Here is a 57,671-nt window from a genome sequence, read left to right on the forward strand (position 1 = left end):
GCAAACCGTTGACGCGCGAGGCAACTTCCGGGACTTCGACAAAGCGGATCTGCTGAAGCGGCGGACGGCCACCCCAATATTCATCGAAGGCGGCCAGCGTCAAAGACACGTCGGGCCTGTATTCGGCAACCATATATGGACCGGTCGTGACAGGCTTGCGCGCCCAGTCGACATAGGTCTTGGCTTCATCCCAGGAGCGGCGGCTCGTGACCTGGCTGCCGAACGAGTAAAGACGGCCCTCAAGCGTGACGTCGGGCGTGGCATTGTGGAAGCGAACGGTATATTTATTGACGGCTTCGACGCCAGCCAGTGCAGGCCAGAGACGACGACCAACACCGGGAACAATCGCTGGTAACTCCTTGGCGGTGACAGGCTTGTTATCGTCCTCGAAAACCGTCTTTCCCCCCTTCGGCTCGGTGTTGCCGAAAACGCGTTCCCTGGAGAAAGAAAAGGCAACGTCTTCGGCGGTCATCTCGTCGCCATTGTGAAACTTCACACCTTGGCGGAGCTTCAATTCCAGCGTCTTGTCGTCGATGCGTTTCCACTCGGTCGCGAGACCCGGAACCGGCCCTTGGTCACCCATCCAGTTGCGGTTGATCAGTCCTTCCCACAGATTGGGGAAGAAAACGCGTTCGCCGACATTCGACTGTTCGTTCCAGATATCCAGCGTATTGTTGTTGGTAATCTTCTGAACGGCAATCGTCACGGACGGACGGGCGCTTTGGCTGAATGACATGCGCGGCAGCACGATGCTGCCCGCAGCAGCGGACATGAGCCCCAGCGCGTGGCGCCGATTGATGGAAAGCATGGATCACTCCTGTATAGCGAGAGGTCGATACGAGCGCATGGATACACGCGTGGCACCGGTGGGTACCTCGTCAGGTTTCGTTCAAGATGGTTGTCGATTTCCTAGCGAGTGGCTGGTCGGTCGAAACGGCTTTACCGGCCTCTCGAGTTTGCCTAGGTCTAGGTCACAAATGTTACGCTGCTGTGACGCTTTGGGAAGAGGGCCTATGCTTCAGAAAAGCATTTCGCGCGTCGTGGCCCTGATACTTAGATGGATCGGCATAGGCTTAAATCAATGAACGCATGGTTTGGAGGCATTGTTTAGGCCAACGACTTTCTGGCTGCAGCGCTTGGCTTGGATATGGTGCAACATTTGGAGAGACGGCCAAAAATATTACGCCAGCCAATAGTTTTCCGATCAAGGTCTGCTTGATGATGACGCTTGACGAGGAGCTTAGGGATCAACATGTCTGTATCTGTTCAGGATTTTGCTGAGATGCTGAAAGGCGAATACCAGTATCTCGTACCACCGATCTGTGTAGACAGCCTTCTCAGCCGCGATTTCTACCGAACCGTTTTTTGCGTGGACCATCCCGCTTTGTTGAACAAATTGGCTAGGCGTGACGCGCATAGCGACGATTTATAATTTTTGTTGAACAATATTGACAATTTTGTAGATGAGGCCAAGATCACTTCAAGCATCCGCGAGGGGCGGATGAAGTTGAGAGCGGAGAAATCTCATGGAACAGGATATTTCCAGACCTGCCGATCAGACTGCGGTCGTGCAGAATACCACCGGGGGCAAATCCCGCCGAGCGGCACTCGTCGCTGCCATTTTTCTTATGGCCACGTCTGCCATCGGCCCTGGCTTCATTACCCAGACCGCGACCTTTACCACAAAGCTCGGTTCGGCCTTCGCATTTGCCATACTTGCATCAATTCTTATCGATTTCGTCGTTCAGTTAAACATATGGCGGATCGTGACATTGACGCGCATGCGTGCCTCCGATCTGGCAAATGCGGCAATACCCGGTTCCGGCTATTTGCTCGCCATTCTCGTTATCGTTGGCGGTCTATTTTTCAACATCGGCAATATCGGCGGATCCGGACTTGGCATAAACGCCATGATTGGTCTTGATCCGAAAGTTGGCGGCGCGCTCAGTGCGCTGCTCGCCATCGGTATCTTCCTGTCAAAACGTGCTGGCATGGCGGTTGACCGCTTTATCGTTTTCGCCGGTATTTTGATGATCGTCCTGACGGTCTACGTGGCTTTCGTCTCTGGTCCGCCTGTTGGCGATGCCCTGTTTCAGACATTCCTGCCTTCCACGATCGATTTTGCAACGATTACGACAATTGTTGGCGGTACGGTCGGTGGCTATATCACCTATTCCGGCGCGCACCGCCTTCTGGATAAGGGCATGGTCGGTGTCGAAAACATTGGTTCCATCAACCGTGCGGCGCTGACCGGCATCGCAGTCACCGGCGTGATGCGTTACGTGCTGTTCCTCGCCATTCTCGGCGTCGTCGCAGGCGGTGTCATGATCGATGTGTCCGGTAAAGGCGCTAACCCGGCTGCTCAGGCCTTTCAGGCTGCTGCTGGTAACCTTGGCTTGCGCATCTTCGGTATCGTATTATGGGCTGCCGCCATCACGTCGGTTATCGGTGCTGCTTATACGTCTGTGTCCTTCATTGCCATCTTCAAGAAGGACATTACGGAACGCGCCCGAAATATCGCAACCGTGATCTTTATCGCCGTATCACTCTTCTTTTATATCATCATAACCACCCCACCGGCACAGATGCTGGTCTTCGTTGGCGGCCTCAATGGTCTTATTCTTCCAATCGGCCTTTCGATCTTCATCTATGCGGCATGGGCGCGTTCCGATTTGATGGCAGGGTATCGCTATCCACGCTGGCTACTCGTGCTGGGCGTGATTGTATGCGCCTTGACCTGGTATATGGGCTATAAGTCGATTGGCCCTATCTTCGCCCTGCTGTCGCCAGCAGTTTAAGGAGTGCAAAGACATGGCTTCCATCGATCTTAACAGCGATTTGGGCGAGAGCTACGGTGCATGGAGCATGGGGGACGACGAAGCGATGCTCTCCATCGTCTCCAGCGCCAACATAGCCTGCGGTTTCCATGCGGGTGATCCGGCAGGGATTTTTCGCACGGTCAAGGCGGCTGCCGAAAAAGGTGTGGTCGTTGGAGCCCATGTCTCCTATCCGGACCGCGTCGGCTTCGGCCGCCGCGATCTCGACATGACATCGGAAGAGCTGATCGCAGACATCATCTACCAGATCGGCGCGCTGAAAGGCATTGCCGCCGCCGCCGGTACGACAGTGCGCTACGTGAAGCCACATGGTGCGCTTTACAATCGCATCGCCAATGATGCGAAACAGGGGCAGGCGGTTATCGATGGCATCAAGGCCATCGATGCCTCGCTGTTTTTGATGGGCCTTGCCAATGCGCCCATTCTCGATCTTGCCCGCAAATCAGGTCTGGCGGTTGTGGCGGAAGCCTTTGCCGACCGCGCCTATACGCCGCAAGGCCAGCTCGTTTCCCGCCGTGAGGCCGGTGCCGTGCTGCACGATGCCGAAAAAATCGCCGATCGCATGGTTCAGCTTGCCCGTGAAGGCACGTTGGAAGCAATCGATGGCAGCATCGTCAAGATCGAAGCGCAGTCGATCTGCGTTCATGGCGATAGTCCCGGTGCGGTCGCCATAGCGCAGCAAATCCGCCAGCGTTTCGAGGCGGAAGGCATTGAAATCTGCTCCTTTGTATCCGGCGTCCAAGGATAATTGCGATGATACCCACATCCTTCCTGAACCATACGGATGCGACCTCGGCCCGCAATGCCCGCAGCGATTATCGCAGCGGTCTCGTTGCGCCGACATCCGGCATTGCTCCCGGCTTTACGCAGGCCAATATGATTGTACTACCGCGTGACTGGGCCTTCGATTTCCTGCTGTATGCCCAGCGCAACCCCAAGCCTTGCCCTGTGCTGGATGTGTCCGACCCTGGCGTGCCGACGACGCTTCTCGCCCCCGGTGCCGATCTTCGCACCGATCTGCCACTATATCGCATCTGGCGCGATGGAAAGCTGGCGGAGGAAACCTCCGACGCCACAGCCGCATGGGCAGAGCGCGACGATATGGTGGCGTTCCTGATCGGTTGCAGTTTCACATTTGAAACGCCGATGGTGGAAGCGGGCATCGAAATCCGTCACATGACGGATAAATCCAATGTCCCCATGTATCTAACCAACCGGCCATGCCGGCCCGCGGGCCGTCTACAGGGCAACATGGTCGTGTCCATGCGCCCTATTCCTGCCTCGCGCGTCGCGGATGCGGCCACCATTTCCGGTCGTTTTCCCGCCGTCCACGGTTCGCCCGTCCATGTCGGCTCACCAGCAGAAATCGGCATTGCCGATCTTTCAAAGCCTGATTTTGGCGATGCCGTGAGGATCGAACCCGGCGAAGTGCCGGTGTTCTGGGCTTGCGGCGTAACACCACAGGCCGCGGTCATGGCGTCTGGCGTGCCCTTCGCCATCACGCATTCTCCCGGACACATGTTCATCACCGATATTCCAGATTCGGCCTATCATGCTTGAGAACACGATGCGATTTTTACCCGTCAGTCTGACGACCATTCTGGTGGAACTTGCTGATCTGGATCAGACGCTGGCGCTGTTTGCATCGCTTGAGGCTGATCCGGTTGCAGGTGTTGAAGAAACGGTGCCCGCCGCACGCACGCTGATGATCCGTTTTCGCCCTGAAAAAATCACGGCGGAAGCTTTGGCAGCGCAGATCGCAACCCGCGATCTTTCCGCCAAGATCGCCCCATCCGATAATCTCGTGGAGATTCCCGTTCGCTATGACGGTGAAGACCTGGCCGACGTGGCGCAACTGACCGGCCTCAGTATCGCAGAGGTCATTCGCCGCCATACGGAAAGTGAGTTTACGGTCGCTTTCTGTGGCTTTGCTCCCGGCTTTGGATATCTCGTGGGTGGCGATCCGGCGCTGCATGTGCCACGCAGGCAAAGCCCACGCACCCGCATTCCGATGGGCTCGGTTGCGCTGGCGGGTGCGTTTAGTGGCGTTTACCCACAAAACAGCCCCGGCGGCTGGCAAATCCTTGGCACTACGCCTTTAAAAATGTGGGATATCGAACGTGATCCCGGTGCGCTTTTCCAGCCAGGTTATCGTGTCCGCTTTTTCGATATGGAGAAGGCTGGCGGCAGCATCGATATTCCGGCAGCAAAACCTGCGGCGGCTAGAGCAAATGCCGATCGGGACACAGCTCGTTTCGAAGTGCTGGCTGCACCGATGCCTGCGGTTTTTCAGGATCTCGGACGATTTGGCCAGACAGGGCAGGGCGTGTCTGCCTCCGGTGCGTTGGACCGTTCCGCTTTCAATGCGGCGAACCGTATCGTCGGCAATCCCGCCAACACCTCATGTCTTGAACTGACACTCGGGGGCTTTTCATTCAAAAGCTCAAGCCGCGCCGTCATTGGCGTTGCGGGTGCCTCATGCACGATTACCGTCAAATCCGACGCCCACAGTTTTGAAGCGGCTCCTTACGCTCCTATCTCACTGGAGCCGGGCGATATCGTCAGCTTCTCAAATCCTGCAAAAGGGATGCGATCCTATATCGCTGTTCGCGGCGGTTTCGATGTCGCGCCGGTTCTCGGCAGCACGGCCACGGATACGTTGGCAGTCGTTGGCCCGGACACAGTAACCGCTGGTACCATTCTCAACCTTAGACAGGAGAAGACGGGCCTTTCCAGTGTCAGCATCGATGAAGTCCCGGCTTTTCATCTGCCTCAGCCGGGGGATGTCGTCACACTGGATATCGTGTTCGGTCCCCGCACGGACTGGTTTACACAACAGGGGATAGCGACGCTGACAAGCCAGCTCTGGCAGGTCACGCCACAGTCCAGCCGTGTGGGCATCCGCCTTTCCGGTGAAACGCCGGTGGAGCGCAAGGATAGCGCCGAACTGGCAAGCGAGGGCACAGCAACCGGCGCAATCCAGATACCCCACAGCGGACAGCCGGTTCTGTTTCTGGCCGATCACCCACTGACGGGTGGATACCCGGTCATCGGCGCGGTCGCCGAATATCATCTCGACCTTGCGGGTCAGATACCTGTCAATGCCAAAATCAAGTTTCGCCCACTTGGGCGCTTCGCCGAAATTACGGCCGCGAAGAACATAGAAATTTCGGGAGAACGCCCATGAAAAAAGTCCTGATTGCCAATCGCGGTGAGATTGCGGTGCGCATTATTCGCGCCTGTCGCGATTACGGTATCGGATCGGTCGCCGTTTATGCGGACCCGGATCAGAACGCGCTATTCGTCCATCTCGCCGACGAAGCATACGGGCTGGATGGCGTGCGGCCTGCGGAAACCTATCTGGACATCGAGAAGCTTATCGCCATTGCGAAACGCTCCGGTGCAGACGCTGTCCATCCCGGCTACGGCTTTCTGTCTGAACGCGCCGAATTTGCGCAGGCGGTGATCGATGCAGGTCTGATCTGGATCGGCCCCAACCCGGACGTTATCAGGGTTTTGGGTGACAAGGTCGAAGCACGCCGTATCGCCACCAGCGTTGGCGCACCTTTGGTCGCAGGCAGCGATGGTCCGGTTTCGACGGCAGCGGAAGTCATCGCCTTTGCCGAGAAGCATGGCCTGCCCGTTGCCATCAAGGCGGCCCATGGCGGTGGTGGACGCGGCATCAAGGTCGCTTGGAAAATGGAGGAGATCGCCGATCTCTATGAGTCCGCCGTACGTGAGGCCACCGCTGCGTTCGGTCGCGGCGAATGTTTTCTGGAACGGTTTCTCGACCGCCCGCGCCACATTGAAGCGCAGGTCATCGCCGATAAGCACGGTAGTGTACTGGTTCTCGGCACGCGTGATTGTTCGCTACAGCGCCGTAACCAGAAGCTGATCGAAGAAGCACCGGCGCCATTTCTGGCACCAGAACAGCGACAGAAAATCCACGTTGCAGCAAAGGCCATCTGCGCAGCCGCGGGCTATTCCGGTGCGGGCACGGTAGAGTTTCTGCTGGGGGTCGACGGCACCATTTCATTTCTGGAGGTCAACACCCGTCTTCAGGTGGAGCACCCCGTCACGGAAGAAACCACCGGCATCGACCTCGTCATCGAGCAGTTCCGCATTGCGGAGGGTGAGCCGCTGCGTGTCCTCGAAACACCGGAGCCGCGCAGCCATTCCATGGAATTCCGCATCAATGCGGAAGATCCCGGTCGAGGCTTCTTGCCGACCCCCGGCGCAATCACTCGTTTCGACCCGCCCTCCGGTCCCGGCATCCGTCTGGATAGCGGTGTCGCAACTGGCTCGACGATCCCGGGTGTATTCGACTCTCTGATGGCAAAGCTGATCGTGACGGGTGCTGATCGCGAACAGGTGCTGCGCCGCGCTCGCCGAGCGCTGAAAGAATTCCACATCGAAGGCGTTGCCACGGTTTTACCGTTCCACCGCGCCGCCATCGATACCGATGACTTCATCGGGGCGGATGGTTTCAGGGTTCATACACGCTGGATCGAAACGGATTTCGCGGATATGCCGGATGCCATGGAGCGGCCCGCACCGGCAGAGGATGCTTCCCTCACCCGCACATGGCTGGAAATCGATGGAAAGCGTGTTGCGGTCGGTCTGCCGCATCTGTTACTGGCGGGTCTTGGCGGAGCCGGTGGTGCAGCTTCCACCTCTCCGAAAGCCGCGGCAGAGCCGCATACGGACGGCATCACGGCACCCATTTCCGGCACACTTCAATCCTTCAAGATAGCCGATGGTGATACGGTATCGGAAGGTGATCTCGTCGCCGTTATGGAAGCCATGAAAATGGAGACGCAAATCACGGCACCGAAATCCGGCACGGTTCGCTTGCGCGTCAAGGAAGGCGATTATCTTCAGGCGGGCGATGTGGTGATCGTTTTCGAAGGATAGGAGCGCCTGTAAAACAGGACGATTTAGGCTTGCATTGCATCTCGCGGTCCTCAGTCGGATTGCGAGGTGTGCTGCCTGAGGCTAGCTCCATTTTCACCAAAGTGAGCCATTTCGTGGTGCGTCACCGCCAGACTCGCCTTGTGTGGAGCGCGCACAGACTGAATAGGGGAAGCACCGGCGGCTTTACCTTCAATGATGATGGTCGTCGCCGGATTTTCATCTTAGCTGAATTCGATGCTCATCCGGTCGAGATCATCCCAGAGGCTTTCGGCAAAGCCTCTGAGTACGGTAATTTCGAAAGCGTTTTCATCCACACGGGTTACATGCGCGGCGATATGGCCGATCAAAGTCGTTGTGGCATTGCCGACCGGAAACGCAGCGTGAGAGAGATCCACCGCCGTGCCTTTCGCGAGAACGCGGGCTGCCATCACGCCTTCGAGACGAATACGCACCCGACCGTGGCTCTGGTCCACCACATCGGCATGAGGCTTGAGTTTCGCTTCGAATGCCCTGAGCTCGCTCTGAGCCAAGCGTTCGTTGCCGACGGCAAACCATTGTCCAGGCGATACGGATCGAAGATCAAGCCCGGCGGCGGATGTTTCTCCCGACAGCGCTGAGGGATCAATCTGCGAGGCGTGGGCGAGAAGCTGGAGCAACGTGCCTTCCGGAAGCGCCTCCATGCTAACGCCGTTGCGCTGCAACGATCGCTTGTCGGCAAGTGCGCGGCGAAGTTCGATGTGGAATTTTGACATCGTTTGTCTCCCAGTGTCACGCATGGAGCTTTTCATTGGCCGGATCGAAAAAGACGGGACTGCACAGTTTGCCGGGGGTAAATTCGTCGCGCAGACCATTCCAGATCGACACCTCTTCGCCGTGGCGTTCCGCGCCGCGTCGAACAAGCGCGAGGCCGATAGTCGAGCCGACATGCGGCGAATAGCAGCTTGATGTCACGTAACCCTGATCGTTCTCGAGTGTTGCCGATGCATCCTTGGCCAGAATATGCGAGCCGCTGCGAAAGCTGGTGGATGGATATAGGGGCATGACGCCAACGAGCTGGTGGCGGCTCGGATCGTTCAGGCCTTCGCGGGCGAGCATGCGCTTGCCGATGAAATCCGCTTTGGCAGAAGACGCCATCTTTCCGAAGCCTAGGTCACCGGGTACGACCGTGCCATTGATCTCATTATGGGTGACATGTCCCTTCTCGATACGCAGCACGGACAGCGCCTCTACGCCATAGGGCTGGATGCCGTATTCGGCACCTGCCTCCATGATCGCATCGGCGACCGCCTCACCATAACCGGCGGGTACGGCCAGTTCATAGGCCAGTTCGCGGGAGAAGGAGATGCGAAACAGCCGACCATGGATTTGACCGTCGAAAAAGGAGACCTCGCGCGCGCCGAGAAAGGGGAACGACTCGTTCGACAGATCCATATCGACAATCTTTTCGAGAATGGCGCGGGCCTTTGGGCCTGCGATGGCCATCTGCGCCCACTGGTCTGTGACGGAGGCGAGGTTCACGTCGAGTTTTGGCCAGAGCGCCTGCGCGCAGAATTCCAAGTGATTCATCACGCCAGCTGCGTAAGCCGTGGTGGTTGTCATGAAATAACGGTTTTCTTCCATGCGGCTCGTGGTGCCGTCATCATAAATCATACCGTCTTCGCGCAGCATCAGCCCGTAACGGGCCTTACCAACGGGTAGCTTCAGGAATGCGTTGCTATAGACGCGGTTGAGAAATTCGGCGGAATCTCTGCCGGTGATTTCGATTTTGCCCAGCATCGAAACATCGCAGATGCCCGCATTGAGCCGAACGTTCTTGACTTCGCGATCAACGCTTTCTCGCCAGCTATTTTCATCTGCACGTGGAAACCACGACGAGCGGTACCAGAGGCCGGTTTCAACAAACACGGCGCCATTCTTTTTCGCCCACTCATGCAGGGGGGATTTTCGCACCGGTTGGAAATGGCTGCCATGTGCGGTGCCGGTCAGGGCACCAAAGGAAACGGGCGTGTAGAATGGGCGGAATGTCGTCGTTCCGACCTCTGCAGGTGAAATGCCCCGTGCTTCTGCCAAAAGGCCAATGGCGTTGGTGTTTGAAAGCTTGCCCTGATCGGTCGCCATGCCATTGGTGGTGTAGCGTTTGGCAAGTTCCACATGGCCGTAGCCTTCCTTCACCGCAAGGCCAAGATCCTTACTGTGAACGTCATTCTGGTAATCCACGAAAGCTTTGCCGCGCACACCGGGAATATTCCAGAGTGGTTTGTCGGCGGCTGCAGCAAACTCGTCCTCAACCTTACCAAAGGCAGGCAGGGTCGAGGCGAAGCCGAGCGACTGCGCAATAACGAAACCCTTCGATGCGCCATCCGCAAGGCAGGTTTCGATCCCGTCTATATCATCGCCTTTCCGGCCTCGGCAACATGTTCCACCGTCGCCATGTTGCCGCGCTGGGCGTAGGAATTGTAACCATCGATATCGCCACCAAAAACCAGTCCGCCCTTATCTGACTGAGACACATAGAAATGTCCGGCACCGAAGGTCACGACATTATCGATGAAGGGTTTGAGACCTTCCGAAACGAACGCCTGCAACACGTGGCTTTCAATAGGCAGCTTCATTCCCGCCATTTCCGCGACGCGTGATGAATTGCCTGCAGCAGCAAGCGCCAGCTTTCCGCAACCAATGAAGCCAAGGGAGGTTTCAACCCCGACGACGCGGCCGTTCTCCCGGCGAATACCAGTGACCTCGCAGTTCTGAATGATATCGACACCACGGCTGTCTGCCCCGCGTGCATAACCCCAGGCAACGCCATCATGACGCACGGTACCGCCGCGGCGCTGCATCAATCCGCCCGACCTCTACCTTAACGGACGTGAGCATGGCTATCGCGCCGTAAGAGGTGTGACGCCGATGCGCGCTTCCGCTGAGGCGGTTTTCAGGCGGTTCAATCTTTCGCCGCGGATAACCATGATCGCCAGCCACCGTATTCGGTGATATCCTCAGCGCCATCTATCGCGTGGGGCTCTACCAGGAAGCCCTTCGCTGAACTGCCGTCGTCCAGCTTGATCGTTCCAATACACATAGGTGCCGGAATAGCATTCACGAACTGCCCAAACGCGGAGGGAGATAGTTGCCAGATTTCGATGTCGATGGACGCCCCATTTCCCACATCGACCAAGCCCGGTTTTGGGGGCACCTGGTTATCGAGAGCATAAAGCGCATAGGCTGGCGCTGTTTTGCCAGCACGTAGGAATTGACCGTTCAAATTTGTGAGCTGATGGTTCAGCGGCATTCCGGACAGGTGTGCTCCCACGACGACAATCGGTATCATCGCTTTGTTGAGTGATGACGAGTGCTCGACCGAGGGCGGCAACTGCCAGCCCGTTGCGCCTGTTGTTTTACTGGTCCTGCGGTGCAGAGCGTCGGATATGGCAGCAACGAGACCATCGGCACCGAATGGTGCCAAAAACGTAACGCTTGAAGGAAGTCCGTCGGATCGCTCGCCTGCCGGTACCGCCATGCCGCAAAGGTCCAGCAGATTGACGAAATTGGTGTAAGTGCCGAGCCGTGAGTTGGCCTGGACGGGCTCAGCTTCGAGATCGGATAGTGAGTAGTGTGTCGGCGCGGTCGGAACGCACAGCAGATCCACAGAGGCAATCAAAGGAGCGAGCTGCTTTTTCAGTGTCTGCAGCCGGTACAACCCAGAAAAGGCATCCGCCGCGGAAAGCTGTTTCGCTGCGCCATAGATACTGCGAGTAACGGGATGAAAACTTTCAGGATGCGTATCGTAGAATTGTTTTACAGCCTGATAGCGTTCGGCAACCCAAGCGCCTTCGTATAAAAGATGCGCGACGTCGTAGAAGCCGGAAAATGGCAGTTCGATAATCTCATGTCCTTGTGACACCAGTTGTCGAAGGGCGTTTTCGTAACTCGCCTGCATCAGGACGTCACCGAAAAACTCCCTGTCTGCCACCGCTGGGACACCTATCTTCAGCATTGGCGGCGCTGTCATGGTAACGTCACAGGGAAGCTGTCGCGAATACGCATCGATGGAATCGGGTTTTGCTGCGATCTTGAAAATGTCCAGCGCGTCCGCAGCACAACATGCAAAGATGGAAACGCAATCAAGGGTGCGGCATGCCGGGATAACGCCAGTGGTGGAAATGGCCCCGACCGATGGTTTCAGCCCTACGATATTGTTCAAACCTGCCGGAATTCTGCCGGATCCTGCCGTATCCGTGCCAAGAGCGAAAGTGACGATCCCATGTGACACGGCAACGGCGGAACCGGAACTGGAGCCGCCCGGCACAAGGTCCTTGTTCAGCGCATTGCGCGGGACAGGATAGGGCGTCCGAATGCCGACCAGTCCGGTTGCGAACTGGTCGAGATTGGTTTTTCCGATCACCAGCGCCCCGGCCTGTTTGAGCAGCTGAACAACGGTCGCGTCCTCTGAAGGTGTGTAGGCGTAATCTGGACAAGCGGCTGTCGTAGGCAAACCTTTCACGTCGATATTGTCTTTCACCGCGAAGGGAATACCAAAAAGAGGCGTCCGAACAGGATCGAAGTTCCCAAGTGCCAAGGCGTCTGCCAGCAAACTTTCCCGGTCCGCGATGCTAATGAAAATACCGGGATCGTCGATTGCATCGATGCGCGCGAAAACCTCTTCCACCATCTGGGCCGGGGTAAAGCCCGAAGAATACGCAGCATGAAGTGATTGAATGTCGAATGCGGGGGTAAATGCCATGATTAGTCTTCCAGAATTTCTACGGGTCGGTCCCACTGAATGAGAACCACGCAGCCAGCTTCACTCCATACGGAATGCTCGCTACCCGGTGCATTGACGAGATAGGTGCCTTTTTCATATCTGCCGTCCTCATCGGACTGGCTGCCTTCAAGAACCAGTATGGTCTCAAGGCCAGGGTGTCGGTGGCGCGGAACCGATGCTCCGGCTTCATATTTCAAAAGTGCCACACCCGGCTGATCACCCGAAAAATGTCTGATCCAGTGGATCGTTACACCCGGGCGAAAAGCTTCGAAGGTTAGTGTTTTCCAGCCCCTTGAGATCAGGTCACTGCGCATGCATTCAGCCATTTTGAACTACCTTGATGACGTCATCTAAATGAGCGGTCCAGCCGACGATGCCGCCCTGTGCACGGATCATTGCAATCGCCGCCTGCTTGAATTCAAGGAAATAGGAAGCGGTGGCCTCTTCCACCAAAAGGCATTCAAACCCGCGATCGTTAGCTTCCCGCATGGTGGTCTGCACGCAGACCTCGGTCGTAACACCTGCAAATATAAGCCGCTCGATGCCCTTGGAAGCGAGTATGTTGCCAAGTTCCGTCGCATAGAATGCACCTTTGCCCGGCTTCTCGATCACGGTTTCTCCCGGCGTTGGAGCAAGATCGGGAATTATTGCCGTTCCCGCTTCCCCCGCGATCAGAATACGCCCCATCGGTCCTTCGTCACCGATCCGCAAAGTAGGGTTGCCACGGCTACGCTTGGCGTCTGGCAAATCGGAAAGGTCGGGCCGGTGGCACTCCATCGTATGGATGATCGTAAGACCTGCATTTCGGCACGTTTCCAGCAAACGCTTCACGTCTGGAACGATGGACGCTACGAGGCTGACATCGTTACCCAAAGTCTCCCCAAAGCCACCCGTTTCGATGAAATCGCGCTGCATATCGATGATGATGAGAGCCGTGCGGTTTGGGTCGTAAACGAAATCGTTGGGAAGAGCCTTGATGATCGTCATGCTGCATGTCCCGCCATGTGCGCTCCGATAACGGAAAGGTCCGCATCCCTTGCCTGTGTTTCGTATACGAGACGCCCCGCCGACATCACGAGGATGCGGTCGGACAGCGCCATCAACTCATCGAGATCCTCTGAGAACAGAAGGACGGCGGCACCATTGTTGCGGGCCTTCATGATCCGTGCCCGAATTTCCGCGACCGCAGAAAAGTCGAGGCCGAAACACGGGTTGGATACGATCAGGATGTCTACGTCGCCCGTCAGTTCACGCGCCAGCACGGCGCGCTGAACGTTACCGCCAGACAGGGCTCCGATCGGCGTTTCGAGTGACGCCGTCTTCACCTTGAAGGCGGAGACGAGTTCTCCGGCATATTGACGTAGCAGGCTATTGCTCAGCCAGAACCGCTTGCTATTTCGCTCATCGATGTCGAAGCGACGCAAACCCAAGTTCTCCGCCACAGTCATCCTGGCAACGCAGGCGTTTTGCAAAGGTTCTTCAGGGATGAACGCCAGTTTGCTCGCGCGGCTCTCACCGCGCGTAGCGTGATAGGTCACGCCTTTCACGCGCACATGGCCCTTTTCAAGCCGTCTTTGCCCCGCCAGTACCTCCGCCAGTTCCTTTTGCCCGTTCCCTGAAATACCTGCTATTCCGACGATTTCGCCCGCCTTCACGGAAAGGCCGTCTACGTCGATTGTTTTCAGGCCGCTGCTGTCGCGTGCCATTAAGTTTTCAAGCGTCAGGAGGACTGGAGCTTCTGGTTTAACTGGAGTGCGACTGTCGAGAGCCGGCAGGATGACGTCGCCGATCATCATCGCTGCCATGTCCTTTGGGGACAGTTCGGAGGTACTCCCGCCACCGACCAACCGTCCCCGGCGCAAAACGGAAACCGTGTCCGCGAATTTCATGACCTCGTGAAACTTGTGGGAGATCATGATCACCGAGAGGTCGCCTTGCGCCGTCATGTCGCGCACGATCCCCAGCATGTCATCCGCCTCCGCGGGCGTCAGCACCGATGTCGGCTCGTCCAGGATGAGCAGCCGTCGTCCAAGGTAAAGTTGGCGTATGATTTCGAGCTTCTGTTTCTCGCCCGCCGAAAGTTCACGAACCGGCCTGTCGAGCGGAATGGGAAAAGGCATGGTGCGCATGAACTCGGCCAATTCCGCGCGTTCTCGCCTCCAGTCGATGATCCGTGCAACGTCGTTGCGGCTGATGACGAGATTCTCGGCACCTGTCATGGAAGGGACAAGTGTAAAGTGCTGGTAGACCATCCCGAGGCCAAGGGCCGCCGCATCGCGGGGAGAGTTTACGGTGACCTCGCGATCATCCACCATCAATTGCCCATCGGTCTGGTGGTAAAAGCCCATGATGCATTTCACCAGTGTGGATTTGCCCGCACCGTTTTCGCCCAGAAGAGCATGAAACGATCCCGCCTTGACGCGAATGGAGACGTCGTTGAGCGCGGTGAACGATCCGAAGCGCATGGTCATGCCAACGGTTTCAAGCGAAAGCGCATTCATAAGGGCAAACCCTCCTTGCGTTTGACTATGATCGCCACAGGACCGCCACCCGCTGGCCCCTGATGCTCGGCGCCACCCGACACATAGAGCATCGTGTCCTGGAAAAATCCGGCAAGCACTCCGCCGACGAAACCGCGAGCGTGACGCGTGGAAGAGATGTCGGAGTCATCGAGCATTGTGTGACGAGCCCCACGCACATGTCCTGAAGTGCTGGCCTCCGCCTTCGCCAGAACGGCAACCATATCCCCTTCGGGCAGACGCTCCATAGCCTGCTTGATGCCCGAGATGTCGATGCAATCACGCATTACGGCATGATCCACAGCAAGCGGACCGGACCAGCCTTCAGCCGTGCCAATCACTACGATTTCGTGGTCCGTTAATTCCACACCGGCAGATGTCGAGGCGCGACTGGAATAAAGATTGAGGTTTTGGCAGATATCCTCCTCGCCAATTGCCTCTATTGAAATTTCATTAAGCGCAACTGCAATCCCGAGTGCGGATGCCCCGCGTGAAAAGCCCATGGATTTCAGCGTATCGCTGACGACTGTCGTGTTCCCGCGCGTCGCGGCTTCGCCTATGCGGGCTGAAGTGAGAAGCGGGCATTTGATCTGTACGAAATGGACCCCGCTCGGGTCCTCAATCCCGGCATGGCGCATTGCAGCGCGAACGCCCTCCGCGACAAGCGCGACTTGCACCTTACGTCCAAGGTTTTCCGGTGGCATGACTGCCGTGCGGGCGACGCCCACCGCAAGCGCCCTCGTCGGCGGCGCATCGACCTCTTCCCGGGTAAAGATCGTCCAGTGCGGGGAGAGAGCGCCCTCCGTGCCGCCGGACATGACGATAGAGACATCATTCACGCCATACGCATCAAACATCCGCTCAAACGTCGTTGTGGCGAAGCCGCGCGTAAAATCGTTGACGCAGCCATTGCCTTCCGTTTTTCCAAAAACAGCAACGATGGTCTTTGGGTCGAGCCCGCTGTCGATAAGGGTTTGAACACCGGAAATATCGTCGGGCGAAGCGGCTGCGACGCGGTAGACATTGGCGCGAAGTGAACTCATTACGGCAGCACCTCGATCAGCGCTTTGGAGTTCGAAACCGCGCCGAATACGCCACCCTGCATCTTGATCATCTTGATCGCAGCGAGATGATTGCCATGATCGGTCGCGCCGCAGCAGTCCTCCAGCAGCAGGCACTCGAAGCCGCGATCATTGGCCTCGCGCATGGTCGTGTGGACGCAAACATCCGTCGTAATGCCTGTGAGGATGATGTTTTCGATACGACGCTGGTTGAGAATGAGTTCAAGGTCGGTTGCGCAAAAAGAGCCCTTGCCGGGCTTGTCGATGATGACCTCGCCCTCAATCGGCTTCAATTCGTCGATGATCTCCCAGCCCGGTTCTCCTCGCACGAGAATTCGTCCGCAGGGGCCAGCGTCACCAATTCCCGCATTGATGCGCTGCGATCGCCAGCGCTTGTTTGCCGGAAGGTCCGCAAGATCAGGCCTGTGGCCCTCCCGCGTGTGGATGATGTGGTAGCCTTTTGCTCGCATTGCGGAAAGCACGGTCTTGATCGGTTCGATGGGCGCTCTGACCAGCGAAAGGTCGTACCCCATGTGATCGACGTATCCGCCGGGACCGCAGAAATCCGTCTGCATGTCGATGATGATCAGGGCCGTGTTGTCCGGCCTGAACTTGCCATTGTAAGGCCAGGGATAGGGATCTGCGTCCAGATAGTGTGTGGAGACGTTGCTAGACATATCCATAATAGGCTCCTATTCCGCGGCAGATTTCATTGGGCTTTCAAAACGGCGGCTTGGCTTTTCAAAGCCGCAACCGGTGCCGTCAGTGACCTGAACATCATCCTCCCACGGCAACCGGTATTTGCCTGCCATGAGATCGTGCATGTAGGTGTAGGGCGCATCCTGCGCGCCGCCGTCCACGGCAACGTATCCGCGATGGCCAAACTGGTAGATATTGTTTTCGACGCCCCATCCAAGCCGTGCTTCCCGCACAAGATCCGGCCGCACCTCGGCGGTAATGATCTCGTCCGGGCGGCCGCTGGTGCCGTGCGCGATGATGGAACCGTCGAAATTGCAGATCATGCCTTCGCCCATGCTGTCGAATGTGCCATCGGAGCCCGACATGCAGACGTTCGCCGTAACCATGAGATTACAGAACGCGTTGGACTGATTGGTGAAGCGCCATGCATCGCGGATCGGTGCCGTATAGCCAGCCGTGCGGATCATGATTTCTGCGCCCTTATAGGCGCATTCGCGGGCCATTTCCGGGAACATGCCATCGTGGCAGATGATGAGCGCGATCTTGGCACCCTTCGGCCCGGTAATCACCGGTATGCCAGTGTTTCCTGGCTCCCACGGCTCCACCGGCACCCAAGGATGCATCTTTCGATAATAAAGCTTTAGGTCGCCCTGGTCGTCGATGATTATCCCGGAATTATAGGGCATGCCATCGGGATTATACTCCATGATGGAGAAACAGCCCCAGATGCGGTTATCCCGGCAGGCGTCCTTGAACGCTGAAACTTCAGGTCCGTCGAGACGGCACATGATGTCTGGATTGATGTCCATGGAGAGGCCATGGAGAGAGTATTCAGGAAATACGACCAAATCCATGTCAGGTTGGTTGCGACGTGCCTTGCCGACCAGCTCTACGATGCGTGCCGTTTGCCGCGCAAGGTCTTGCCTTGTAACGGTTACAGGCAACTGCAACTGTACGAGGCCGATGCCGACGCCATTCTTTGAGATGTTCAGTCCGCCCAATCCATTCATGATTGTACTCCTTTCCTGCATTGTCACTTCGTCAGCGACAATTCTTCCGGTGCACCGGAAAGACGACGCTCCGGCGATGAGGTGATGATGAGGATGATGAGGGTCAGCACGTAGGGCGCTGCATAGAAAAGGTAATAGCCTTCCGTAACCCCAACGGATTGCAGCGCCGGACCCAGAGCACCCGCCCCACCGAAGAGCAGTGAAGCGAGGAGGCACCCTTTTGGATTCCATCTCGCAAAAATAACGAGTGCGACCGCCATCAGTCCTTGGCCGGAGGAAATACGCTCGTTCCACGATCCGGGGTAATAGAGCGAGAGATAGGCTCCTCCCGCGGCAGCAAATGCACCACCCACTGCGGTAGCAAAAAGGCGAACATGATCGGGATTGATACCCATCGCCCGTGCAGCATCAGAGCTATCGCCCACAACCCGCAGGATCAGCCCCCAGCGCGTGGCTTTCAACATCCATGCGATCAGGAAAGTCAGCACGATGCCGAGAATGAACAGCACGTTGATGTTGAGCGCGGATTGAACCTGTGGAATGGACGACCAGCCACCAAGCGAGATGGCGGGCAGCTTCGGCGCAACCGGCTGGATGAAGGATTTGCCCAGAAAGAATGCCAACCCCAGCCCGAACTGCATCATCGCAATCCCGATTGCGATATCGTTTACCTTGGGAAAGCGGCAGATGAAGCCGTGTACTAGGCCGAAAACGGACCCGGCCACCATGGCGGCAAGAACGCCAAGCCATGGTGACTGCGTCATGACGGCGACGGCATAAGCCGACATCGCACCGAAGACGAGCGTGCCTTCCAAGCCAAGATTGATACGTCCGGAACGTTCGGTCAGCGTCTCGCCGAGGCTGACAAAGATGAAAGGTGTCGATACCCGAATTGCTCCGGCCAGAATGGCCAGCGGTACACCCCATAGGCCGAGTGCTGAATCCTCCATCAGACCGCCTCCCGGCCAATGCGATTGGCAAGCCATAATTCCGGATTAAAAAGCTTGAACCTGCCATACAGCGTTTCGCAGAATAGCACCGAGATGAACAACGTGCCTTGCAGCACGAGAACGCTTGCATCGGGCAATCCCATCCGCCGTTGGATCAGGCCACCTGCCGCCGTGATGCCGCCAAGCAAAATAGCAACGGGTATGATGGCGAGTGGGTTCTGGCGTGCAAGGAAGGCCACAAGAATTCCCGTATAGCCATAGCCCGCAATCAGTGCCGCATTAGCGCTTCCCTGGACGGCTGCAACTTCTAGCATACCTGCAAGGCCCGCAAAAGCGCCCGCCAGAAACGTGAAGCCTATGACGAGCCTGCCGACCGGCAAGCCCTGAATCTGCGCCGCTCTCATATTGCCGCCAGCCACCCGCGCCGCAAACCCGATCGTCGTACGCTCCATCAAAAGCCACGCGAAGAGGCAAGCAACGATACCGACTCCAAAGCCCCAATGAACATCCATGCCGGGAAGATTGCCGACCATCGCATCGGCTGGAATAGGTGTGGTAGATGGCTTGTTGAGGCTGGCCGGATCGCGCAGCGGTCCTTCGATCAGGTGGTTCAACACCGCAATCGCGATGTAGGTCAAAAGCAGAGATGATATGGTTTCATTGACGCCGCGATATTGCTTCAATGCCCCGACCAAGCCGATCCAAAGACCCGCTACGATCATCCCCGCCAGTGCCATGGCGATCCATAGCCAACCAGCGCTGACAAGACCAGCCAGGGGCAATGCTGCTGCCGACGCGGCTAAGCCACCCAGAACCAGTGCGCCCTCGCCACCGATGACAACGAGACCAAGCCGCGCCGGAAGTGCAACGCAGAGCGCCGTGAGAAGAAGAGGTGCGGCCCTGCTCATGGTATTCTGTAATGAAAACCAGCTACCGAAGCCGCCGGTGTAGATCAGTTGAACGAACTGCATCGGCGACTTGCCGAGCAGCAGGAGAAAAATGCTGAACAGCCCAAGCCCGGCAAGGGACGCAAAGAATGTCACTGCCAACGGTTCGCTGCGTCGTGCCGTAAATTCCCGCAGGCGTTTGCCTGGAGGGGCGGCTGTGGCAGCGTTGGTTTGAGGATTGAGATCGTAACCCATGGGCTGTTCTCCATTCATCAGCCGGCAGAGCCGACCACGCCGTCCACCAGATAATTCATGCTTTCCAGCTCGATCGAGGTTTCGGTGTAGTCCGTGCCTGCCGGTATGACAACATTGCCCTTGTTGTCTTTCTGGCCGCCTTTAAATACGGAGAATTCGCCCGCCTTCATCGAAGCCATGGTTGCCTCGAATTTGTTGCGCGCCTCGGCCGAGACAGCAGGCCCCAGCGGGCTCATTTTGACGAAGCCGTCCTTCAGTCCACCACGCACGAAATTGCCAAGCGGCTCTCCTGCCTGCATCTTCTTCACGAAGTCGGTATAGACGTTGCCCCATGCCCATTCGGCACCGGTCAGATATTTCTCAGGCGCGAGTGGAGACTGGTTGGCGTGATAGCCGCAAACAAATGCGCCACGGCCCGCCGCTGTTTGTGCGATAACCTTCGGGCTATCGACATGGCAGGTAATGACATCTGCGCCTTGATCGATAAGAGCGTTTGTAGCCTCCGCTTCCTTGACAGCCAGCGACCATTCGCCGGTGAAGATGACTTGGCAGGTTATGGAAGGATCGACGGAGCGTGCGCCCAGAAGGAACGCGTTGATGTTCTGCACCACTTGCGGAATTGGTTTGGCCGCAACGAAGCCGATCTTCTTGCTCTTCGTGGCATGGCCCGCGGCAATACCGTTCAAATACTGGCCCTGGAAAATATAACCGAAATAGGAACCGGCATTCACCGGGTTCTTGTCCTTCTGCCACAGACCACCGCAATGGCGGAACTGGATGTCCGGGTACTTTTTCGCCATGGCAAGCACATGAGGATCGAAATAACCGAAGGATGTCGGGAAGAGCAGGGTTGCCCCGTCCAGATTGATCATCGACTCCATCGTCTTCTGAACGTCGACTGTCTCGGGAACGTTTTCCTCTTCGATTACAGTGACGTCGGCGAGAGCCTTTACCGCTGCTGCGCCTTCGGCATGGGCCTGGTTATACCCGTAGTCATCCTTGGGGCCAACATAAACGAACCCTACAGTTAACGTCCCAGCCGCCAGCGCGCCGCCGCCATGAAGGCCCGAAAGCGTAAGTGCGGATGCCCCGGCAAAAGCCGTTTGCAAGAATTGACGTCGAGATGGCTGTAACAACTTGATCATGACTTTTTCTTCCCCTTGTTTGGAAACCGAAACAGCGGCTCGAAAAAGTGTATGCAATGTGCGTGCCAGAATGCTTGATGGCTTCAAATTGGCATCAATGCCGCAGGGATCGTTGTTTTTCTGCCTTCTTGCTGTGCACAATTTCGTTGCAATGCCCCGAAATTAGCCGATCCTCGCTTATTAACCGGTCGAGCTACGGCTTGGCATCAACTCCGAAATTACGCGTTATAATTTGCATGCCTGCTAAAAGTAGCATTACGAAGCGATTTGATTTTAGCTATAGTCTTAAAAATTGTATGCAGATTCGGATTGGGCATGAGGCAGGCAAGAGAGTTGGTCAGAACTGGCGAAACCGTGGAGCAGATGGTTCGTGCCATCGCAGACCTTATTGTGGAGGGGGACCTGAAGCCCGGCGAAAAGCTCGACGAAACAAGTCTGGCCCTTCGTTTCGATGTATCACGTACGCCAGTACGAGAAGCCCTGCGGCAGTTGTGTGCAATGGGTCTGGTAGAGCGGCCGCCGAACAAAAGTGCTGTCGTCACAAGCGTGTCGGATAGCTTCCTCACCTCGATGTTCGAGGCGATGGCGGAGCTGGAGGGGATATGTGCGCGCCTTGCAGCCGAGCGTATGTCTATTCGCGAGCGGCTCGACCTTCAGGATGTTCAAAAGGCGGCTAACGTTCTGGTCAAGTCAGGCGACACTGAAGCTTACGCTGCCCTCAACGTCGAGTTTCACAATAGGATTTACGCGGGCGCGCACAATGGCCACATTCAAGCAATGGTCAGCCAAACCAGAGCACGTCTGGCGCCTTTTCGCCGTGCGCAATTCCGGCTGGATGGGCGACTTGACCAGTCGTGGCGGGAACATGGAAAGATTGTTGACGCAATCTTGTGCGGTGACGGGCAGGCCGCCGCGGCGGCAGCCTATGCCCACGTGTCTATCGTCGGAGCCGCCAGTATCGTCTTCGCCAAAGCGTCGGATAGCGAGTGAAGTTCACACAGGCCTAACTGACGCGTAAATAGCCGGGAGTTTCGTAAGCAGGTTCGGGTCAGCTTTTGTACTTCTCGAATTCGATGGGAGAAAGCTCTGCGATTGCAGTCGTTGCTTACGAGGAAGTATCGCGTAAAGGCCTGTGGCAAAGGATTAACGCCATTTGCTACTTAAACTTCACAACTGACGATACGGGTATGACGGCGATCAGTTGTCCATCGGCACGGACAACCTCGAAGCTGCTGTCGGCGATGATTTCTCCGGCCATGATCTTTTCGGCAAGCGTCTCCCTTGCTGCCTGGACCGCTTCCCTTACTGCCTGCTCGTCTCCCTGAAGTATTGCGCCTTCGAGATCGACAGAAAGGGTGTCTGCTTCCCTGACGTGGAAGTAGTACCTTGGCATTTCACATTCCGATTTGTTTCCTCTTGTCTCCTCGCTGAGCAACGGAGCGGGGGACATCATTGTTCCAGATCGTAGGCATGCCTCAAACAAATGCTTTCGGTACGGGAATCGCATCCGTGCTTTAAGAGCGGGTGGAAACTGTGAGCGAAGATGCATCGCCGGATGTGCTTATCTCGGCAATGGTGCGGAACTCCGGTTTCGCTGTCGTTCCCACTTGCGTAAAGAGACCGCCGGTTATCCCAGCAATGATAGTGTTAGGGCCCGATCTTTCGACCGAGCCCTGATTTCATCAGTGATGGTGTTCTGGCATGTCTTTCAACTGGTCCTTCGTCCAGGACGTCACGGCGTGAACATCTCCGTCCTCGTCACGCATGAAATCGAGGTCGCTGAGGGCAACTGCGACAGGCTTGGCGCCAATTCCGAGAAATCCTCCGACATCGATAATGACCTGACCGCTTGCTCCGCCGTGGACGTGATCGACTTTGCCAACCTTATGGTCATCTGCGCCGTAAACAGTGGCACCTTCCAGAATTTCTGGGGTCAACTCCGTTGTCGACAGGCGAACGTGATTTGTATGATCCATGGGTTTCCTCCTTGTTGGATAATCACGTAACGGGATCTGACGCCACAGGTTCCCTTATCATGCGAGAGCGAGCTGGCTTTACGCAATGCTGCCATGATGCCCGTTCAACGAAGAAGTCCGTCGAGGTCGAACTCTTCCCACCCGCCGAGCTTCGGCGCTGCGTCCTCAGAGCTGTCGCCTGCATTCTTGGATCGCTTCGCAGCCTCCTTCTTGAGCGAGCGCGTCAGCTTCGCCTGATAGGCCGCCCGCTGTCTTTTTTCGGCCTTCGCCTCTGCGTCCTCCACGCGCCATTCTTCGACAGCTCCCCTATCGAGAAGCTCTTCCACCACCCTGGGGTCGAAGACATGGAAGGTGATCTGCCGAGCGCGTCCGTTCAGTCTGACGGTTCTCGTCCCTGCACTTTGCAGACGACCGTCGGCCAGCCACCGGTGCCGCTCGCTGGTCTTCATCGTCAGGATGTCCTCGATTTCGCGCGGGATGACCGGTAGGGCTACGGCCTCCGTCACCACCTTTGTAGCGATAGCCGCGGCGGCGTTGAAGGCGGTCTTGTCACTGGCTGCCATCGCCAATATGAGGTCGACACCATCAAGGGAAATCGACTTTTTCGAGACTGCAGGCAGCCTTGCCTGTATTTCTTGCAGGACGCCTTTCGCCCGAACCGCCGACCCCATTGTTACAGCGGCCGGTAGGGTCCATGTCCTGATCAGTTCGATGTCATTTTTTTCACGCTTAGGCATGGCGAACAGATGGTGTTTCGGCTCTTTCGAGTCAACGAGCTTGTTGGGTCACGATTTTACAATGCTGCAAGCGTCGTTTGATCGACTTTGCCTTGGTAAAACACCTGAAGGCCCGTTTCAAACAGCGATCCACTGTGTGCGACTGCTCCAAACAACGTCATACTGAAACGAAACTTGAGGTCGTCGGGATGCCCTAGAATATTATGTGCGGGAAGGCTGGGATGACTGAGCATGGTACGCGTGGATTCCTCAAGACGAGTCCCTAAAACAGGATGCTGAAGGTAGGCTTCGGCCTCCGAGTGTCCAGAGATCGCATAAAAGCGAGCGGTTTCCGATCGGCCGAGCCCGCGAAGCTGCGGGAAGATGAACCACATTCAATGCGACTTCTTCTGTCCGTCACGCAATTCCCGCAAAGCTTTGCCGTACACGTCGTGTTGCGCTGTGACGAACCGCGCCAGATCAAACTCCATACGATGGCCTCCACTCGCGTCATGAGATTTCGGTCAACGAAGTATCATTACCACATCAGCCCATTTCCAACGGTGTAAACCATAATACATATGGAGTGTTCCTAGCCGAATGCTGATCGACATCCGACGCGCTAGACCGGACCCTGTACGCTCAGCGCAATCTTGGCGAGGTCCCTTGCATAGCTACGAAAGCAAAAGACATTTGACGACTGATAAATAGACTGATTATATCAGTTGACTTATCAGGGAGGTTTAATGTGATTTCCGCGTTGAAGGGTATCGTTGCTGCATCGATCACGCCCGTTAAAACAGATTTTCAAATTGACGTAGCGCGGCTTCATGGACACATCGATCAGCTACTCGAAAGCGGGTGCAGCTTTATTTCGACGTTTGGAACGACGGGTGAAGGAGCCTCGTTTTCGACACGCGAAAAATTACGCGCCCTGCATGATCTGAAGGCGGTTGGCGCGGATATGGGACGGCAACTTCCCGCCATCATCACATCAAGTTTCGGCGATGCGGTGGAATCGCTCATCGCTTATAGCGAGTTGGGATGTCGTGTGGTCCTAGTGCTCCCGCCGTTTTATTATGGCGCAAGCGAAGACGGTATTATCGGCTTCTTCGATGCATTGATCGCGCAGACCGAAGACCGTAGTCGGATCGATCTGGTGTTGTACAATATCCCGCAGCTAAGCGGCATCCGCTTCACACCTAACTTGGTTGCCGCCATAGTTGGGAAGCACGGAAACCGCATCGCGGGGATAAAGGACTCGACCGGCGACTTGGAAAGCGGCTTGGCATTGATCGCTGCTTTTCCGGAAATTGCGGTCTTTACGGGCGACGACCGGGTCCTGCCGACACTGTTGAAAAAAGGTGGTGCGGGCATGATAGGTGGAATGCCTAACCTCTTTGCCCGTGACCTGAAAGCCCTTTACGACAATCCCGAGGACGGCATGCTGCTGGAAAAACAGGCGCGCCGGATCGAAGCCGTGGACGCGCATGGTGCACTGGTTGGCATCAAAGCTGCTCTGGCCCATTACCGCGGGGACGAAAACCTTGCTAATACTATGCCCCCATTGGTTGCGCTCGGACAATCTGACCGCGCCAGGCTCATTGAACTTTTAGAGCAAACAGGTTATCGCGCCGCAGCCTGAACTTCGGCCATGTACTGGCCAGAGGAGTGAGATGATCAACCCAAATACACACTCCGGTCGCGAGCAGACCGAATTGCGTTCGGTCAAGCAGATCGCCCATGAGCGCTTCCGGGAAGCGTTGTTCGATGGCCGGCTGCGGCCAGGTCAATTCGTATCTCAGCGCGAACTGGTTGCCCTCCTCGGTCTCTCGATCGGTGCGTTGCGAGAACTTCTTCCGCGGCTGCAATATGAAGGGCTGCTCGCCGTCATGCCGCAACGCGGCATCCAGATCACCCAGATCGATCTCTCGATCATCCGGCAGGCATTTCAGATCCGCATGGCGCTCGAGCGGGAAGCGGTGCTGACTGCGGTTCGGAAAATGTCGGACGCGATTCTGGACGAGCAGAAAATTCTGCATCAGGCAATCATAGAGGAATTCCGTTCATCTCCGTCGCCCGACGTGTTCGACCGGGGGCAGAAAGTTGACGACGGTTTCCACAATCTGCTGATCGACGGTACCCAGAACGATCTTCTAATCCAGTCCTATGCGGTAAATGCCATCCGCATGCGCCTGATCAAGCTTGATAGGATCACCTTGTCCGATCGGGTGCTTCCGCCGGCGTTCGCCGATCATCTGGCGATCATCGAGGCAATCAAATCCCGCGATGCGCGGGCCGCTACCGACGCTATAGATCGCCATATCCTCAATGCGCGCGAGCGGGCGATCGAGTTCTGACGCGTTGATAATAAGCCCTGTATTTTCGTAAGCCCGTGAACGGGAAGGTGGCTCGTTCTGACTGTATAACTGATACTATCAGTTTTCATAGAGCTTATTAGACAACATGTTTACACAGTCGTTTTTTTGTAGCATGGTGGGCGCGTCAGGTAACTGACGGTAGGAGAGAGCAGGGGGAGGAGTACTCTGTGGCACGCTTGGAGTTGTCCAACGTTTCTAAAAGCTATGCGGCGTTCGACGCCATCAAGGACGTTTCTCTCGCGATCGAGGACGGAGAGTTCGCGGTGTTCGTCGGACCCTCGGGATGTGGCAAGTCCACTTTGCTGCGGCTGATAGCAGGGCTCGACCCGATCAGCGATGGCGCCATAAAAATCGGTAGCACCGACGTGACACGACGTCCGGCTGGCACGCGCAGCGTGGCAATGGTGTTTCAGTCTTATGCGCTTTATCCGCACATGAGCGTTTACGACAACATCGCCTTTCCATTGCAGATGGAGCGTCGCTCCAAGGAGGATATCCGCAATCAGGTCGAGAAGGCGGCAAACACCGTCAGGCTTTCCACCCGCCTGAAGGACAAGCCGTCAAAACTGTCCGGTGGCCAGCGCCAGCGCGTGGCGATTGCCCGGGCAATCGTCCGCAAGCCGGAAATCTTCCTCATGGACGAACCCCTTTCGAACCTCGATGCGGCACTTAGGATCGAGATGCGTACAGAGCTCACTCAGCTCCACAAGGAACTGGGTGCAACCATGGTCTACGTCACTCACGACCAGCTGGAAGCGATGACCATGGCTGACCGGATCGTTGTGCTGAACGGCGGCAGGGTGGAGCAGGTGGGCCGCCCAATGGATCTATATCACAATCCAGTCAACCGGTTCGTCGCTGGCTTCATCGGTAGCCCGCCGATGAACATGCTGCGCGCCAAGGTGGAGGAGACGAATGGCGACCACGTCAGTTTTAATGTCGACGGCATGGGCATGGTTGTCATCGAAGATCTGGCCTGGAGGCTGAGGCCCGGCGACGTGGTCACTCTCGGCATTCGTCCAGAGTTTCTGACACCGCATCCGGCGGGCAGCGCGCCGCAGGTGAAAATTGCCATAGTGCCGACGTCGGTCGAAAGGCTTGGCGCTCAGACGATCATCCACGCAGCGATAGATGGGCAAAGCTTTACGAGCGTCTTTTCCGGCGATCGGGCTTTGCCACCCGATTCCGAAATCGACGTCTATTGCGGAGCATCAAACATCCACGTTTTTGATGCCGAAGGAATGACAATTCGACGGAAATAATCATCGAGCGACTGGGAGGAGTTAACGATGAAAAACGATTATATGCATGCGATCAGGCCCACGCGAAGGGCTTTTCTGGCAGGAACGGCGACAGGTGCCGCAAGCCTGTCAATCCTGATGGCGTCCGGCCAGGCGGTGGCGGCCGAACAGCTTGTCTTCTGGTCGCAGCTGGCTGGCAGTAAAAAGGTTGCCGGTGAAGCGCTGGAAGCCGCTTTTACAGCGGGCAATCCCGATGTGGCGTTACAGTCCAGCCTCTATGCCGAACCTTCTCAGCTCAATGAAAAAATGTTGACCGCAATCAACGGCAATACCGGGCCGGATCTGATTGTCCAGCATTGGGACTACAATCTTACCTACGCATCCGGCAATAAGCTGGCAGACCTCACTAAGGCGCTTCTGGGTGTCAAGCAGAATGAACTCGATCCGTCACTTCTCGCTTACGGAAAAATTGACGGCGCACAATATTCGATGCCGCTTTACGGTACATCAAGAGGGTTGGGGATCAATCGCAAGCTCGTTGCCGAGGCAGGCCTTAACCCGGACAAAGGGCCACAGACCTGGGCCGAACTTCGCGAATGGGCAAAAGCGTCCACCAAGCGTCCAGGCGGCGGTATGCTACAGGCGGCAGGCATTCAGCTCTACCAGAACGATTTGGAGGCCTTTGAACTTTTCACCCTGTTTCTGCAGGGGGCAGGTGGCTCGCTGCTGAACGCCGATCTGACAGCACCGGCATTTGCCGGCCCCGAGGGGATAAAGGCGCTGACCTTTATCGGCGAACTGGTCGCGGTCGACAAGATTACCGATGCCGGTTTCGGTGTTGGGCCGGGAGGCATGGCAAACCCCTTCAACCAAGGGCGCGCGGCAATGATGATCGCGGGCAATTATTCGACCAACAACGCCCTGAAGGGCGGTATCGAGTTCGATGTCCTGCCGATCCCAAAGGAAAACGGTGGTTTCACCTCACTTGTAGATCCGTTCTGCTTTGCCATCCGCGCGGGAGCGCCAAACGAGAAGGAAGCTGCGAAGTTTATCGAATTCGCGATGTCGGCAGAGCAACAGATCGCTTTCGCGGTGAAGAGTAAAAACGTGCCCGCCCTCAAATCGGCGCAGCAGGACCCAGCCGTTCTCGCTGATCCCTATCTGGCAAAGTTCATCAAGACAGCCAGTTATGCTCCGCAAACGGCACCGGCAACGCCGGTCTTCCCGCGCATGATGTCGCTGGTCGCACGTGGTGTTCAGGAGGTCGTCTTCCAGAAGAACACGCCTGAGAAGGCACTCAAGGCGGCCTCGGACGAGATCCAGGCAATCCTGAAGAGAGGTTGAGGACTTGGCAATGGCGCTCCAGCGTACCACTTCCCGGCCGACCAGAGCGGTCAGTTTCAATCAGACCTGGAGCGCCTACGCATTCCTCGCGCCTGCGCTGGTCATCATGTTCCTGTCGCTGCTTCTACCGGCGGCGGCGACAGTCGTGATGAGTTTCACCGACGTATCGTTTCTGAAGCCGACAAGCTTCGTCGGCTTCGACAATTACATCAAGCTATTCCAGGATACGCGTTTCCTGCAGGCTGTCGGCAATACCGCCTATTATACGGTGGGCGTCACCTTTCCCACCATGATCCTTGGTCTTTTTGCTGCGGTTGCGCTCAATCGTCAGGTGCCCGGACGTATCGTCTTTCGGACTATCTTCTATCTTCCGGTGCTGACATCGCTGATCGCGGCTGCCGTTGTCTGGGCTTACGTCTACGAACCCTACGCTGGCCCCCTGAACAACATCCTCACTCAGGTCGGCATGCCGCCGAAGCCCTGGCTGCAGGATCCGAGCCTTGCGATGAACGCGCTGATCGTCATGGCGATCTGGCGCGATTTCGGCACCGCTATGATTATCTATCTCGCTGGGTTGCAGGATATTCCCAAAGACCTCTATGAGGCCGCGCGTCTGGACGGCGCCAAGGGCAAGGACACGTTTCTGCGCATCACCGTTCCAATGCTGAGTTCGGTCAGCTTTTACCTGCTGATTATCTTGATCGTGCAGACGTTCCAGGTTTTTGGCGCGATCTATGTGATGACGCAGGGCGGGCCGCTCGGCTCGACTGAAACCGTTGTCTATCAGATGTATCAGACGGCTTTCAGCTACACCGAATTCGGCTATGCCGCCGCGATGTCGACGGTTCTGTTCTTTACGATCCTGCTGTTCTCTATCGTCGGAACCAGGATCATGCGGAGGAAAGACGCATGACGGATATCGCACAACCTGCGGCAATGGAACGCCAGCTCGCCGCGCGCGGCAGAGAGTTTCCCCGCTTCGACATCATGAACGTGATCGGCTACGGGCTACTGATCTTCGCGGCGGTCGCGACCATCATGCCGTTTCTCTGGATGGTCTCAACCTCGTTCAAGACAGACCAGGAAATTTTTCGCTTTCCGTTGAGTTTCGTGCCTGACGGCGTGGAGTGGCAGAATTATGTGGATGCGATCAGGTCGCCGGAGGCCGGTCGGCAGCTAGTCAATAGCCTGATCTATGCTCTCGGTTCTACGGTCTCCAATCTGGTGTTCTGCTCACTGGCGGGATACGCGCTGGCGCGCATGCAGTTTTCCGGCAGGAATGTGGTGTTCGCATTGGTGGTTGGTCTTTTGATGGTGCCGGCTCAGAGCCAGATCGTCCCGGTTTTTCTGATAATCCAGAAAATCCCGTTCGCGGGCGGCAACGACTGGCTTGGCAGCGGTGGCACCGGTTTGCTCAATACTTATTGGGGCATGATTCTGCCCACGGCCGCGACGCCTTTCGGGATATTCATGATGCGGCAGTTTTTTACCCGCATTCCGATGGAATACGAAGAATCTGCCAAGCTGGACGGCGCTTCCGCATTTACGATCTTCCGCCGTATCCTATTGCCACTGGCGCGTCCATCTCTCGCTGTCCTTGGGGTTTTGAGTTTCCAAAGTGCCTGGAATGATTTCGTCTGGCCGCTTATCCTCAATTCACACCGCGAAATGGCGACGCTGCAGATCGGCTTGCAGCTTCTGCAAAGTGGGCCGGATGCCCGCTGGAATGTCGTGATGGCGATGGCAACGCTGATCACCATGCCCGTCATCATTGCTTATCTTCTGGCGCAGCGACACGTCGTTGACGGCGCCGTGTCGAGTGGCGTCAAGGGCTGATCAGGCACACATACCAAAATTGAAAATAGCCGCATTGGCGGCGGGGAGGACACTCGTGTTCAAGAACGTAGAAATTTACCGCAAACCTGATGAGTTCGCCGCCTGGCCAGCCAACTATGGCCTGTGGATCTGGGGAGACGAGGTCGTCACGGTTTTCCTGCAGGGCTTCAGGGGTACATCGGAAGACCTTCATGCGCGAGACAAGACGAGACCCTTCATACCGGTCCAAGCCCGCAGTCGCGATGGCGGAGAAACATGGGCGGTCGAGCGTTTCAACGGTTTTGTCCCTGGCAGTCAGACGTTGTCCGGCGATGAACATGTCATTCCGGCGCTGGAGGCCCAGCCGGGTATTGATGTCGAGCGCGATCTGCGGACGCTGGATGCGCCCATCGATTTCACCGATCCCGAGACGCTTGTCATGTGCGCCCGCACCGGCCTCTTCGGCGGCGCGATCAGCTGGTTCTACGTCAGCAACGACCGGGCGAGAACGTGGCGCGGACCCTATCGGATGGGCGACTTCGGTCTTCCGGGCGTATCTGCCCGGACTGATATCGTCCCGCTCGGCAAACACGACGCGCTCTTCCTGCTGACCGCCGCCAAGCCGGACGGGAAGGAAGGCCATGTCTTCTGTGCACGAACACGCGACGGCGGCATCTCTTTCACCTTTGAAAGTTTCGTTGGCGAGGAGCCCGCTGGTTTTTCCATCATGCCAGCGTCCATCAAGCTCACCGATGGCAATGTGATGACGCTGGTTCGCTGCTCGACACCTGGCAAGGGGCCGGACCGAAAAGCTTGGATCGACGCATATTTGTCGAACGACGAAGGAAAGAGCTGGGAATATGTCGGTCGTCCGGTGCCGAATACCGGCTACGCGGGAAACCCGGCGACACTCAACCGGCTACCGGATGGAAGGCTTGCGCTTATCTTCGGTTATCGCGATGCACCTTTCGGCATTCGTGCGCGGGTCAGTTCCGACGAGGGCAGGACTTGGAGCGATGATATCATCGTCCGAGACGATGGCGGCATGTCTGATCTTGGCTATCCAAGGACGGTGGCTAGAGACGATGGAAAGTTGCTGACTGTATATTACTACAACTACAGCGGCGACCAAGAGAGGTTCATTGCCGCATCGATCGTTGACCTGTAACGGCTGGGCGAACTGACGCACATGGCTCGCCGCTAACCACTGTTGGCGATACGGCAAGGGGGTGTCTCGCGCGCTTGCCATCGATAGTCTCGACGTGTTTGCACCCGTTTCCTCTACCGATGGGATAACGGCTCGGGGGACGATGCCGGGAAATCGCTCCATCGCAATATTTGGCTGGATAAGGATCAGAGCAACTAAGGGTCGTCGGTTCAAGTATGTTCAGTTCGACGTCGACGTTTCGTTGCCGTTGACCGCGTTTCGCACCATTAGCGTGGAACGCTCTACGTTAGCCCTTCAACGATATAATTCATAGGGGCTCGCGATCCATGTTTTCTGGCGTGCTCCCGGTCAGTACACCGCCAGCTTTTATGACGGCTTCAGGCGTATCTACGTCAATCTGCGCGGCATGGCCAATGTCGACCTCGATCACTTTTAATCCAGATGTTTCAATCAGGTGACGGGCACCCGTATCGCCTTCCAAGCTTAATACGGCGTTTTGTAATATACTTGGCAATATGACAGGGTTTCCCGGCTGGCCATGTGAGGATGCGCGGACGATAGCGGTGCCGCCTGAACGCTGGAACGCGGTGATAAGCTGGTCAAGATTGGCAGTGGAAATTTGCGGCATGTCTGCCAGAAAAACCAGAATACCTTGTGCCTCGCTTGCTTGCGCAGTCGCAAAACCCGTCGCAAGCGAGCTTGATAGTCCTGAGGCATAATCAGGATTAACGACGATATTTATGTTCAAGTCAGAAAGGGCGCGTTTGAGTTCATCCTGACGATGACCCAGAACAACGGTGACTGACGATGCCTGGCTACTGGTCGCTACCATAGCCGTTCGGCGTATGAGTGGTATGCCGTTAAACTCTGTGAGCAGCTTGTGGAAACTCCCCATTCGGCTCGACATACCTGCTGCGAGAATAACGATTGCAACCGATTTATCGCTTTCCTTTTCGGGTAGCGGGTCTCGTGGCATTGGCCGGGTCTGAATTTCCATCAGCAGGCCGCCGACGCCCATTCCAGCGATATCACGTTCGTCCAGAACCTCGCCCGCCAGAATGCGCTCCAGAACCCAGTCAAAGCCATTTTCTTTCGGGCTACGGGCACATCCGGGCGCGCCGATAATATAGCTTGTGCCTATCTTTCCAAGGACAATGAGATTTCCGGGGTCAACTGGCATGCCAACGCGAAGGACGATACCGCCAGCCTCGCGAATTGCCTGCGGAATAACATCGGCATTATCGATCACCGCTGATGCGCCGAAAACGATAATCAGTTTTGGTGCTTCATCCGGTAAAGCGATGACCTCCGTCAACGATTGCGAAAGGCTCAGCGTGTCGTGGGGAACCCGAATTTCTCGTTGTAGTCGATTACCACAGACGACCAGCCGACGATCAAGAATGCGCGCTGTCTTATCCATGACGGAAGGCTTCAAATGCGGCAGTTCTGTTGCAATCAGGCTGATGGCATGTTGTTTGAAGGGCCGGATTTCGAAAGGGGGGCGCTCGCGTAACAGTTCGCAAGCTTTTTCGACTGTTCTGCCGGAAACGGCGAGCGGTATGATCTTGAAGGTCGCCACCATATCGCCACTGTTGACCCTGCTATGGTCAGAAAGACATGCAAGGGTAATGGCCTGATCAATAGCGTTCAACTGGTCAACAATCGTCTTTTCTACAGAAAATATACCTTTTACGGTCGAGTAGACATTCACTCGGCCCGTGCTTGCCTCGGAGACGCGCAGGTGATTGACCGGGATAGATTGCGACAGAATCCCTGCGGCTTCATCTTCCCCTACATCATCTTCGTCCATCCGGACGCCAATGACGTTGTTCAACCCTGCAGCTGCTATCCGAAATAAATCATCAGTTTGCAAAACATGTCCTTTTGCAAACTGGCCATCCGGCAGTTTCAGCGTATGCGCCAACACAAGACCATCGGCTTCATTGACGTTGAAGTGACCGAACTTCATGTCTCCATTCCCATAGAAGACGATTGTAAATGCAGCGCCTGGACAATCTCGGCGAGGATCGCGATGGCGATCTCCGCCGGATTGTCGGCGCCAATATTCAGTCCGATAGGCGCATGAATTTTCGATAATGTCCGGGCATCAAGGCCTTCCTGCAATAGGCGATCAATGCGCGTAGCATGCGTTTTGCGACTGCCCAGCGCACCGATGTAAAAACAGCGTGCCCGCAATGCTTCCGCAAGCGGAGTATCGTCTATCTTGGGGTCGTGCGTCAGGGCTACCAACGCGGTGTATCGGTCCAGCGGGTGATTTGCGAAATGGTCCAAAGGCCAATCCGGCGTTAGTGTTGCTCCCGGAAATCGTTGAAGTGTCGCAAAGGCCGTGCGTGGATCAACCACATGCACATCGAAGCCAGTAAACATCGCCATTTGCGTTAAAAACTGTCCAATATGCACGGCACCGATGATAACGATGCGCGGGGTAGGCACGTAAACATTCAGAAAGCTGCTCCCTCTCTCTGTCTCAACGAGCAGCGATTGACCGAGCCGAAACGCACTGCCGATGCCATCGTCAAATTCTGCTGCTAAATCATCGCCGACAAATACACGTTCTTTGCCGCTTGAAATATCGGTCAGTAATGCTGCGGGAAGACGATTTCTGCGGGCCTCATTCAACCGCTGAAGATTGTCGCGGCGCATCAATCGATCCTTTCGACATAGACTCGAATGCGCCCGCCACAGGACAGCCCCACGCTCCAGGCGGTTTCATCCGCCACACCAAATTCCAGCATCACGGCTTTTCCGTCTTCAATGACGTCCATGGATGCAGCAATGACCGATCCTTCGACACAGCCGCCTGAAACAGACCCTTCGAAGTTTCCATTGCCGTCTACCACGAGATGACTTCCGACCCGACGGGGTGCCGAACCCCATGTTTCCACGACCGTCGCGATGGCGACCTGCCTTCCGTCACGCTTCCATAATTCTGCGGTGACCAGAGGATCGGCTTCGTCCATGCCTCGTGAGTGCTGCGCCATGTCCGGGTTTCCTGTATATGGGCATCGCATGAAATTATCGAAGCTGCGCGGTAGCCCTCAATGAAATCAACACTTGGGCTACCGCGTCAGCGACATTTTATTTGACGAGTGCGCTTACCGGAATTGGCTCGGAGATCGTCCAGTTACCGATGACGCCGGGCTTTCCGTTTTTCGTTTCCACGATCAGGTAGCGTGCCTGATTTTGGTGGTGCAGTTCGGATGTGAAGGTGCGGGGTCCGAACAGTGTCGGTTCATCCTTCATCTTTTCGAGTTCCGCGACCACGGCATCGGCTTCTGTCGTTCCGGCCCGTTCAACAGCCTTGGCCCAGACGTCGATGAGCGAGTAACCCGGGAAAACATATTGGCTGGAGGGATCGGAGCCGGTTTTTTGTTTGTAGACCGCGCTGAATTTCTGGACTTCAGGGTTGGGGTCGTCACCGTAGATCGAGCCCTGAACCGGGGTGAAGAAGTTGGATAGATCCGGCACCGCAGAAAGCCAGTAGCTGCCATCCATGCCGGAGCCGTTAAGGATCATCGAATTGATGCCTGCGGCACGGATTTGCTTGATGGCGGACACTGCACCCGGCATCATCGTGCACAGCATGATAGCGTCCGGCTCCTGCGGCAGAGATTTGATACGGGTGATCTGCGCCGCGATGGAAGCATCCTCGTTCTTGAAGGTGTCCTGACCGACCAGCTTGGCACCCTTGGCTTCAAGCTTGGGCATCATCCAGTCAAACCCGTCACAAATGCCTTTGTTGTATTCGGTCCATGTGTCGAGCAAACGGTAATAGGTCTTTGCTTTCTTCTCATTGAAGGCCCACTCCGCCATCGTTGCGCCCTGTACGGCGGCCAGCACGGATGCCGAGAAGCTGTGTGGGCCGACGCCCTGAATACCTGCCTTTACAGATTCGGCGCAGAGGAAGAAGGAAACGAGACCTGCATCTTCCGCCGCCAGCGCTGCCGGTGCGCCGAAATCATAGTCGCAGGACACGACAACGAGATCGGCGCCCTTGTCGATAACGGACAGACCGGCTTTTGCCCCTTCGGCGCGGTCGGATTTGGTATCCGTGCTCACGACCTCGATCTTTTTGCCGAGCAGACCGCCTGCGGCGTTAATCTCGTCAATGCGGATCATCGCCGCGTCCTGCGCGGGCTTGTCATAGGCTTCCATGAAACCGGACGCGGCAGTGGCAAAGCCGACGACAATTTTATCGTCATCCGCCCACGCGGGTAAAGCGGCCATGGTCGTGGCCAAAACGGTTGCAAGCATTCTCGTCATAGAGGCCATTCTGTTCTCCTTTTTTGCCGTACGGTTTCCTCTCCGTCGGCTATTTGTTGTGACTGCGACGAAACAAGGTGATTTCGCGATTGCCTATCAAACCAGTGGGACGAAGCGCGAGGATCACGATCATGATGACCCCGAGGGCTATCTCCTGAAGCCCCTTGGGAAGGGCGAGGGTGATGCTGCCTAACGGGACACCGGCCTCAAGCGTGCGAAGTGCCTGAATGAGAGCGGAGAGAAGGACCACGCCAATCACCGCGCCGGACAGGCTGCTCATGCCACCGACGACGAGCATGGAAAGCGTGATGAAGGTGAGGCCGAGATAGAACGTATCGGGCGTAACGACGCCGATCGAATGCGCCATCAGCGCACCACCAAGCCCCATGACGGCACCTGAGATGGTGAAAGCGACCAGCCGTTCCTTGGGAATATCGACGCCAGAAGCCGCCGCCGCCGTTGGTTCATCACGCGCCGCACGCAGCGCCAAACCGGAGCGGGAGATGGCATGCGCCCAGGCGATGAAGATCGCGATGACCGCTGCGATCATATAGGGCCAGATGGTGCGCACGATAGGGATGCCGACAACCGATGATGTTGCGCCGGTTACATCTTCCCAGTTGGAGTAAATGGTGTTGATCATCGCCAGAACCGCGAATGTCGCGATGGAAGCGGCGATACCCGAAAGCCGCATCAACACGCGCCCGAAGATAAGCGCTACGACACCCGCAAACAACGAAGCAATTAAAGCCGATTGCCAATAGGGCAAGCGGGTCTCCAGCAACCATTGCGGCAGGCCGGGAAGAGCGCTTTTCTTCATGATCGGATTAATGGTGAGCCACGCGGCGGCATAGGCACCGAGACACGTGAACCCGATATGTCCGAAGCTGAGCACGCCGGAATTGCCGATGAAAATATAAAGGCCAACCACGAGCGTCACGCGAACGAAGACATCGATGACGGCTTGATTGAACGGCTTCGATCCAGTCATCACCGTCAGCCAGGCAATCAACACCATCATTAGTGACAGCAGGATAGGCGTCATGATGGTTCGGCGCGCAAGGGAAAAGGGTGCGGGCTTCTGCGGTGCCGCAAGTTCGGCGGCCACAATAGGGGCGGTTACAACAGTCATAGATCAGACCCTTTCCTTGGTGCCGCGCGCGGCAATCAGGCCCTGCGGGCGGAAGAGGAGGATGAGGATGACTGCGCCATAGACGAAGGCATCACGGAAAGGACGGGCATCGACCGGCAGGACGACCTGCATCACCACGGAAGCTGCACCGAGCAGGAAACCGGCAAGTACAGCCCCGCCAAGACTGCCGAGACCGCCAATGACGGTGGCGATGAACGCCATCAACATGATCGATGCACCCATCTGGATATCAGCCGTACCTGTTTGGCTGCCGAAGATGAGAGCGATAGCACCGGCGAGAGCACCGGACAGGGCGAAAGCACCCATGATGACGCGGTTTGCACGCACGCCAAGCATGCGGGCCATGTTGAAGTTTTCAGCCGCCGCCCTCATTTCCAGGCCGAAGCGGGTACGCCGTAGGAACAGCGAAAGCCCGATAAGGATAAGAACAGTGGCGATGATGGTGATCAATTGCAGAAGCGGCAGGCGCGCGCCGAATATTTCCACAGGCTGCGACAACATCGGTAGCAGGGAAATGGATTTGGGCCTGCTGGTGAACAGCATCAGCAGGAAATAACGGATGACGAAACCGAGTGCGAACGAAGCGATCATCATCGTTGCCGGACTGGCGCGCCGGAACCGACGAAATACGACGATCTCGCACAGCACGGACAGACCAGCACCGACGATGAGGACAAATGGCACAAGCAGATACCAAGGCATATGACCGGCAAACACGATTGCCATCGCATCCGTAGACGGCCAAAGCAGTGCAAAAATGCAGAAGGCGATAACATCGCCATGGGCGAAGTTGACCAGACGCATGACACCGAAGATCAGCGCGATGCCGAGCGCACCGAGCGCATAAAGCGAGCCGAGGGACAGCGAGTCGAAAACAATCTGTAACATCTCAGTGATCCTCGTAACCGAAATAGGCGGCTTGAATGGCCTCGCTGTTGCCGAGTGTGCGGGCATCTCCATCAAGGACGATTTCGCCTCCGCGCATGAGGATCATGCGACCCCCCACCATTACGGCGCGGGCCGAGCTTTGCTCGACGATCAGCAGCGTCAGACGCCGCTGTGCCTGTAGGGCAATCAACCGCTCGTAAACCTGATCCGTAATGTTTGGAGCAAGACCAAGGGACGGCTCATCGATTGCGACCAAACGCGGATTGGTCATGAGCGCACGACCGATGACAAGCATCTGCTGCTGGCCGCCGGAAAGAAGACCAGCCTGACCGTTGCGGCGTTCCTTCAAAATGGGAAAGGTAGCATAAACCGCTTCCAGCTCGCTTGCGGCGCGGCTGCGCGAACCACGGTCCCGCGAATGCATTCCGGTGCCGACCAGAAGGTTTTCTTCGATGGTCAGTGAGCCAAATACTTCGCGGCCTTCTGGCACCATGGAAAATCCAAGCCGCGCTATGTCTTCAGGTGCCTTGCCAGTAATATCCTGACCGGAAAAATCGACACGACCCGCCGCGGCCGGTGTAACACCGGCAATGGAGCGCATAAGGGAGGATTTGCCAGCGCCGTTCGGGCCTGTGATGAAGAGAATTTCGCCCTCATTCATGGAGAAAGATACGCCGCGCACGGCGGTCAGTCTGCCATAACGTATTGCAATATCGGAGACTGCAAGGATGCTCATTACATGGCCTCGATGATTGGCAGATTTGTTTCAGCGGCCGTTCCCATGTACGCATGCCGCACTTTTTCACTTTCACGGATGGCGGTAGGTTTGCCTTCTTCGATCACGGCACCGGAATCCAGCACCACGATGTGGTCACAAAGGCCAAGGACAAGGCCGACATTGTGTTCGATAATCAGAACGCCGCAGCCAAGATCGCGAGCTATGCGACGCACGAGGCCTGAAAGATCGGCGGCTTCGTGGCTGCTCATTCCCGCGGCGGGTTCATCGAGAAGAATATATTCAGGGCGACCCATCAGGGCGCGGCCAATGGCAACACGGCGCTCATCGGTGTAAGGCAGCGTTCCGGCAATGCGTGACCCGAGCGTGCCGATGCCCATCCAGTCCAGCATCGCTTGCGCTTCTGCCACTGCCGCACGTCTGCTCATGCCGAGACCAACGCCTGTCACTTCCAGATTGTCGATAACGGGCAGATCCTTGAACAGGCGGCCGCCCTGAAACGTGCGGGCAATGCCGCGACGCCGCACCATATGCGGCTTCAACCCGCCAAGCGATGTACCGTCCAGTTTCACGGCGCCATCTGTTGGTGCTTGAAATCCGGTTAAAACATTGACCAGCGTTGTCTTGCCGGCACCGTTAGGGCCAATCAGCCCGCTGATATGTCCAGGCGTGATGTCGAGCGTGACCGACGACAGAGCCTTGAGCCCCGCAAAGGCCACGGAGACATTTTCCGCAGTGAGATGACCCATTTCCCTGTTCCTTACGTTGTCTCAGGAAAGGGCACGCGGAACCGGACCGTGGTACGGCCTCAAGGTTCCTGCGATGTTCCCCTTTATATTCCGGCAATCTCTGCGGATTGCTCGGCTACCAAATTCACGCCGTTTGACGGCCTAGTCTTGTCGTTGTGCGCGCCGGATTTAGTCATCTGGCGCGGCGGAGAGCCAGCTTTGGCTGACCGAACCCCTCCCGTTCGTTTTCCAGTTCCTCTACTGGAAAATTCTAACCGCTTAGGCGGTCAGAAAATCTTCTGCCCTTGCAAGAGCGGCACGGCGATCTGCGCGTGCAGCAAGCGCTTCCTCAAGGCTCACGGGCGTAAATTGCGCCGGCGTATGCGGCTGCATCTGCGCAATCCGGTCCATATCTGCCGAGATGACGACGCCAAGCATCATGTAACCGCCACCCGAAACCGCATCGCGGTGCAGAACAATCGGCTCTGTTCCGCTCGGCACCTGAATTGATCCATATGGATAGCAGGCATCGACAATATTGGATGGGTCTGAGCCTGCACCAAACGGCTGTTCGCGCGGTATGAATTCAAGCGGTGTGCCACCGCGGAAACGATAGCCGATGCGATCCGCTTCGGGTGCCACTTTCCAGGTATCCTCGAAAAAGCGCTTTCCGGCAGCTTCCGTAATTCGGTGCCAGTAAATGCCCGGAAGCATTCTCAGCTCCGGTGATTGCGCATCGAGACCACGCAGTTCAAGTGGCAGCGTCAATCCGGTTTTGCCTTGACCTGTCCCAATTGGAAGCTCATCACCAGCTTGGAGTACGCGGCCTTCGAAGCCACCGAGAGCGCCCAGAACGTAGGTCGATCGTGATCCCAGCACGACAGGAACGTCTATGCCGCCAGAAATTGCGATATAGGCCCGGGCACCGGATTTGAGATAGCCAAACGTCAGGCGGTCTCCGGATTTCACCGTGAAGCTTTCCCATGTCGGCTGTTCCATGCCGTTGACCTTCGGCGGCAGTTCACCACCGGTAATCGCAACGATTGCCGGTGCGGTAAACTCAAGTTCCGGTCCCATGAACGTAACTTCCAGCACCGCGGCACCCGGATCATTACCCACCAGCAGATTTGCAATGCGGGTGGAAAAACGATCCATGCCGCCGCCTTCAGGAATGCCGGAATGATAATAACCAGGGCGACCCAGGTCCTGAACCGATGTGGAAAGGCCGGGAGTGATGACTTTAACGGCCATTGAGAAGCTCCATCAGTTTGGTGTTGGTGCCTAAAATGTCCTTGTTGAAATCGGTCAGGCTAAAGGTGCAATCCTGCGCCGTCGGTTGCCAGCGATTTGCGTCGATCTCCTCCAGCGTTGCATCATATTCATCACGGGTAATCGACTTGAACTTCACGATATCGCCCGGCTTGAACAGACACATTTCATCGGTCAGATAGCGCACCTTGCGCGTCGGATCGTAGATCGGGGCCGGTGTGACACCGTACATCTGGTAACCACCGGCACCGCGCACCGAATAGATCGCTGCAAAGCAACCGCCATGGCCGACGGTTAGTTTTGGTGTGTCGGTGCGGGGCCGCAGATATTTTGGCGCCTCGATCTGCTTCTTGCGCTCGACCATCTGATAAAGCCAGGGCAGACCAGCGACAAAGCCAACCATCGAGACGAACCAGGGCTGGCCGGAATAGGCAGCGATGAATTCATCCACTGTCGCGTAGCCGTTAATGCGGGCCGAATATTCAAGATCGGTCGAGCTTGGGTCCTGATGACGCTCCCGAAAACGCGCGCCGGTTTCGTGGGTCCACGGGTCCTGAAAATACACCGGCAATTCGATGATCCGTGTCTTCAACGCAGCATCGGATTTCGACGCCGCATCCTCCATGGATTTGAGTTCTTTCAACAGGTCATGAGGTGAGATCACGTCCGGGTCGAAGCGTATCTGGAAGCTGGCATTGGCGGGGCAGGTTTCCGTTACACCGCGAATACCCGCTTGCCGCACGGCATTGATCATCGACAAGCCGGTGAAAAACGAGGCCAGCGACATGTCTTCGGACACTTCCCCGAAGATGTGTTCGTCGCCGCCGAAGTTGAATCGTATCGACATCGGTTCTCCTTTTCAGCCGGCAAGCGCCGCTGCGTTTTCGGTAAGCCAACCTTCCAGCCAGCGTGTATGCACGTCTCCGGCCTGCACCGCGGGATCAGCGGCAAGCGCCATGAATAGCGGCTTTGTCGTTTTCATCCCGGCAATTTCGAGTTCGTTCAGCGCCCGCTTCAAGCGGACGATTGCCGCGTCCCGCGTCTCGCCGTGAACGATGAGTTTTGCCAGAAGAGAATCGTAGAACGGCGGGATTTGATAGCCATTGTAAAGCATGGAATCGAAACGAACGCCGGGGCCTCCAGGTATGCGCAGATTATCGACCTTGCCCGGGAACGGTGCGAAATCTTTCGACGGGTCTTCCGCATTGAGACGCACTTCAATGGCGTGACCCTTGACCTTTATGTCATCCTGCGAAAGCCGCAACGGCTCACCACCCGCAATCCGCAGCATCTCCGCCACGAGATCGATCCCGGTGATTGCTTCGGTCACAGGGTGTTCCACCTGAATACGAGTATTCATTTCGATGAAGTAAAATTGGTCGGCGATATCGTCGTAGAGATATTCGATCGTGCCTGCACCGGAATAGGAGACGGCCTTTGCAAGTGCGACTGCGGATGCGCAAAGTTCTTCTCGCAAGGCATCGGAAAGTGCCCGCGAGGGCGCTTCTTCCCATACCTTCTGGCGTCGGCGCTGCAACGAGCATTCCCGCTCATAACAATGAATGGCGTTATGGCCATCTGCCAGAATTTGCACCTCGATATGACGGGCGCGTCCAATGACCTTTTCCATATAAAGGCCGCCGTCACCAAAGGCGGCGAGCGCTTCGGCCTGCGCCTGCGGATAGGCCTGCTCGAATTCGGCAAGGGAATTGGCGATGCGGATGCCGCGACCACCGCCACCGGCGGCAGCCTTGATCATCACCGGGAAGCCCGTTTCCGTCAGCACATTCCGGGCCTCATCAATGCTTTCCACGCGCCCCGCAGAGCCGGGAACAACTGGAACACCCGCAGCCGCAGCGGCATTGCGCGCCGAAACCTTGTCGCCCATCAAGCGGATGGCGTTACCGGAGGGGCCGACGAACACAAGCTCCGCTGCGGTGACCGCATCCGAAAATTCCGCATTTTCCGCCAGAAACCCATAACCGGGATGTACGCTGTCACATCCCGTATCACGCGCCGACGTCAGCAGCGCCTCCATATTCAGGTAGGATTTCTTGGCGGCGGGTGGACCGATGTTTACGGCTTCATCGGCCAGTTGCACATGCAGCGCATCTGCGTCGGCAGCGGAATAGACGGCAACGGTCGCAATACCAAGGTCTTGGGCGGCACGGATCACCCGCACCGCAATCTCACCCCTGTTGGCGATCAGCAGTTTTTTCAGCATCAGCCGAGTTCCGCAAGTGGTGCGCCCGCCATGACAGGGTCTTCATTATCCACGAGGAAGTTGATGCTAGTGCCTGCCACGTCAGACCTGACTTCGTGAAAGGATTTCATCACTTCGATGAGGCCGATCACATCACCCACCAAGACCTCGGCTCCATCCGCTTTCAACGGCGGCTGGCCGGGTGCTGCACTGCGGTAGAATGTTCCGGGAAGTGGCGAAAGAATCTGTGTCATGGCAAGGCTCTCCGAATCCGACGATGCAAGATGAATGCAGGCAATTGGGCCGCCGCGTGGCGGCGATCGATGTCAGTGCCAGGGCGCGATTGCGCTACGCACGGTCTTCGCAATATCGATGGCGTTCGGCGTATCGGAATGAACGCAGATCGTTTCACATCGAACCGGGAAGAAACTGCCGTCGTTCGCGGTACCCTTATTATCATTCAGGGCGCGGACACAGCGTTCAGCCATCAACTCAGGGTCTTTGGCATCGTGTTCGCGTGTGACGATCAGAATGCCGCCGGGGGCATAATCCAGATCCGCATAATATTCCGCAACGAACTTGATGCCACGTTGCTGATAGACCGTTTCATGCAGGGTATCGGTCATGCCAAACAATGGCACGTCGAAGATTTCAGCCACATCGCAAATACCGTGCGCAATCTCTTCTTGCCGAGCGGCCATGCCGTAGAGGCTGCCATGTGGTTTGATGTGGTGAAGGGGCATGTTTTCGGCTTTCAGAAAGCCCATCAATGCGCCGACCTGATAGAGAACGCAGTTGGCGATCTCCTCGCGGCTCATCTTCATCTCACGCCGACCGAAACCCTGAAGGTCTGGAAGCGATGGATGTGCGCCGACCTTGACGCCGTTTTCTTTCGCACGGCGAACGGTCGCTCGCATGTGGTTAGGATCGGATGCATGGAAACCACAGGCGACGTTGGCAACATCGATCAGCGGCATCATGCCGGCATCATCACCCAGTCGGTAGAGCCCAAAGCTCTCCCCCATGTCACAGTTCAGCGTGACGCTCATGATAGTCGAACCCCTTATTATGCTGCCGTCTTTGCGGCGTTGCACAATTCTTGTCTGAGGTTTTGCCTCTTGTGAAATAGTAATTTTTTTATTGTATTATTGAAAAAACTGATAATTGTTTAGAGGGCGTGTAGGTATGGGCATCACATTGAAACAGCTCGATTATTTCATCGCCTCAGCTGAAAGTGGGCAGGTCAGCCATGCCGCCGTCAACCTCAACATCTCTCAATCCGCGGTCACCGCAGCGATCAAATCGCTTGAGGATGAGCTGGGCGTGAAGCTGTTGGAGCGCACACATGCTGGGGTGCGGCTGACGATGGAGGGGGCACGTTTTCTGGAGCATGCCCGCATCATCACTGGCGCGGTGGCAGCGGCCGTGCGAAGTCCGCTACGTGAACGGGAGAGCGTCTCCGGCAAACTGACGCTTGGAATGACCTACACCGTCACCGGTTATTTCATGTCCAAGTATTATGCGCGCTTCCGCAAAACCTATCCTCAAATCTCTGTCGAGTTGAAAGAACTTCCGCGTGTTGAGCTTGAGCGGCAGTTGGCGCGGGGACAACTTGATATCGCGCTGATGCTGGTTTCAAATCTCGCCAATACGCAGGAGCTGGAACAGGAGCTTTTGATGCGATCAAGCAGGCGCTTATGGCTGTCATCGGATCACCATCTGCTATCGCGCAACGAAATCAGTCTGGCGGATGTGTCGGAGGAAGACTACGTCATGTTGACCGTGGACGAGGCCAACCAGACGGCGGGGAGATACTGGGATCAAGCGGGATACCAGCCGCGCACCGTGCTGACCACAAGCTCTGTAGAAGCTGTGCGCTCACTCGTCGCGGCAGGCGTTGGCGTGACCATTTTGTCGGATATGGTCTATCGCCCATGGTCGCTGGAAGGGCAGCGTATCGAGCTGCGGCGGCTGGTGGAAACCATTCCGAGCATGGATGTCGGTCTTGCCTGGGCACGGGCTCGGCCTATCAAGTCCGCAGCCGCAACCTTTCGGGCCTTCATGTCCGTCACCATGGGCGGCGGCGGATAGTGCTTTAAACCAGACCTTCTGCGGCAACTGCGGCGGGCAGTCGGCTCAACGTGCGGCGCATTCGGACCATGATTTCGTCCACATCATCCGAGGTGACGATCAAAGGTGGGCAAAGAGCAAGCTGATCGCCGATGGCGCGGAAAATCAGGCCTTCTTCATGACCGATGACCGACGCAAGTGCGCCCGCCTTGCCGATTTTCTCGAAAGGCCGCCGCTTTGCCTTGTCGGCCACCAACTCGACAGCGCCGATCAGCCCCGCACCGCGAGCTTCACCCACAAGTGGATGATCTGTGAAGGATTGTAGTCCAGCGTGGAACTGTGCTTCCAGCCGCGCCGCATTGCCTATCAAATCGCGCTCTTCGATAATCGCTATGTTTTCAAGCGCAACGGCGGATGCGACGGGGTGGCCGGACGCTGTAAAACCATGACCGAAAGCGCCGATCTTTTCAGAATTGTCAGCAATGGCCTGATAGATGGCGTCGGAGAACATCACCGCCGCAAACGGCATATATGACGAGGTGATCTGCTTCGATAGCGTCATGATGTCCGGCGTGAAGCGGTATTTCTGGCAACCAACGGGCGTTCCCAGACGTCCAAACCCGCAGATCACCTCATCGGAAACAATCAGAATATCATTGGCACGGCATATGCGCTCGACACCTTCCCAATATCCTGCTGGTGGCGGTAAAACTCCGCCCGCCGACATCAAAGGTTCGCCGATGAATGCGGCGATCGTATCAGCGCCTTCCTTCTCGATAACGGCCGCAAGTTCGGCAAGCAGCCTGGCCGTGAACGCTGCCTCATCTTCACCTTCCACGCCGAAACGATAAAAATGCGGGCAGGTCAGATGATGAACCGGAATGGCAGGCAAGTCGAAGTCGCGGTGATTGATAGGTAGGCCGGTCAAACTTCCGGAAGCAATCGTAATCCCGTGATAGCCTTTGATACGCGACAGAAACTTTTTTTTCTGAGGGCGGCCCAGTGCATTGTTCATATACCAGACCATCTTCACGATGGTATCGTTGGCTTCCGAGCCGGATGAGGTGAAAAATGCACGGGTGATGTTTGCGGGCGTCATTTCCACCAGCTTTTCAGCCAGCCGGATAGATGGCTCATGCGATTTGGATGAGAAGGTGTGGTAGTAAGGAAGCTTCAGCATCTGCTTGTAGGCCGCTTCTGCCAGACGAGGCTCTGAAAAGCCCACTGCAACGGACCAGAGGCCAGCAAGCCCCTCGATATATTCCTTGCCGCGATCATCATAGACACGAATGCCATCACCGCGTTCCATCACCAGCGGACCCGTTCGCTCATGCTGACGCAGATTGGTGTTCGGATGCATCACGGACGCGATGTCGGCGGCGGCAAGAGAATTGGAAATCACGGTCATGTCAATCTCATTGGCTGGAGCAAACTGTAGTGGTTGTCGTTGATTTTTTATGCCAGCGGCGACGTCTTCATATCCAGCGTATTTGCCGTCCAAATCTCGGCAATATGCGTGTGCGCGATAGCAGGCTCGACGTCTTTAAGCAGGCGCAGCACGCGCGGAGGGGTTAGTGGCAGGCGAGAGACCGGCTTGCCGATGGCGCGGGAAACAGCACAGGCGATGGCCGAGCCAACGGCGAGAATCGGCACCTCACCCGCGCCTTTCGTGCCAAGTGGACCCATAGAAGGCGCGCCTTCGTAAAGATCGGCAACGATAGGGATAACATCCTGCGCCAACGGGACGCGGTAGGTTTCAAAACCATCCTGCGCGATGCGGCCATCATCTGTGATTGTAACTTCTTCGTGCAGTGCATAACCAAATCCCTGCACCACGCCGCCCTGTATCTGGCCCATGATGGCGCGTGGGTTAAGGGCGCGGCCAACATCCTGCACCACGCGATAAGCCAGAACTTCGACGTGGCCGGTATCTGGATCAACGGCCACTTCGGCCTCGTGCACCACAAAGACGGGAATATCCAGCGCATCGATAAAATGGCCCATGGCGCAGCCAGACATTGCCGGGGTGTTTTTGGCCGTAAAGCTTCCGGTGCCGGTAATCGGCCCGGTGGTTGCCTGCGCATGCGCGACAACGGCAGGTATTGCCACGCCAGAACCCGGACGTCCCGCAATTTCCACACGCCCGTCGCGCAATATCAGATCTTTCGGCGCGGTCTGAAGCATTTCTCCAGCAGTGCGCAACAGTTTCTCTTTCACCTCCGTCGATGCACCAATGCTGGCGGCGCCGATTGAGACCGTTGTTCGACCGCCACCCACACCAACATCGAGGCCAGCCGCATCCGTATCGGCCTCCTTGACCACTACCTGATCTGGTGTCAATCCGAGTTGACCCGCAACGATCTGGGGCAGGGACTGTGTCATCGTGCCAGACCCGATTTCGACACCGGATGTGACGAGTGTGGCACTGCCATCCGCGTTCATGTTGACCGTCGCGGCAGATGGGCCGACGAAGATGAACCACGTTCCCAGCGTGGTCGCGCGACCGTAAAGACGTCCATCGGCCTTATGGTCAACGGTTCCCGTTTTTACGCGTAACTCATCCATGCGCTCGAGCATCGGGCGCAGCACATTGCCTTCGAACACTTGGCCGGTCGGCCCTAGATCACCATCACCCAGCACATTGCGCTTGCGAAACTCGATGGGATCCATGCCGATTGCAGCGCAAATCTCGTCAGTGTGCCGTTCGAGCGCAAAGCCGTTATAAACGCCATTGCAGGCGCGGAAGGCACCATTGGGTGGGGTGTTGGTGTAGACCGCTCGGCTGACCAACCGCGCCGCGCCCAGCCGGTAGGTGCCGCCGAGCGTGTGCGAGGTCATGGTGGTGAGAAACACCTGTTCTCCACCATAGGCACCACAATCCATCAAAACCACGGCCTCACGACCCACGATCTCGCCATCCGCCGTCACAGCCGAGCGAATTTTGATCTCCGCGTTTTCCCGGCACAGACAAGTCGCCATTTCCTCCTGCCGGGTGTTTTCCAGCATTACGCTCCGCCCGGTCATGCGTGCCAGAAGCGCTGTTATCGGCTCGATAGATGCGTCGAATTTCAAGCCGAAGGCTCCGCCGACTGGCGGCACGGTGACGCGCACCCGACCTGGCGGCAATTGCATGACGCGGCCAGTCACATTGCGAACAGTCCACGGCACCTGCGTCGAGGTCTGGATGTGGGCGCGCCCGTCTTCCCAGCTGCCAATCGCCACGCGTGGCTCAAATGGTACGTGGCTCTGCCTGCCAACTTCAAAGTTGCTTTCAACGATGGTTACATCTGATCGCGCAAAGGCGGCGTCGACATCACCCCGCACGGACTTTGCCTCCCATGCGATGTTGCCGGAGCGCAAGCCACCTTCATACAAAATCTCATATTTGCGCCAATCCTCGTGGACCAATCGAGCTCCCGGCGCAAGCGCAGCGGCCATAGTCAACACAGGTTCGAACGGTTCGATTTCGAGAATGATAGCGGCAAGTGCCGCGCGGGCTTCAGCCTCGTTTTCAGCGGCGATTGCGGCAATAGGCTCGCCGTTGTAGCGAATGGTATCGACGGCAAAAAGCGGATGGTCGGCAATGCCGATGCCGTAATTTTCCGGCGCGTCTGCCGCAGTAGCAATCGCCAGAACGCCGGGGCATTCCAGTGCAGCAGACACATCGAGCCGGACAATTCGGCCGCACGGGACGGTGGAACGCAACAGAATGGCGTGAACCGTATCAGGCCGTGCCCGATCATTGGTGTATTTGGTGCGTCCACGCAACTTGTCGCGGGCATCGCGCCGAGGCAGATTCATAACCGTCGTGGAAACATCAGCCATGTGCATGTTCTCCAGAGACGACGGACATCGCAGCATCTATGATCCGCTCATAGCCGGTGCATCGACAGATATTGCCCACCAGCGCCGCCTTGATATCGATCCGGCTCGCATCAGGATTATCCCGCAGGAAGTGCGAAAGGCTCATCACCATACCGGGGAAACACATTCCGCACTGAACGGTATCTGCCGCCTCGAATGCCGCTTGGAGCGGATGGAGCGGTCCATCCCCGCTCGACATGGACTCGATGGTGGTCACCTTGGCACCATCCAGCAAGCCGACAGGCCGGAGACAGGACATAACCGCTTCGCCGTCGACATGCACGGTACAGGCCCCACAAAAGCCTTCCCGACAAACGGCCTTCGTTCCCGTCAAAAATCGCTCACTGCGTAGCACGTCAACCAAAGGCGCCATGGGATCGCCATTGAAACGGCATTCGGAACCGTTGATGCGGAATGTCACGGTCATCGTGCGGCATCCTTCTGCAAAAGCACCTCCATGCTGCGGCGAATAAGCGTCGGCAGAACCTGCTGTCGATACCAACCATCAGCTTCAATGCCATCGCGGCCTTTGAAATCATCGCACTGGGTGGCAAGAAATTCTGCCATATCCGCGTTTGCGGGCTTGCCGTCAGTTTCTCCGGCAAAAGCCTCTTCAAGCCGGGTCCAGCGTCTTGCCACGTCCTCGACCGATCCCACCCCAATGCGTATGCGCCGCTGGGCGGAAAGAGCGACAGAGACGATGGCGACCGGATAGTCACCCGCGCGGCGCAGTGGCAGCCGCGCATGGGCGCTCGCAAGGTTATCGCGGGGCAGAATTATCTTCGTGATAATGGAATCGCCCAAAAGTTGTCGCCGGTTGGCCAGAAAGGATGCCACAGGGATACGCACCTGGGCACCGTCTGTCTGTAGTTCTACAAGAGCATCGACGGCCAGAAAGGCGGGCGCAAGGTCTGCGGCAGCAAAATCGGACGAACACAGGTTCCCGCCGATGGTTGCAGCACGGCGAATGGCGGGGTTGGCGGCACCTGTTGCAGCAGCAGCGACGGCCTCAAGTCCAGTGACGCTGGAAAGTGCCCGACCGAGCGCCTCGTGCGTAACCGCTGCACCGATGGTAATCTGATTGGCCTCAACGTCGATTGACGTGAAGCCGGGAACTGCGTGCAGTGACACGAGCGCTTGCGGAAGATTCAGTCCCTTCCTCATATCGCGCATCAACCATGTGCCACCGGCCAAAATCGCAGCGCCTTGCCGGCGTTCGGCAAGAGCTTCATCGATAGTGCCGGCAACGGTCAAAGACCGTTCCAGATTATCGAACATTGTTCTGTAACCCCTTCGCGTGCCGTCTTTTGCGGCGTTGCAGCATGGTGTCTCAATCCACTACCCATGTGAAATAGTAGTTTCTTGAAAGTCATATCGATAAAACAGATAACCTGCCGCCGAGAACAATATTGCTGATCGCGGCGGCAAGATCGGTTAGGCCCAATGGGCAACGCTGCGCTTTTCGAAGCTTTCGCGGAATTGCGCCGTGGTGTTTTCCAACACGTCACCATTTTCCCAGTCGAGAATGACAGCGAAACGGCGGACAGCATCAAGGGAGTTGATTTCGCCCGCCTTATAGCGCGCAGAAACCTCATGCGGGTCCATGCGCGCCCACTCCTTGCGCTTTGACCGTATTTCAGCCCGTGTGGCCTGCGTTGCTGCAACGTCGATTTCATATTCGCAGAGATCACGATCGATGACCTTTAGAACGACACCATAGTCGAGTGCCGCGCGTTCGATTGAGACATAGTCGTCAATCACGTCCGTCTTAACATGAAGCGGATCCCGCTCCAGCGGATCGCCAAAGCCGCCACCGCCCGCAGTTGGGCGTGCAAATTCGTCACCCGTAAAGACCGGATAGTCCGAAAAGACGGAGCCAAGCCAGGTATCCTTGTCCTCACCAGCGCGGCGAATTGTCAGGCCGTGCGGCATCGACGGAAGGCCGCCTTCGACACCCCAAACCACTGCCCGCTCACGGTCGCAGATATAGGACATGACAGCGCCTTCGGCTTCCAGCAGCAGCGATGTTTTCTGGACACCGGCGCCACCGCGCCATTTGCCCGGGCCAGCGGAATCCTGCTTGATCTGGAATTCGGTGGTGCGGGTGGGATTGACGCGCTCGTTTCCTTCGTTCGGCTGAGACATCAAGCCGGTGCCGAAACACGCGGTCGTCACGTCAGCGCCATCCTTGCCATTGCGACCGCCCCAACCACCGGGCAGCCATTCGTAGAACATGAAGATCGGCTTTTCCGGCTTGCGCGCATCGCGGCCGCCAGCCAGCAGATATTCCAGATTGAAGGCGCAGGCGATGGCGCGTTCCGGCATGATCTGCGACCACATCTCGAAGATCGCGTTCATGATTTTCTCGAACGGCATGAGGAAGCCCGTAACGGCGACCGGCCACTCGGCGCTGACGACGCTGTTTTTCGGCGCTGAAACCTGAATCATCCGGTAAAACCCACTATTGAGCGGAAGGTCCGGGAAGAAAGTCTTCATTCCGGCAACAACTGCCGAAAAGGTTGCGCCGGGGGCGGAATTATACATGGAGGCAATCGTCGAATGGCTTCCGGTGAAATCATAATGGACCGTGTCGCCCTTGATCGTCATCTTGATGCGAATGGGGATCATTCCCTCTCCACCACCCAGATCACGGTCGATATAATCGACCGTTTCCCATGTGCCATCCGGCAGCTCGGCCAGACGCTTGCGAACGGCGCGCTCGACGTAGTCCTGAACTTCCTCCATACCACGCGTAACCTTGTCGCGGCCGTATTTCTTGACGAGCCGCAACAATTCACGTTCCGCCACCTGCGTCGCCTGCGCCTGCGAATGGATGTCGCCGATGATCGAAGCTGGATCACGGGTGTTGGCGGCAATCATGTTGGCGACATCGGAGCAGAAACGACCTTCGCGGAAAAGCCGGATAGGCGTAATGCGCATACCTTCACGGAACATGTCTCGCGCCGTCACATCGAATGAACCCGGTACGGAGCCGCCCAGATCTGACCAGTGCCCGTTGGACTGCGAAAAGCCGATCAAAACGTCTTCATCGAAGATCGGACGCACGAGACGGACATCGCTGAAATGGGTGCCCCCAGCGTAAGGGTCATTGATGGCGTAGACATCGCCTGGGGCCATATCACCTTCGAAAACGCGGATCACCTCTTTGCAGGTATTGTGCAAAGTGCCGACATGTACCGCGATGTCGTAGTTGCCCTGGGCAACCGAGTTACCATCCGCATCGTGCAACGCATTGGAAAAATCGCGGTTATAAATGACGAAGGAATAGCAGGTACGCAGCATCTGTTCGGCCATCTGATCGACCGTGGTGATGAAGGAGTTCTTCAAAACCTCGAATGTTACCGGATCAAGGCCGCTTTCAATTTCCGCAAACTTGGTCATCTCTCAGCCTTTCGTTCCAATGAGGATATTGAGGAATGCGTCCACTTTCGCGCTCATGCCCGGTGGAACGACCGTGGTGGAATCGAACTGCTCAACGATGGCAGGACCGGAGAACATGGCACCCGCTTCCAGAACTTCGCGCTGGTAGATGACCGCATCGTGGGAGACACCGTCGAACCAGACCGGGCGGCGCCCGATCGGCTCTGGCGAATGGTCTCGCAGTTCGTGTTTGGGCAGTTCAGCCTTGGGAACAATGCCGATGGCCCTTATGGCAAGGCGGAAGATCGAAACCGGGGCTTCATCGCGCCTGTAGTTGAATTCCCGCTCATGCTCGGCATGGAAGGCTTCAATCAGCGTGCTGATGCTTTCGATTTTTGCCGGGGCGTTGACGGCAAGCGAACGCCACTGGCCCTGATACATCATCTCGACAGTTCGCTGCAAAGCCATGTCTGCAGGGGCAATGCCTTCGTGTGAAAGTCGCTCTGCGGCCTGCGTTTCCATGCGCTGGAACGCGGTCTCCATTTCATCCGGAGAGACAATGCAAGCATCTGCCATAAAGCTTTCGGAAAAGTCGTGCTGCACATCCACCAAGAGGCACCCTAGTGCCGATGTAACACCCGGATTGGGTGGCACGATCACAGTTGGGATCGATAGTTCTCGTGCCACTGCCGCACCGTGCAATGCTCCGGCCCCACCAAAGGCAACGAGCGCGAAATCACGCGGATCGTAACCTCGGCTGACGGAAAGCAGGCGCACAGCGTTTGCCATGTATGCATTGGCAACCGCGATAATGGCTTCAGCTGCTCTGTGCAGTCCCATTCCGAACGGATTGGCGACCGTTTCCTGGACCGCCTTTGCGGCCAACGCCGGATCAAGCGTAATCTTGCCGCCTGCAAGGCTGCTGCCGAGACGACCCAGAACCACATTCGCGTCGGTGTTCGTTGCTGTAGCGTTGCCGTTGCGATAGCAGGCAGGGCCGGGAAATGCCCCGGCGGATTGCGGGCCATTACGAAGTGAACCGCCCTCATCTTGCCAGGCCAGGGAGCCACCACCGGCACCGATGGTCAAAACCTCAATCGAAGGAAAGCGGATCGGATACCCATATTCGATGTACCAGTCCTTGGTAATGCGTGACTGACCGTTCCACGCCAGCGAAACGTCGGTGCTGGTTCCGCCCATATCGAAGCCAATAGAGTTGGGGAAACCGCAAAGATTGCCGATAAAGCGGCTGGCGATGGCACCGGCGGCAATACCAGAGCCTGCAAGGCGCGCGGAAAATTCCCTGACGCTGGCGGGCGTCATCACGCCGCCACCTGAATGCAGCAGCAGCAAATCACGACGATAACCACCCGATGCCAGTTTATCGCTGAGGCGCGAGACGTAATCGACAACCACCGGAGCGCAAACGGCATTCGCCATGGTGGTCGAAAAACGTTCATGCTCGAAAATTTCCGGCATGACTTCAGACGAAATCGAAACCGGAATATCGGGCATGACAGCTTTCAGAATGTCGCGCATGCGCCGTTCGTTTTCGCCATTTACGTAAGCGTTCATGAAGCAGACGGCGACGGACTTCACATCACGCTTTTTGAGGATTTCCGCCACACGATGGGCGTCGTCATCGTTCAGAGCTTCCAGAACCACGCCCTCGGCATCCACCCGCTCACGAACGGTCAGGCGGTCACGGCGGGGGATATAAGGCTTGGCTACATCTTTGTATGTATCCCAGAGGTCCTCCTTGTTGGCACGGCGGATTTCCACCACATCGCGGAATCCTTGGGTGCAAACCATGGCCGTGCGTGGCAGACGGCGAGTAATCAGTGCGTTGGTCGCGACTGTCGTGCCGTGCGAAAACATGGTGACTTCTGACAGATCGATGCGTGCCTGTTCGACGCCGCTCAGAATTGCCCGCATCGGGTCATCCGGTGTAGAGCCGGTTTTCTCGATGCGAATTGCGCCTGTTTCTTCGTCCATGATGCAGATGTCCGTAAAGGTTCCCCCCACATCCACGGCCACTCTCGTCTTGGTCATGCTCTTGTCCTTTACAGGCTGTTTGTGCAGACAATATTCCGCCTGCGCCCGCCCCATTGCGGGGCAGCGTGTCTTGTTTTCATTGGTGAAAGGTTTCCGAACCAACCGTCCGGCGGACGTCAGTTTTCGCGCCTGGCCACATATGATGCAGCCAAAGTCAGTTTCTAGCGTGGTGCCGTATTCTGTTAATGCCGGTATTGCGTGTCCGGCGACATCCGTGCACGAAGCGCGGCTTCGCGGCGTGTATCACCCGGAGAGCACCCAAACCTGGTCCTGTAATGCCGGCAGAACTGCGACTGATCGGCAAATCCCCAGCGATACGCGATTTCCGCGATGGTTGAGTTGTTTGTCACCGACATCAATTCTTCGGAGCAATGGTCGAGACGGCTGTCACGGATGAAGCCGTTGATCGATTTGTTGCTCTCCTGAAACAGCCCCTGAAGATAGCGCAGAGATATTCCACCGGCTTCAGCAACGGCGTGCGGCCCCAGCGATCGGTTCTTGATGTTGTCGCGGATATATTGCTCGGCGCGATGCAAGTGTCCGGCCCGAATGGAGGATATGCTGCTGTCCAGCACCCGGTTGTCGCTCACAATAGAAAGGCAGAGCATTTCGAGAATATGCCTGCCGGTCATTTCACGAGCGGCCTCGTTGATATTGTCGATATGGCCTATCGAGGTTCGTACCGTATCCAGGAAAAGCGCGGCGACCCCGCTTGTGCCATCAAAGCTCAAGGCGCTGAACCTGTCCGTCGAGCCGATGCGTGATCGCACGCTGGCGGATGGCACCTTCAGCACCCAAAGCGCATTGGGTTTGCCATGCCAGAACTCATAAGGCGCATCTCCACGTTCGAGCAGAAACCCGCCTGGATTGCATTTCACGCTACGCGATCCTTGCAAAAAATTGATCTCGCTAACCTCTGGAATTGAAACCAGAAGGCTGGCGTCACGCTCATTCAGAAAATGGCGGCGGTGGCGGTGATAGCTGACGCCGTCACATTGCATTCGGGAAACACCGACCAACCCAAGAGACCATGTCTCCAGTTTGCCGGTAAATTCCCGCCTGTTGCGATACTCAGTATCCAGCGGAAAGTAGGTTTCCGTAACTGCGGCCTGCCAGGCATCGCCTCCAGCAAGACCGCCGACATTATCGACGACGTATCTCATTCTTCGATATTCCCCTGTGGTCCGGCTTGGCCGGTTCCTCTTTATTGACTTCAGACTACATCAATTCCGGGAAGCGTATTGGTAAAAAACGCATAAACTTCTGAACGAGGCCGCACCGGGGATATGCTGGCATTCTCTTGTATGTTTCCGAAATAACCACCGCATTTGCCGACGGCTTAGGTGTTCGATCCCAAAACTCCATGGCTTGGGTCCAATAAAGCTTTTTATCGCTGAGTTGCCTGATTGCTTTACGGCGTCTCTGATCGTTCTGATCATGCGCGGTGCCGGATTGGCATAAGAGTTTCCCGGAGTGTGATGGCGACAATGATGCGTCATCACACCCCGGGAATAAATTGCTAGGCCTTATGGGCCTTCAAGGTCTCCACTAGCGATGCGGCGGTTGCTACCGACGATCCGGGATTTTGACCGGTAATCAGCAACCCGTCCTTGACTGTGTAAGACTGCCAGTCGCCGATCTTGGAATAAATGCCACCATTCTCCTTGAGCATGTCTTCGACGAGGAACGGGACGATATCGGTGAGTTGCACCGCATCTTCCTCGGTGTTGGTAAAGCCGGTAACCTTCTTACCTTGCACCAGCGGAGTGCCGTTTGGAGCCTTCACATGGCGTAGGACGCCCGGAGCGTGGCAGACGAAAGCGACTGGCTTTCCAGCTGCATACATGCGTTCGATCAGGGAAATGGAAACCTTATCCTCTGCAAGATCCCAGAGAGGACCATGGCCACCGGGATAGAACACACCATCGAAATCGTCGATGGACACGGTCGATAGAGCGACGGTGTTTGCAAGGACCGACTGGGCATCCGCATCGGACTTGAATCTGGTGGTCTCTTCGGTCTGCGACTCCGGTTCGTCGCTTTTCGGATCAAGAGGTGGCTGTCCGCCCTTGGGCGACGCAACAGTGATCTTGGCACCAGCTTCGAGAAACGCGTAGTAGGGTGCTGCGAACTCTTCGAGCCAGAATCCTGTCTTTTTGCCCGTATTGCCGAGCTCGTCGTGCGATGTAAGGACCATAAGTATGTTCATCTGAGTCTCCTTTTGGCCTAAGGGCCTTTATTGATTGGGCGGAAATCTGTGGCGCAGGTAGAAACTGATATTCGCGATTTCAATGGTTGAGCATTGCTGCGAGACCGTTACGCTTCTGGAATTATAGCTGGAGGCCGGACGTGCCTACATCACTTTGGATGATCGCTGGCTTTGCGTGGGCTGAATCTGAAGAAGCCGTGGGCGGTGGGTTAGGCACCCACCCGGGTCGCGCTCGCTCTGCCGAAGAAACTCATCACCATAATTCACCAAAACTGGCAGTCTTTGGACGCATGTGAAATATCAAATCAGTTGCCAGACGACAGCTCCCATTGGTGCAAACCCCGTCTACTCCGCTCCCTAGCACCGTCTCAAAGAATATTTCACACCGCTTCACAAAGCCGTGAAACCTTTCTCGTTTTCCGCCGTTCAGCGACCATGAAAAATAATGAAGCAGGACTGAAATCGGTCGCTGATGCCGACGAGGCTGGCACCGAAGCCGCATCCCCTAAAGATGCTCATGACAATGATGACCAGATTCCCCCAGAGGAAATGGAACCTGCTTCGGGGTTGACGCCGGAGGAGGCTGAAGAGGCACGGCGAAAATATCTGCTAAAACGCTTCTGGATCAGCGCACGCGGCTTTTGGAGCCGCCGTGGCGATAAGCTGGCATGGCTTTTCACGATCGGCCTTTTGGCCATGATCGGCATCAATGTCGGCTTCCAGTATGGCATCAACGTCTGGAATCGCGGAATATTCGACGCGATCGAAAAACGGGATGCGTCGACGGTCTATTCACTTGCCTCCATATTCCCTTTTCTGGTTCTCGGAAGCGTCTTCATCGTCACCTCGCAAGTCTATGTGAGAATGCGCATTCAGCGGCGCTGGCGCTCCTGGCTGACCAAGGTGCTGGTTGGCAGATGGATCGCAAATGGTCGCTACTATCAGCTCAACCTTATCGATGGCGATCACAAGAATCCCGAGGCAAGGCTCTCGGAGGACATGCGCATTGCCACTGAAGCGCCGGTCGATTTCGTCTCCGGCGTTATCGCCGCGTTCGTGTCCGCTTCCACCTTCATCGTCGTCCTTTGGACGATTGGCGGGGCGCTGACGTTGTCCATCGGCGGTGTATGGGTCACGATACCGGGCTTCCTCGT

General features: G+C 56.7%; 52 protein-coding genes and 3 pseudogenes (2 of these 55 running past the window's edge). 16 read left to right on the top strand and 39 right to left on the bottom strand.

What is annotated here, in order from left to right:
* On the bottom strand, nt 1–808 hold the 5' end (the start) of the coding sequence (locus G6L28_RS14440; protein ID WP_174064516.1) for an ABC transporter substrate-binding protein. 827 nt of this gene lie to the left of the window's left edge; only the first 808 of its 1,635 coding nucleotides appear in the window; it begins with the start codon at nt 806–808; the stop codon falls past the left edge of the window.
* A 718-nt stretch (nt 809–1,526) separates the two neighbouring features.
* On the opposite strand from G6L28_RS14440, the gene G6L28_RS14445 reads away from it, so the two are divergent.
* The 5 genes from G6L28_RS14445 to G6L28_RS14465 are packed head-to-tail and all read left to right on the top strand — an operon-like array spanning nt 1,527 to nt 7,751.
* Nucleotides 1,527–2,798, top strand: coding sequence for an NRAMP family divalent metal transporter (locus G6L28_RS14445; protein WP_202033636.1), 1,272 nt, complete (start codon nt 1,527–1,529; stop codon nt 2,796–2,798).
* Nucleotides 2,799–2,811: 13 nt separating this feature from the next.
* Nucleotides 2,812–3,585, top strand: coding sequence for a LamB/YcsF family protein (locus G6L28_RS14450; RefSeq protein WP_174064517.1), 774 nt, complete (start codon nt 2,812–2,814; stop codon nt 3,583–3,585).
* 5 nt (nt 3,586–3,590) lie between these two features.
* Nucleotides 3,591–4,397, top strand: a complete 807-nt coding sequence (locus tag G6L28_RS14455) for a putative hydro-lyase (RefSeq protein WP_174064518.1) — start codon at nt 3,591–3,593, stop codon at nt 4,395–4,397.
* A 7-nt stretch (nt 4,398–4,404) separates the two neighbouring features.
* The gene (locus tag G6L28_RS14460; RefSeq protein WP_174064519.1) at nt 4,405–6,024 is read left to right on the top strand and encodes a 5-oxoprolinase/urea amidolyase family protein; all 1,620 of its coding nucleotides are present in this window, start codon (nt 4,405–4,407) and stop codon (nt 6,022–6,024) included.
* Nucleotides 6,021–7,751 (top strand): acetyl/propionyl/methylcrotonyl-CoA carboxylase subunit alpha, encoded by a 1,731-nt coding sequence (locus G6L28_RS14465; RefSeq protein ID WP_174064520.1) that lies wholly within the window; start codon nt 6,021–6,023, stop codon nt 7,749–7,751. Before G6L28_RS14460 ends, G6L28_RS14465 begins: the two co-directional genes overlap by 4 nt.
* Nucleotides 7,752–7,972: 221 nt before the next feature.
* Here the strand turns inward: G6L28_RS14465 and G6L28_RS14470 are convergent, their stop codons facing one another.
* The 13 genes and pseudogenes from G6L28_RS14470 to G6L28_RS14530 form a co-directional block, all read right to left on the bottom strand.
* The gene (locus tag G6L28_RS14470) at nt 7,973–8,503 is read right to left on the bottom strand and encodes a sarcosine oxidase subunit gamma family protein (protein ID WP_174064521.1); all 531 of its coding nucleotides are present in this window, start codon (nt 8,501–8,503) and stop codon (nt 7,973–7,975) included.
* 16 nt (nt 8,504–8,519) lie between these two features.
* Nucleotides 8,520–10,205: pseudogene (locus G6L28_RS14475) on the bottom strand (glycine cleavage T C-terminal barrel domain-containing protein); the annotation flags it as partial.
* Nucleotides 10,139–10,597, bottom strand: a pseudogene (locus tag G6L28_RS14480) (FAD-dependent oxidoreductase); the annotation flags it as partial. The pseudogenes G6L28_RS14480 and G6L28_RS14475, both read right to left, overlap by 67 nt.
* A 92-nt stretch (nt 10,598–10,689) precedes the next feature.
* Nucleotides 10,690–12,489, bottom strand: coding sequence for an allophanate hydrolase (gene atzF, locus G6L28_RS14485; protein WP_174064522.1), 1,800 nt, complete (start codon nt 12,487–12,489; stop codon nt 10,690–10,692).
* 2 nt (nt 12,490–12,491) lie between these two features.
* Nucleotides 12,492–12,824: a cupin domain-containing protein gene (locus G6L28_RS14490; RefSeq protein WP_425292680.1), complete on the bottom strand. Its 333-nt coding sequence runs from the start codon at nt 12,822–12,824 to the stop codon at nt 12,492–12,494.
* Between the two features lie 4 nt (nt 12,825–12,828).
* Nucleotides 12,829–13,497: a cysteine hydrolase family protein gene (locus G6L28_RS14495; RefSeq protein WP_174064524.1), complete on the bottom strand. Its 669-nt coding sequence runs from the start codon at nt 13,495–13,497 to the stop codon at nt 12,829–12,831.
* Nucleotides 13,494–15,011 (bottom strand): ABC transporter ATP-binding protein, encoded by a 1,518-nt coding sequence (locus G6L28_RS14500; RefSeq protein ID WP_174064525.1) that lies wholly within the window; start codon nt 15,009–15,011, stop codon nt 13,494–13,496. The genes G6L28_RS14495 and G6L28_RS14500 overlap by 4 nt, the downstream gene beginning before the upstream one ends.
* Nucleotides 15,008–16,072, bottom strand: a complete 1,065-nt coding sequence (locus tag G6L28_RS14505; protein ID WP_174064526.1) for a ring-opening amidohydrolase — start codon at nt 16,070–16,072, stop codon at nt 15,008–15,010. Before G6L28_RS14505 ends, G6L28_RS14500 begins: the two co-directional genes overlap by 4 nt.
* Complete coding sequence (locus tag G6L28_RS14510; RefSeq protein WP_174064527.1) at nt 16,072–16,773, bottom strand: cysteine hydrolase family protein; 702 nt, start codon at nt 16,771–16,773, stop codon at nt 16,072–16,074. Before G6L28_RS14510 ends, G6L28_RS14505 begins: the two co-directional genes overlap by 1 nt.
* Nucleotides 16,774–16,782: 9 nt before the next feature.
* Nucleotides 16,783–17,799: a formamidase gene (locus G6L28_RS14515; RefSeq protein WP_174064528.1), complete on the bottom strand. Its 1,017-nt coding sequence runs from the start codon at nt 17,797–17,799 to the stop codon at nt 16,783–16,785.
* A gap of 23 nt (nt 17,800–17,822) precedes the next feature.
* Nucleotides 17,823–18,749 carry an ABC transporter permease gene (locus G6L28_RS14520; RefSeq protein ID WP_174064529.1) on the bottom strand — a complete coding sequence of 309 codons (927 nt, stop codon included), beginning with the start codon at nt 18,747–18,749 and terminating at the stop codon, nt 17,823–17,825.
* Entirely contained in the window at nt 18,749–19,891 is a 1,143-nt protein-coding gene (locus tag G6L28_RS14525; protein WP_174064530.1) for an ABC transporter permease, read from the bottom strand. Before G6L28_RS14525 ends, G6L28_RS14520 begins: the two co-directional genes overlap by 1 nt.
* Nucleotides 19,892–19,908: 17 nt before the next feature.
* Nucleotides 19,909–21,036: a BMP family ABC transporter substrate-binding protein gene (locus G6L28_RS14530; RefSeq protein WP_174064531.1), complete on the bottom strand. Its 1,128-nt coding sequence runs from the start codon at nt 21,034–21,036 to the stop codon at nt 19,909–19,911.
* A 315-nt stretch (nt 21,037–21,351) separates the two neighbouring features.
* Between G6L28_RS14530 and G6L28_RS14535 the strand changes: the two genes are divergently transcribed.
* Nucleotides 21,352–22,026, top strand: coding sequence for a GntR family transcriptional regulator (locus G6L28_RS14535; protein ID WP_174064532.1), 675 nt, complete (start codon nt 21,352–21,354; stop codon nt 22,024–22,026).
* A gap of 166 nt (nt 22,027–22,192) precedes the next feature.
* On the opposite strand, the gene G6L28_RS14540 is transcribed toward G6L28_RS14535, so the two are convergent.
* The 4 genes and pseudogenes from G6L28_RS14540 to G6L28_RS14555 all read right to left on the bottom strand — a co-directional run bounded on the left by G6L28_RS14540 (nt 22,193) and on the right by G6L28_RS14555 (nt 24,219).
* Nucleotides 22,193–22,429, bottom strand: coding sequence for a DUF6894 family protein (locus tag G6L28_RS14540; RefSeq protein ID WP_174064533.1), 237 nt, complete (start codon nt 22,427–22,429; stop codon nt 22,193–22,195).
* Nucleotides 22,430–22,718: 289 nt separating this feature from the next.
* Nucleotides 22,719–23,012 (bottom strand): PRC-barrel domain-containing protein, encoded by a 294-nt coding sequence (locus G6L28_RS14545; RefSeq protein ID WP_174064534.1) that lies wholly within the window; start codon nt 23,010–23,012, stop codon nt 22,719–22,721.
* A 104-nt stretch (nt 23,013–23,116) separates the two neighbouring features.
* Nucleotides 23,117–23,749, bottom strand: coding sequence for a hypothetical protein (locus G6L28_RS14550; protein WP_174064535.1), 633 nt, complete (start codon nt 23,747–23,749; stop codon nt 23,117–23,119).
* 56 nt (nt 23,750–23,805) lie between these two features.
* A pseudogene (locus G6L28_RS14555) lies at nt 23,806–24,219 on the bottom strand (DUF1810 domain-containing protein).
* A 257-nt stretch (nt 24,220–24,476) separates the two neighbouring features.
* Here G6L28_RS14555 and G6L28_RS14560 point away from each other — a divergent pair.
* The 7 genes from G6L28_RS14560 (at nt 24,477) to G6L28_RS14590 (ending at nt 31,677) form a co-directional block, all read left to right on the top strand.
* Nucleotides 24,477–25,373, top strand: coding sequence for a dihydrodipicolinate synthase family protein (locus G6L28_RS14560; RefSeq protein ID WP_174064536.1), 897 nt, complete (start codon nt 24,477–24,479; stop codon nt 25,371–25,373).
* 31 nt (nt 25,374–25,404) lie between these two features.
* Nucleotides 25,405–26,088 carry a GntR family transcriptional regulator gene (locus tag G6L28_RS14565; protein WP_174064537.1) on the top strand — a complete coding sequence of 228 codons (684 nt, stop codon included), beginning with the start codon at nt 25,405–25,407 and terminating at the stop codon, nt 26,086–26,088.
* 188 nt (nt 26,089–26,276) lie between these two features.
* Nucleotides 26,277–27,371 carry a sn-glycerol-3-phosphate ABC transporter ATP-binding protein UgpC gene (locus G6L28_RS14570; protein WP_174064538.1) on the top strand — a complete coding sequence of 365 codons (1,095 nt, stop codon included), beginning with the start codon at nt 26,277–26,279 and terminating at the stop codon, nt 27,369–27,371.
* A 27-nt stretch (nt 27,372–27,398) separates the two neighbouring features.
* Nucleotides 27,399–28,694 carry an extracellular solute-binding protein gene (locus G6L28_RS14575; RefSeq protein ID WP_174064539.1) on the top strand — a complete coding sequence of 432 codons (1,296 nt, stop codon included), beginning with the start codon at nt 27,399–27,401 and terminating at the stop codon, nt 28,692–28,694.
* A 10-nt stretch (nt 28,695–28,704) separates the two neighbouring features.
* Complete coding sequence (locus tag G6L28_RS14580; protein WP_174064540.1) at nt 28,705–29,607, top strand: carbohydrate ABC transporter permease; 903 nt, start codon at nt 28,705–28,707, stop codon at nt 29,605–29,607.
* On the top strand, nt 29,604–30,530 hold the full coding sequence (locus G6L28_RS14585) for a carbohydrate ABC transporter permease (RefSeq protein WP_174064541.1): 927 nt from the start codon (nt 29,604–29,606) through the stop codon (nt 30,528–30,530). The genes G6L28_RS14580 and G6L28_RS14585 overlap by 4 nt, the downstream gene beginning before the upstream one ends.
* 55 nt (nt 30,531–30,585) lie before the next feature.
* The gene (locus G6L28_RS14590) at nt 30,586–31,677 is read left to right on the top strand and encodes an exo-alpha-sialidase (protein ID WP_174064542.1); all 1,092 of its coding nucleotides are present in this window, start codon (nt 30,586–30,588) and stop codon (nt 31,675–31,677) included.
* A gap of 307 nt (nt 31,678–31,984) precedes the next feature.
* Here the strand turns inward: G6L28_RS14590 and G6L28_RS14595 are convergent, their stop codons facing one another.
* The 13 genes from G6L28_RS14595 to G6L28_RS14655 form a co-directional block, all read right to left on the bottom strand.
* Nucleotides 31,985–33,646 (bottom strand): NTP transferase domain-containing protein, encoded by a 1,662-nt coding sequence (locus G6L28_RS14595; RefSeq protein ID WP_174064543.1) that lies wholly within the window; start codon nt 33,644–33,646, stop codon nt 31,985–31,987.
* Entirely contained in the window at nt 33,643–34,341 is a 699-nt protein-coding gene (locus tag G6L28_RS14600) for an XdhC family protein (protein ID WP_174064544.1), read from the bottom strand. Before G6L28_RS14600 ends, G6L28_RS14595 begins: the two co-directional genes overlap by 4 nt.
* Nucleotides 34,341–34,679 carry an XdhC family protein gene (locus G6L28_RS14605; RefSeq protein ID WP_174064545.1) on the bottom strand — a complete coding sequence of 113 codons (339 nt, stop codon included), beginning with the start codon at nt 34,677–34,679 and terminating at the stop codon, nt 34,341–34,343. The genes G6L28_RS14600 and G6L28_RS14605 overlap by 1 nt, the downstream gene beginning before the upstream one ends.
* A 97-nt stretch (nt 34,680–34,776) precedes the next feature.
* On the bottom strand, nt 34,777–35,970 hold the full coding sequence (locus G6L28_RS14610) for an ABC transporter substrate-binding protein (RefSeq protein ID WP_202033637.1): 1,194 nt from the start codon (nt 35,968–35,970) through the stop codon (nt 34,777–34,779).
* A gap of 40 nt (nt 35,971–36,010) precedes the next feature.
* Nucleotides 36,011–37,093: a branched-chain amino acid ABC transporter permease gene (locus G6L28_RS14615; RefSeq protein WP_174064546.1), complete on the bottom strand. Its 1,083-nt coding sequence runs from the start codon at nt 37,091–37,093 to the stop codon at nt 36,011–36,013.
* A 3-nt stretch (nt 37,094–37,096) separates the two neighbouring features.
* Nucleotides 37,097–38,002 (bottom strand): branched-chain amino acid ABC transporter permease, encoded by a 906-nt coding sequence (locus tag G6L28_RS14620; protein ID WP_174064547.1) that lies wholly within the window; start codon nt 38,000–38,002, stop codon nt 37,097–37,099.
* Between the two features lies 1 nt (nt 38,003).
* Nucleotides 38,004–38,738: an ABC transporter ATP-binding protein gene (locus G6L28_RS14625; RefSeq protein ID WP_174064548.1), complete on the bottom strand. Its 735-nt coding sequence runs from the start codon at nt 38,736–38,738 to the stop codon at nt 38,004–38,006.
* Nucleotides 38,738–39,487 (bottom strand): ABC transporter ATP-binding protein, encoded by a 750-nt coding sequence (locus G6L28_RS14630; RefSeq protein ID WP_174064549.1) that lies wholly within the window; start codon nt 39,485–39,487, stop codon nt 38,738–38,740. The genes G6L28_RS14625 and G6L28_RS14630 overlap by 1 nt, the downstream gene beginning before the upstream one ends.
* Nucleotides 39,488–39,745: 258 nt before the next feature.
* Nucleotides 39,746–40,717 (bottom strand): biotin-dependent carboxyltransferase family protein, encoded by a 972-nt coding sequence (locus G6L28_RS14635; RefSeq protein WP_174064550.1) that lies wholly within the window; start codon nt 40,715–40,717, stop codon nt 39,746–39,748.
* Complete coding sequence (locus G6L28_RS14640; protein ID WP_174064551.1) at nt 40,707–41,582, bottom strand: 5-oxoprolinase subunit B family protein; 876 nt, start codon at nt 41,580–41,582, stop codon at nt 40,707–40,709. The genes G6L28_RS14635 and G6L28_RS14640 overlap by 11 nt, the downstream gene beginning before the upstream one ends.
* A 12-nt stretch (nt 41,583–41,594) precedes the next feature.
* Nucleotides 41,595–42,959 carry an acetyl-CoA carboxylase biotin carboxylase subunit gene (locus tag G6L28_RS14645; RefSeq protein WP_174064552.1) on the bottom strand — a complete coding sequence of 455 codons (1,365 nt, stop codon included), beginning with the start codon at nt 42,957–42,959 and terminating at the stop codon, nt 41,595–41,597.
* Nucleotides 42,959–43,192, bottom strand: coding sequence for an acetyl-CoA carboxylase (locus G6L28_RS14650; RefSeq protein ID WP_174064553.1), 234 nt, complete (start codon nt 43,190–43,192; stop codon nt 42,959–42,961). Before G6L28_RS14650 ends, G6L28_RS14645 begins: the two co-directional genes overlap by 1 nt.
* 72 nt (nt 43,193–43,264) lie before the next feature.
* The gene (locus G6L28_RS14655; protein WP_174064554.1) at nt 43,265–43,987 is read right to left on the bottom strand and encodes a LamB/YcsF family protein; all 723 of its coding nucleotides are present in this window, start codon (nt 43,985–43,987) and stop codon (nt 43,265–43,267) included.
* A gap of 136 nt (nt 43,988–44,123) precedes the next feature.
* On the opposite strand from G6L28_RS14655, the gene G6L28_RS14660 reads away from it, so the two are divergent.
* On the top strand, nt 44,124–45,029 hold the full coding sequence (locus G6L28_RS14660; RefSeq protein ID WP_174064555.1) for a LysR family transcriptional regulator: 906 nt from the start codon (nt 44,124–44,126) through the stop codon (nt 45,027–45,029).
* A gap of 4 nt (nt 45,030–45,033) precedes the next feature.
* Here G6L28_RS14660 and G6L28_RS14665 read toward each other — a convergent pair whose 3' ends face one another.
* The 8 genes from G6L28_RS14665 to G6L28_RS14700 all read right to left on the bottom strand — a co-directional run bounded on the left by G6L28_RS14665 (nt 45,034) and on the right by G6L28_RS14700 (nt 56,517).
* The gene (locus tag G6L28_RS14665; protein ID WP_174064556.1) at nt 45,034–46,416 is read right to left on the bottom strand and encodes an aspartate aminotransferase family protein; all 1,383 of its coding nucleotides are present in this window, start codon (nt 46,414–46,416) and stop codon (nt 45,034–45,036) included.
* Nucleotides 46,417–46,463: 47 nt separating this feature from the next.
* Nucleotides 46,464–48,833, bottom strand: a complete 2,370-nt coding sequence (locus tag G6L28_RS14670) for a xanthine dehydrogenase family protein molybdopterin-binding subunit (protein ID WP_174064557.1) — start codon at nt 48,831–48,833, stop codon at nt 46,464–46,466.
* Nucleotides 48,826–49,299: a (2Fe-2S)-binding protein gene (locus tag G6L28_RS14675; protein WP_174064558.1), complete on the bottom strand. Its 474-nt coding sequence runs from the start codon at nt 49,297–49,299 to the stop codon at nt 48,826–48,828. The genes G6L28_RS14670 and G6L28_RS14675 overlap by 8 nt, the downstream gene beginning before the upstream one ends.
* A complete protein-coding gene (locus G6L28_RS14680) occupies nt 49,296–50,150 on the bottom strand; it encodes an FAD binding domain-containing protein (RefSeq protein ID WP_174064559.1) in 855 nt (284 codons plus the stop codon). Before G6L28_RS14680 ends, G6L28_RS14675 begins: the two co-directional genes overlap by 4 nt.
* 156 nt (nt 50,151–50,306) lie before the next feature.
* Nucleotides 50,307–52,274: a hydantoinase B/oxoprolinase family protein gene (locus G6L28_RS14685; RefSeq protein WP_174064560.1), complete on the bottom strand. Its 1,968-nt coding sequence runs from the start codon at nt 52,272–52,274 to the stop codon at nt 50,307–50,309.
* A gap of 3 nt (nt 52,275–52,277) precedes the next feature.
* Nucleotides 52,278–54,305, bottom strand: a complete 2,028-nt coding sequence (locus tag G6L28_RS14690) for a hydantoinase/oxoprolinase family protein (protein ID WP_174064561.1) — start codon at nt 54,303–54,305, stop codon at nt 52,278–52,280.
* Between the two features lie 185 nt (nt 54,306–54,490).
* Complete coding sequence (locus G6L28_RS14695; protein ID WP_174064562.1) at nt 54,491–55,471, bottom strand: helix-turn-helix domain-containing protein; 981 nt, start codon at nt 55,469–55,471, stop codon at nt 54,491–54,493.
* Nucleotides 55,472–55,827: 356 nt separating this feature from the next.
* Nucleotides 55,828–56,517, bottom strand: a complete 690-nt coding sequence (locus tag G6L28_RS14700; protein ID WP_174064563.1) for a type 1 glutamine amidotransferase domain-containing protein — start codon at nt 56,515–56,517, stop codon at nt 55,828–55,830.
* 140 nt (nt 56,518–56,657) lie between these two features.
* On the opposite strand from G6L28_RS14700, the gene G6L28_RS14705 reads away from it, so the two are divergent.
* Nucleotides 56,658–56,813: a hypothetical protein gene (locus G6L28_RS14705; RefSeq protein WP_174064564.1), complete on the top strand. Its 156-nt coding sequence runs from the start codon at nt 56,658–56,660 to the stop codon at nt 56,811–56,813.
* Between the two features lie 139 nt (nt 56,814–56,952).
* Nucleotides 56,953–57,671, top strand: the 5' portion of a protein-coding gene (locus G6L28_RS14710; protein WP_174064565.1) for an ABC transporter ATP-binding protein/permease. 1,231 nt of this gene lie beyond the right edge of the window; the window shows 719 of its 1,950 coding nt (coding positions 1–719); its start codon is at nt 56,953–56,955; its stop codon lies off the right edge, out of view.

The organism is Agrobacterium larrymoorei, from assembly GCF_013322225.1.
GTDB classification, from domain to species: Bacteria; Pseudomonadota; Alphaproteobacteria; order Rhizobiales; family Rhizobiaceae; genus Agrobacterium; species Agrobacterium larrymoorei_A.

Excerpts from the sequence above, each read along its gene's own strand:
- G6L28_RS14445 (WP_202033636.1), top strand. The coding sequence starts at position 1,527 with ATGGAACAGGATATTTCCAGACCTGCCGATCAGACTGCGGTCGTGCAG.
- G6L28_RS14450 (WP_174064517.1), top strand. The coding sequence starts at position 2,812 with ATGGCTTCCATCGATCTTAACAGCGATTTGGGCGAGAGCTACGGTGCA.
- G6L28_RS14455 (WP_174064518.1), top strand. The coding sequence starts at position 3,591 with ATGATACCCACATCCTTCCTGAACCATACGGATGCGACCTCGGCCCGC.
- G6L28_RS14460 (WP_174064519.1), top strand. The coding sequence starts at position 4,405 with ATGCGATTTTTACCCGTCAGTCTGACGACCATTCTGGTGGAACTTGCT.
- G6L28_RS14465 (WP_174064520.1), top strand. The coding sequence starts at position 6,021 with ATGAAAAAAGTCCTGATTGCCAATCGCGGTGAGATTGCGGTGCGCATT.
- G6L28_RS14470 (WP_174064521.1), bottom strand. The coding sequence starts at position 8,503 with ATGTCAAAATTCCACATCGAACTTCGCCGCGCACTTGCCGACAAGCGA.
- atzF (WP_174064522.1), bottom strand. The coding sequence starts at position 12,489 with ATGGCATTTACCCCCGCATTCGACATTCAATCACTTCATGCTGCGTAT.
- G6L28_RS14490 (WP_425292680.1), bottom strand. The coding sequence starts at position 12,824 with ATGCGCAGTGACCTGATCTCAAGGGGCTGGAAAACACTAACCTTCGAA.
- G6L28_RS14495 (WP_174064524.1), bottom strand. The coding sequence starts at position 13,497 with ATGACGATCATCAAGGCTCTTCCCAACGATTTCGTTTACGACCCAAAC.
- G6L28_RS14500 (WP_174064525.1), bottom strand. The coding sequence starts at position 15,011 with ATGAATGCGCTTTCGCTTGAAACCGTTGGCATGACCATGCGCTTCGGA.
- G6L28_RS14505 (WP_174064526.1), bottom strand. The coding sequence starts at position 16,072 with ATGAGTTCACTTCGCGCCAATGTCTACCGCGTCGCAGCCGCTTCGCCC.
- G6L28_RS14510 (WP_174064527.1), bottom strand. The coding sequence starts at position 16,773 with ATGGATATGTCTAGCAACGTCTCCACACACTATCTGGACGCAGATCCC.
- G6L28_RS14515 (WP_174064528.1), bottom strand. The coding sequence starts at position 17,799 with ATGAATGGATTGGGCGGACTGAACATCTCAAAGAATGGCGTCGGCATC.
- G6L28_RS14520 (WP_174064529.1), bottom strand. The coding sequence starts at position 18,749 with ATGGAGGATTCAGCACTCGGCCTATGGGGTGTACCGCTGGCCATTCTG.
- G6L28_RS14525 (WP_174064530.1), bottom strand. The coding sequence starts at position 19,891 with ATGGGTTACGATCTCAATCCTCAAACCAACGCTGCCACAGCCGCCCCT.
- G6L28_RS14530 (WP_174064531.1), bottom strand. The coding sequence starts at position 21,036 with ATGATCAAGTTGTTACAGCCATCTCGACGTCAATTCTTGCAAACGGCT.
- G6L28_RS14535 (WP_174064532.1), top strand. The coding sequence starts at position 21,352 with ATGAGGCAGGCAAGAGAGTTGGTCAGAACTGGCGAAACCGTGGAGCAG.
- G6L28_RS14540 (WP_174064533.1), bottom strand. The coding sequence starts at position 22,429 with ATGCCAAGGTACTACTTCCACGTCAGGGAAGCAGACACCCTTTCTGTC.
- G6L28_RS14545 (WP_174064534.1), bottom strand. The coding sequence starts at position 23,012 with ATGGATCATACAAATCACGTTCGCCTGTCGACAACGGAGTTGACCCCA.
- G6L28_RS14550 (WP_174064535.1), bottom strand. The coding sequence starts at position 23,749 with ATGCCTAAGCGTGAAAAAAATGACATCGAACTGATCAGGACATGGACC.
- G6L28_RS14565 (WP_174064537.1), top strand. The coding sequence starts at position 25,405 with ATGATCAACCCAAATACACACTCCGGTCGCGAGCAGACCGAATTGCGT.
- G6L28_RS14575 (WP_174064539.1), top strand. The coding sequence starts at position 27,399 with ATGAAAAACGATTATATGCATGCGATCAGGCCCACGCGAAGGGCTTTT.
- G6L28_RS14580 (WP_174064540.1), top strand. The coding sequence starts at position 28,705 with ATGGCGCTCCAGCGTACCACTTCCCGGCCGACCAGAGCGGTCAGTTTC.
- G6L28_RS14585 (WP_174064541.1), top strand. The coding sequence starts at position 29,604 with ATGACGGATATCGCACAACCTGCGGCAATGGAACGCCAGCTCGCCGCG.
- G6L28_RS14595 (WP_174064543.1), bottom strand. The coding sequence starts at position 33,646 with ATGAAGTTCGGTCACTTCAACGTCAATGAAGCCGATGGTCTTGTGTTG.
- G6L28_RS14600 (WP_174064544.1), bottom strand. The coding sequence starts at position 34,341 with ATGCGCCGCGACAATCTTCAGCGGTTGAATGAGGCCCGCAGAAATCGT.
- G6L28_RS14605 (WP_174064545.1), bottom strand. The coding sequence starts at position 34,679 with ATGGCGCAGCACTCACGAGGCATGGACGAAGCCGATCCTCTGGTCACC.
- G6L28_RS14610 (WP_202033637.1), bottom strand. The coding sequence starts at position 35,970 with ATGGCCTCTATGACGAGAATGCTTGCAACCGTTTTGGCCACGACCATG.
- G6L28_RS14615 (WP_174064546.1), bottom strand. The coding sequence starts at position 37,093 with ATGACTGTTGTAACCGCCCCTATTGTGGCCGCCGAACTTGCGGCACCG.
- G6L28_RS14620 (WP_174064547.1), bottom strand. The coding sequence starts at position 38,002 with ATGTTACAGATTGTTTTCGACTCGCTGTCCCTCGGCTCGCTTTATGCG.
- G6L28_RS14625 (WP_174064548.1), bottom strand. The coding sequence starts at position 38,738 with ATGAGCATCCTTGCAGTCTCCGATATTGCAATACGTTATGGCAGACTG.
- G6L28_RS14630 (WP_174064549.1), bottom strand. The coding sequence starts at position 39,487 with ATGGGTCATCTCACTGCGGAAAATGTCTCCGTGGCCTTTGCGGGGCTC.
- G6L28_RS14635 (WP_174064550.1), bottom strand. The coding sequence starts at position 40,717 with ATGGCCGTTAAAGTCATCACTCCCGGCCTTTCCACATCGGTTCAGGAC.
- G6L28_RS14640 (WP_174064551.1), bottom strand. The coding sequence starts at position 41,582 with ATGTCGATACGATTCAACTTCGGCGGCGACGAACACATCTTCGGGGAA.
- G6L28_RS14645 (WP_174064552.1), bottom strand. The coding sequence starts at position 42,959 with ATGCTGAAAAAACTGCTGATCGCCAACAGGGGTGAGATTGCGGTGCGG.
- G6L28_RS14650 (WP_174064553.1), bottom strand. The coding sequence starts at position 43,192 with ATGACACAGATTCTTTCGCCACTTCCCGGAACATTCTACCGCAGTGCA.
- G6L28_RS14655 (WP_174064554.1), bottom strand. The coding sequence starts at position 43,987 with ATGAGCGTCACGCTGAACTGTGACATGGGGGAGAGCTTTGGGCTCTAC.
- G6L28_RS14660 (WP_174064555.1), top strand. The coding sequence starts at position 44,124 with ATGGGCATCACATTGAAACAGCTCGATTATTTCATCGCCTCAGCTGAA.
- G6L28_RS14665 (WP_174064556.1), bottom strand. The coding sequence starts at position 46,416 with ATGACCGTGATTTCCAATTCTCTTGCCGCCGCCGACATCGCGTCCGTG.
- G6L28_RS14670 (WP_174064557.1), bottom strand. The coding sequence starts at position 48,833 with ATGGCTGATGTTTCCACGACGGTTATGAATCTGCCTCGGCGCGATGCC.
- G6L28_RS14675 (WP_174064558.1), bottom strand. The coding sequence starts at position 49,299 with ATGACCGTGACATTCCGCATCAACGGTTCCGAATGCCGTTTCAATGGC.
- G6L28_RS14680 (WP_174064559.1), bottom strand. The coding sequence starts at position 50,150 with ATGTTCGATAATCTGGAACGGTCTTTGACCGTTGCCGGCACTATCGAT.
- G6L28_RS14685 (WP_174064560.1), bottom strand. The coding sequence starts at position 52,274 with ATGACCAAGTTTGCGGAAATTGAAAGCGGCCTTGATCCGGTAACATTC.
- G6L28_RS14690 (WP_174064561.1), bottom strand. The coding sequence starts at position 54,305 with ATGACCAAGACGAGAGTGGCCGTGGATGTGGGGGGAACCTTTACGGAC.
- G6L28_RS14695 (WP_174064562.1), bottom strand. The coding sequence starts at position 55,471 with ATGAGATACGTCGTCGATAATGTCGGCGGTCTTGCTGGAGGCGATGCC.
- G6L28_RS14700 (WP_174064563.1), bottom strand. The coding sequence starts at position 56,517 with ATGAACATACTTATGGTCCTTACATCGCACGACGAGCTCGGCAATACG.